This window comes from Kitasatospora sp. NPDC127111, from assembly GCF_042677465.1.
Taxonomy (GTDB): Bacteria; Actinomycetota; Actinomycetes; order Streptomycetales; family Streptomycetaceae; genus Kitasatospora.
The window spans coordinates 1-56,683 of the sequence record NZ_JBHXTG010000043.1; the positions used below are offsets into that span (position 1 = coordinate 1).

A 56,683-nucleotide genomic window follows, 5' to 3' on the forward strand; every position below is an offset into this window, starting at 1 on the left:
AACGATTTGCTGTGGGGGGCTCGTTTTTTTTTAAACCCCCCCCCCCCCCCCCGGCGCCCCCGGGCGGCGGGCCCCCCCCCGCGCGGGAGGGGCCGCCGGGCCCGGGCGGTGGGACCATTCAGGTGATGGCACCGCGAAAGGGGGCAGCAATGTCCGCGATCAAGGAAAGCATCGACGTCGCGCGCCGGCCCGAGGAGGTCTTCTCGTACCTGACCGACGCCTCCCACCTGCCCGAATGGCAGGAGAGCGCGGTCTCCGCCAAGGCACTGGACGACGCGCCGATGCACGTCGGCTCCCGCGTACGGGTGACCCGGAAGGTCCGGGGCCGGGAGATGGCGATGACCTCGGAGGTCACCGAGTTCGACCCGCCCCGCAGCTGGCGACTGCACGGCATCGACGGCCCGGTGCGCGGCGACGTGCGGGGCACCGTCGAACCGCTCGGTGACGGCGAACGGTCGCGCGTCACGCTCTCGCTCGACTTCGAGCCGCACGGGCTCGGCCACGTGCTCGTGCCGCTGGTGGTGAAGCCGATGGCGAAGAAGGAGATGCCGAAGAACGAGCAGACGCTGAAGCGGCTGCTGGAGAGCGGAGCGGCGTAGCGCCCGCACTCCCGAGCGGGGCGGGGCCGCAGCCGCGCGGGCTGCGGCCCCGTCACCCCGGAAGCCCTGACGCCTCAACTTCGGTCGGCGGCGTCCGGGGACGCCGGGCCGAGCGCTGCCATCGGCACTGAAGTACCCGGCCGATGGCGGAGTTGACGAGGAGGGTGCCCGCACAGAGGACCAGGAGGAAGAGCAGGCTGGCGGCACCGGCGTCGTGGCGGCGGAGCGGGTACGCGACGAGGGTGGCGAGGGCCGAGCCGGCCGCCACGGAGGCGGCCGAGGCGGCGACGAGCAGCATGCGGGGCGGGCGGTTCACGACGCTTGCCGGGCAGGGGAGTTCGGGGGCGCGGCGAGGTGCTCGGGGTGCGTCGTCCACTCGACGCCGCCGCCGACCGGGCGGAGGTAGACGTGCCGGCCGATGGTGTCCATGTAGACGCCGGTGCGGCGGGTGCGGCGGTCGTGGAGGAGATCGCCGGGGACGGGCGTGCGGGGCGGATTGTTCATGGCGCGGTCTCTCAGCGGGCGTCGAGGCGGATGGTCACCAACCGGCGGGTGGCGGCCACGACTTGAGCCGGAAGCGGGGCGCCGACGGGCGAGTCGAGGGTGACGGCCTGGCCGACCGAGGGATACCAGGGCTGCACCTGCTCACGACGGGCGCGGACGCCGTCACGGATGACGTCGATGAGCTTGACGACGACGGAGGTCGGTGCGGCGCCGAGGTCGATGAGGACGACCCCCGTGGCGGAGGCGCAGTTCCAGTCGATGCCGATGGAGGGGAGTTCGGTGCCGGCGGCGGCGAGGGCGACCTTGAGGTCGTCCAGGACGGAGGCCGCCTCGCTGCGGTCGTCGGCCGTGATTCTGCGGAGCATGGCGGACATTGCGATTCCTGTCGTGATTGCGGGATTACTCAACCAGGATCGGACGGGATGGCTACGCTGTGAAGTCATTCGGTAGCAGCATGTCGATTGTTCAGGGAAGGTTCTCGATGGCCACTCCCGACCGCCTCCCGTCGGGGAAGTCACCCCGGGTCTACTACGGCTCCGAGCTGCGACGACTGCGCGAGGCGCACGAGCCGAAGATGTCCCAGGAGAAGCTGGGGGCACTGACGTTCGTGTCCGGTACGTACATCGGGCAGCTTGAGAACGCGACCCGCGTGCCACAACTCGACCTCTCTGTCCGGATCGACAAGGCCCTCACAACCGGCGGCGTGTTGGAGCGGATTCACGAGTTGCTGGACTACTCACGGTTCGCCGACTACTTCAAAGAAGCGGCCGAATACGAGAAGCGCGCGATCGCCATCGACGAATATGCGGCACTGGTGGTGCCCGGACTGCTCCAGACTCCGGAATACGCGAGAGCGATCTTCCTGAGCGCTCAGCCGAGGCTCACCGAGGAAGAGCTGACGGAACGCATTGCTGCACGGATGGAACGGACCCGGCTCGTCAGCGATCCCACAGGACCCAAGTTGTGGTACATCCTGGACGAGGCCGTACTCCGCCGGACGACCGGCACCCACAAGATCATGTCATCGCAGCTTCGGCACATTGCGGATTTGATCTCGCGTCGACGCGTAATCGTTCAGGTCGCCACCTTCGACAGGGCACATGCACTTCTCGAAGGCATGTTGTCCCTGATGACCTTCGTCGATGCACCGCCGCTCGCTTATACCGAAGGTCCGCACGCAGGTCAACTCATTGATGATTCTCTGTTGTTGGCCAGATGTCGCGAGTCCTACGATCTGGTGCGGGCCGTCGCGTTGTCGCCGGAGGCGTCCCTGGCCCTGATCCTGTCGGCGGCGGAGGAACACGATCATGCGCAAGACTGACCAGCAGCCCGGCCAGTGGCGGAAGAGCAGCTACAGCGGCGGCAACAACGGCTCCTGCGTCGAGGTGGACGACGCCCGTCCCGGCCGGGTCCGCGACTCCAAGGACCCCCACGGCCCGGCTCTCGCCTTCTCCCCCGACGCCTGGCAGGCGTTCGTCACCGCCGTCCGTGGCGGCGAGTTCGGCGACGTCTGACACAGCAGAAGGGCGGTGCCCCCACGCCGGTGGCACCGCCCTTCCGTTCTGTCAGCTCACCGGGGTCGTGATGGTCGCGGTGTTGTTGTCGGGATCGGGGTCGGGGGTGCTGCCGGCCGCCCTGGCAGTGGTGGTGATGGTGCTGCCACTGCCGGCCACGGCCTTGACGACGATCGTCGTGCTGACGCTCGCACCACTCGCGACGGTGCCGAGTGAGCACTTCACGGTGTCGGTGGACCCGGCCGGCGGGGTGGTGCAGCTACCCGCGCCCGGAGTGGCGCTGACGAAGCGGGCGTTGGCGGGCACGGTGTCCGTCAAGGTGACGTTCTCGGCCGCCGTCGGGCCGCTGTTGCGCACGGTGACCGTATAGGTCAGGTTGGCTCCGTTGGCCACGGGCTCCGGGCTGGCGCTGACCGAGACGGCCAGGTCGGCGAGCGGCTGGGTGATCGCCGTGCTGAAGGTGTTGCCACCGTCGATGGCGGTGACCCCGTCGAGGAGTCGGCTGCAGGGCGCGGTCTGGCCGACGGCGCAGACGCGTACGGGCTTGTTCCGGTTGGTGGTGGTGCCGTCCCCGAGCGCACCGAAGGAGGCGTTCTCTCCCCAGGCGCTGACCCCGCCGTCGGTGCGCAGCGCCAGGCTGTGGAAGTCGCCCGCGGCGACGGCGGAGATGCCGCTCAGGAAGGTGCCGCACGGCGTCGTCACGCCGACGGCGCAGACCCGTACCGGCAACGGGCTGTTCGTATTGGTGCCGTCGCCCAGCTGGCCCTGGGAGTTGAGGCCCCAGGCGCGGACGAACCCGCCGGAGCGCAGGGCCAGGCTGTGGGCATAACCGGCGTCGAGCGCGGTGATGCCGCTCAGCGGCGTGCCGCAGCCTCCCACGTCGCAGACCTGCACGGGGATGTTCCGGTCGGTGGTGGTGCCGTCCCCGAGCTGCCCGTAGCCGTTCGCGCCGAACGACAGGACGGTGCCGTCCTGGTTCAGCACCAGGCTGTGGAAGGAGCCGGCGGCGACGGCGGCGGCGTTCTGGACGTAGTTGTCGCAGAGGACCGGGGTGCAGACGGGTTGCGGAACGGAGGCGTTGTTGTTGCTGCCGGTCCCGAGCTGACCGTTGGAGTTGTAGCCCCAGCTGAGCACGACGCCGCTGGTGGTCACCGCCAGGCTGTGGTAGCCGCCGGCCGCGATGGCGACCGCGGTGCCGAGGTCGGCCTCGACGGGCACGGGGCTGTCCGTCGTGGTGCCGTTGCCGAGCTGGCCGTAGGAGTTGTACCCCCAGGAGAGCACGGTGCCGTCCGCGCGCAGCGCCAGGCTGTGGGCCGCGCCCGCGGAGACCGCGACGACGTCGGTCAGGAAGCTGCTGCAGGGCGCGGTGGCGCCGGGGGCGCAGACGGGTACCGGGGTGGTCCGGGTGGAGGTCGTCCCGTCGCCGAGTTGGCCGACGCCGTTCTCGCCCCAGGCGAGCACGGTCCCGTCGGAGCGCAGTGCCAGCGTGTGGAAGCCGCCGGACGAGATGCTGACGACGTCCTGGAGCGGGCCGGTGCACGGGGCACCACCGCAGACCCGTCCGGGGGTGGTGCTGTGGTCGACGGTGGCGCCGTCGCCGAGCGAAGCACCCCGGTTGTTGCCCCAGGCGAGGGCGGTGCCCGGCACCCCGGGCCGGATGTCCCTGCCCTTTCCGCCGGTGGCCGCGTGGGCGCCGTGCCAGCCGCCGGGGAGCAGCAGGGCGGCCAGCAGCGCGACCACGACGAGCAGGGTGCCGCGCAGGGCCGGGCGGGATCCCAGGGGTCTCAGGCGGTGTTCCGGGCAGGGCATGGGGGTGCTCCTCTCGCTGACGTGGCACCCACACGATGCGGGCGGCATCGGCGCGCACATGCCAGCCACACCGCCGTGTCACCCTGCCGGGCGGCACCGCCCACCCACCCGGCCGGAGGTGACCGCCCGGGGGCCCGTGGCGCTACCGGACGAACGCGCCGATCAGCCGGGCCAGCTCCGCCGGGCGTTCGAGGTGGAGGTCGTGCCCGGTGCCGGGGACGCTGACCGCCACCGTCTCCGCGCCGGCGGCGAGCATCCGGTCGATCTGCTCGGCGCCGATGATGCCGGACTGTCCCAGCACCGCCAGGGTCGGACAGCTGATCCGCGCCCACTCCTCCCACCAGGAGCGGTGGGCGTTCTCGGTCAGGGACTCGACCATCACCCGCTTGTCGAAGCGCGGCCACCAGCCGCCGTCGCGTTCCTCCAGGCCGGCCGCCCAGCCTTCGCCGACCGGGCCGCCGCCCAGGAACTCGACGGCGGCCGCGCGCGTCGGGAACGGCGTCGGCCAGCCGTCGAACCAGCCGGCGATCCCGGCCAGCGTCTCCGGGTCCGAGCCGGCGGGACCGGCCTCGACCAGGACCAGGCGGCTCACCAGCGCGGGGTGCGCGGCGGCGGTCAGCATCGCCGCGTGGCCGCCGTAGGACTGGCCGACCAGGACCGGGCGGTCCAGGCCGAGTTGCTCGATCACGGCGACCACGTCCGCCACGTACGCGGCGCGGGAGACGTCCCGCGGGTGCCGTTCGCTGGCGCCGTGGCCGCGCTGGTCGACGGCGACGACGCGGTGCCGGGCGCTCAGGGCCCCGGCGACGGCGTCCCACTCCCCCGCGTGGCCGGCCAGCCCGTGCAGCAGCACGAGCGGTGTGCCCGGACCTCCCGAGTCGCGGCAGGCGAGCCGCACCCCGTCCCGGACCACGTACCTCATCGCGTGGCCTCCCACCGCCGTGCGCGTTCCGTCAGGTGTCGCCGCTCGGGCGCGCTGGTGGTGCGACGGGCCGCCTCCCGGTAGGCCTCGACCGCACCGGGCCGGTCGCCGAGCAGCTCCAGCAGGTGGGCCCGGGTGGCGAGCAGCCGGTGATTGCGCGCCACGCCCTTGTCGCCGTCCAGCGTGGCCAGCAGCTCCAGGCCGGCGGCCGGGCCGTGCACCTCGGCGACCGCGACCGCGCGGTTCAGGGTCACCACCGGGTTCGGGCCGAACCGCTCCAGCAGCTCGTACAGGGCGAGGATCTGCGGCCAGTCCGTGTCCTCCGTCGACCCGGCCTCGTCGTGCACGGCCGCGATCGCCGCCTGCAACTGGTACGGGCCGACCCGGCCGCGCGGCAGGGTACGGCTGATCAGCTCCACGCCCTCCGCCACCAGCCGGGCGTCCCAGCGCCGCCGGTCCTGGTCGGCGAGCGGCACCAGCTCCCCGCCGGGGCCGGTGCGGGCCGGGCGGCGGGCGTCGGTGAGCAGCATCAGGGCGAGCAGGCCGGCCGTCTCGGCGTCCTCGGGGACCAGCCGGTGCAGCAGCCGGGTGAGCCGGATCGCCTCGGTGGCCAGCTCCGGCGCGGTCAGTCCGTCGCCCCCGCTCGCCGTGTAGCCCTCGTTGAAGACCAGGTAGAGCACCTGGCGGACCTCGGCCAGCCGCTCGGCGCGCTCCGCGCCCTCGGGGGCGGGCCCCAGCCCCAGGCCCTTGACCGTCTGCTTGGCCCGGCTGATCCGCTGGGCCATCGTCGCCTCGGGCACCAGGAACGCGGCGGCGATCTGCGCGGTGCTCAGGCCGCCGACCGCGCGCAGGGTGAGCGCGATCCGGCTGGGCGCGGAGAGCGCGGGGTGGCAGCAGAGGAAGAGCAGGGCCAGCGAGTCGTCCCGGTCGGCGTCCGGCCGGGTGTCGGCGGCGTGGCCGAGCAGCGCGGACTGCGGGGTGGCCAGGGCGAGGGCGTCCTCGCGGCGGCGGCGGGCGGTCTCGCTGCGCACCTGGTCGACCAGGCGGCGGGAGGCGACGGTGAGCAGCCAGCCGCGCGGGTTCTCCGGCACACCGGCGCCGGGCCACTGGAGGGCGGCGGCGAGCAGGGCCTCCTGCACGGCGTCCTCGCAGGCGTCGAAGGCACCGTACCGGCGGACGAGCGCGCCGAGGACCTGCGGCGCCAGCTCGCGCAGCAGGTCCTCGGCGGGGCGGGGGAGGCCGGTCACACGTCCGCCGCGGCTTCGTGCAGGATCGGCCAGAGCTCGACCGGCTCGACGTCCGCGAACGGCATGTCGGCGGCGATCCGCTGGGCGCGCTCCAGGCTCTCGCAGTCCAGCAGGTAGAAGCTGGCGAGGTACTCCTTGGTCTCCAGGTACGGGCCGTCGGTGACCGCCGGGAGGCCGTCCTGCCGACGCACCAGCTGGGCGGCGGCCGCGTCGGCCAGGCCGTAGGCGCCGATCAGCTCGCCGCTCTCGCGGTACTTCCTGTTGAACGCGTCCTGCTTGGCGATCGCCTCGGGCCAGGCCTCGGCCGGGAACGCGTCCCACTTGGCCTGGTTGCCGTAGATCATCGCGACGTACTTCATCCCGGGTGTCCTCCCGTTCTCGCGCGCCCCGTCGGCGCGCTGTCACCCTTCAGTCGGAGCGGCGGCACGGCGCTCTACATCGCCCGACGACTTTTCCCGGATCTTTTTTCGCTCCCCGTTCCGAGCCCCCGTGCCGAGCCTCCGGCCCGAGCACCCGTCCCGAGCACCCGCCCCGCGGCCGGCGGCCGGCCGGGAAAGCCCCTCCCACATGATCAACCTACGGGACCGGCCCGGTCCGCGTCAGCGCCCGGACCAGAGCGCGTGGAGCCGCAGGACGGCCCGCTGCCAGTGCAGGCGCCGCTCGACCTCGTCGGACGGGAGCTCCCGTCCGAGGCGGGCGGCGGCCCGGAGGTGGAACGGGTGCATCGCCCGGTGACGGTCCACCACCAGCGCGGACAGCAGCGGTTCCGCCGCCGGGGTCGTCCGGTCCACCGCGGCCAGCACCGCCGCGCCGTCCAGGCCGTCCGGTGCGGCGGCGAGGCCGGCTGTCCGCTGGACGGCGTCCCAGGTGATGACGGTCCCGGCCCGGGCCGTCCGGATCAGCAGGCCGCGGACCTCCTCGGCGGCCCGGGCGATCCGCGCGGTGGCTTCCTCGAACGGCCAGGACGGTGCCGCCCGCCCGTCGGCGGTCGGCCCCGACGGGGGACCCTCAACGGTCGCCGGACCGCGCCGCCGCTCCTCGACCGCCCTGCGGCAGCCCGCGACCGTCCGCCGGCAGAGGTGGGTGTCCGGATCGTTCGGGCCCATGACGCGCAGGCGCTCCGCCAGCGCCGCCTCGGCCTCCGCGAGCGCGGCTGCCTGGTCGCCGGCCGCCGTGAGCTGGCCGATCACGCGCCGGTGGGCGGTGAGCGTGGCGGGGTGGTCCGGGCCGAGCACCCGCCGGTGATCGGCCAGCACCTCCCGGGCGACGGCCAGCGCGCCGGCCGGGTCGCCGGTGGCCCGCGTCATCACGCCGACCACGCGCAGGCGCGCCTCCAGGGTGGCCTCGTGGTCCGGACCGAGCTCGCGCGCGTGCACCAGGTACAGGTCGTGGAGCAGGGCGAGCGCGCCGGCGTGGTCGCCGACGGCCTGCCGCAGGTGCGCCACCCCCCGGCAGGCCTTCACCGTCCGCGGCGCGACCGGGCCGAAGACCCGCGCGTGATCGGCCGGCAGCGACTCGGCGAGGGCGAGCGCCCCGGCGTGGTCGCCGAGCTGTTCCAGGCACTGGACGACGTGGCGCCGGGACGCGAGGGTGTCCCGGTCCTCCTCCCCGAACAGCCGCCGCCGGGCGGCCAGCAGCAGCCGCGCCTCCGCCAGCGCCCCGACCGGATCGGCCGCACCCGCGCGCCGGTCGGCGACCAGCTGGCGGGAGTAGAAGGTGTCCCGGTCCTCGTCGCCGAGCACCCGCCGCCGGTCCGCCAGCAGCGCCAACGCCTCCGTCAGGGCCTTCTGCCGGGCGCCCGCGTAGGCGCGCCAGCGGATGACCTCGTGACGGGAGGAGAGGGTGTCCCGGTCGTCCTCCCCGAGCACCCGCCGCCGGTCCGTCAACAGCGCCGACGCCTTCGCCAGGGCCGTCGAGCGCCGTCCCGCGGAGGCCCGGGCCCGGAGCAGCCGCATCCGGGCGGCGAAGGTGTCGCGGTGGTCGGGGCCGTGCCGCTCCAGGCAGTCGGCGAGGTCCTTCCGGGCGGCCACGACGGCCGGCGTCTCCCCCGCCGCGTCCCGGCGCCGGCGGACCACCACCGCGCGGGCCTCGTACGTCCCGGGGTGCTCCGGCCCCAGCACCCGCCGGCAGTCGTCGAGCACCTGCTCGGCGGCGGCGAGCGCGCCGAGGCGGTCGCCCGCCTCGGCGCGCCGGAACACCACCTGCTGCCGGGCCGCGATGGTCCGGAGCTCGTCGGGGCCGAGCCGGCTCAGCCAGTGGGCGTGCAGGTCCTCCGCCACCCGCACCGCGCCGGCCAGGTCGCCCGCCTGCGCCCGGCGGTCGACCAGGCCGGCCTGGGCCCGGAGGGTGTCGGGGTGTTCCGGGCCGAGCACCCTCCGGCAGCCGGCGAGGTGCTCCTCGGCCGCGTCGAGCGCGCCCTTCCGGTCGCCGTCGCCCGCCCGCCAGTGCACCACCCGGCCGAGCGTCACCAGCGTCTCGGGATGGTCCGGCCCCAGCACCCGCAGGTGCTCGGCGAGCGCCTCCTCGACGGCGGCCGCCGCTCCGGCCGGGTCGCCCGCCGCGCCCTTCCAGTCGGCCGCCTGGCGGCGGGCCGTGAGGGTGTCCGGGTGATCGGGGCCGAGCCGTCGCAGGCACTCGGCGAGCCGCCGGTCGGCGTCGTCCGCGAGTCCCGGGCCGCCGCCCGCGGCCCGCACGCGGACGGCGAGCTGCTGGAGCGCCGCCCGCGTCCCGGGGTGGTCGGCGCCGTGCACCCGGCTGCGCTCGGCGGCCGCCTGCCGCGCGGCGGCCAGGGCGCCGTCCGGGTCGCCGGTCGCCTGCCGGAGGTGTGCGACCAGGTCGAGGGCGGCCATGGTCTCGGTGTGGTCGGCGCCGCGGACGCGCCGCCGCTCGGCGTGCAGGTACTCGGCGGCCTCCAGCGCGCCGTGCGGGTCGCCGGCCTGTTCCCGGTAGTGCGCCAGCTGGCGCAGCGCGGCCAGCGTGGCCGCGTGGTCCGGCCCGAGGACGTCCCGGCGTTCGCCGTACAGGGCCTCGGCGGCCGACAGCGCACCCGCCCGGTCGCCCCGTGCGATCCGCCGGACGGCCACCAGTTCGAGGGCGCCGATGGTGGCGGGGTGCGCGGGGCCGAGCAGGAGCGTGCGTTCGGCGCGCAGCCGTTCGGCCCTGACCAGCGCGGCGACCGGGTCGCCGGCCCGGGCCCACCACTCGACCAGGCGGTTGCCGAGGTCGACGGACCGCGCGTGGTCCGGTCCGACCACCCGCCGGCAGCGGGCGAGCAGGCGCTCACCGGCGACGAGCGCGTGGTTCCAGTCGCCGGTCTCGCCACGGAGGGTGATGACGGTGGCGGTGGCCAGCAGGGTGTCCTCGTGGTCCGGTCCGAGCCACCGCGCGGCCTGCTCCCGCACGCGCTCCCAGTGGGCCAGCGCCGGTACGAGGAGTTTCGCCCGCTTGAGGCTCTGCCCCGCCCGGAAGACCACCGGGTGGGCGCCGGCGGTCCACAGCCGCGGCCCGGCGTTGTCCGCCAGCGCCCCGGCGTTCGCGCGCAGCCCCTGCTCGTCGGCCTCGGACAGCTTGCGCCGGCCGCCCCACGCCCCGGTCACCGCCGCCGCGAGGGTCCGTACCGCCGCGTCGCGCTCGGGTGCGGTCATCCGTTCCCGGACCGCCCGCTGGATCAGCCCGTGCACCCGGACCCCGTGCCCGGCGGCGCCCCCGGACCGGTCGATCAGGCTGAGCCGGCGCAGACAGGTCAGCGCCTCGCGGGCCGTCTCCGCGGTGACGGGCGGCCGCTCCGGGTGACCGTGGTCCGGGTCGGCCCCGGCCGGCGGGCCGGCCTCCCGGTGCCGGGTCAGGTGGTCCAGCACGGCCTCGCCGGTGAGCACCTCGGCCGGCACGTTGTCGGGGTCGAGCCAGCTGATCAGCTGCAGCATCGGGCGGGCGAGGCCCACCGGGTTGAGCCGGTCGGCCAGGTCGACGGACAGCGACCACGCGGCCGACACCGTCGCCGCCTGCTGGTCCGGCAGCGAGCCCTCCTCGGGCATGACCTCGGCCAGCGTCCGGCGGCGGTCCGCCAGCCGCTCGCGGTAGGCCTCGCAGCCGAGGTCGCGGTCGATCAGGTAGGCCGCCGCCTGGGAGAGCGCCAGTGGCAGCCGGCCCAGGTCCGCGGCGAGCGCGCCGATCGGGCCGGGTTCGTCCCGGCGGCCCGCCGCGGCGAGCACCGCGCTCAGGTAGGCCGTGGCCTCGGACGCGGTGAAGGCGTCGAGCGGGTGCTCGACGAAGGTGCCGGCGTGGCCGCGCAGCGCGTCCTCGTTGCGCCAGGTCGTGATCACCGCCAGGCCCGCCGGGTTCGGCGGCGGCCAGAGCCCGCGCAGGTCCCCCGGGGACTTCAGGTCGTCGAGGACCACCAGCCAGCGCTCGTCGGTGGTCTCCAGCCAGTCCCGGAACTCCTCCGCGGCCGCGCCCGGGTCCCCGGGATCCGCGCCGGCCAACCGTCGTGCGGCGCGGGCGTAGCCGGAGACGACGGCGTCCCGGCTGCCGGCGTTGACCCAGACCACCACGTCCACCTCACGGGCCTCCAGCCGGCGACGGGCGTAGTCGGCGGCGAGGTGCGTCTTGCCGACCCCGGCCGGACCGGTCAGCAGCACGGTGCCGCCGGGAGCGGCGGCACCGGCGAGGTCGAGGGCCGTGCGCGGCTGGAAGTGCCTCAGCCGGTCGGGGATGGGGCCGAGCGGGCGCGAGCGGTCGAGCGGCTCCCCGGCCGCGGGCCGGTGGACCACGGTTTGGTGGAGGACCGTGTCGGCGTGGGCGACCGACACGAAGGGCGCGGCGGCACCCCGGGCTCCCGCCCCGATGCCGGATTCGGTCAGCCCTGGGCCGGACCCGGCTGCCGAGGGGAGGTCAGGTGCACCCCGCCGTTGACGACGCCGACCGCCGTTCCGTGGTCGGCGCGGATGCTCACGTCGCCGGTGACCGCCAGCCCGCCGGTCCCCGCGGAGGGCCCGGCGTGCGGCCGCCGCACCGACTCCGCCGCCCCGCGCAGCTCCCGCATGGCCTTGGGGAGGTCCTCCTCCGGGAGCCCGGCCAGCAGCACCAGGACCCGGTTGTTCCAGTGCGCCCGCTCCGCCTCGCGGACCCGCTCCAGGTCTCCCCCGGGGCCCGAGGCCCGTGCCAGGGCGGCCGCGGTCTCGTCCAGCCGTTCCAGGGCCGCCTGCCCGGCTCCGGCTCCGCGCCGCCCGAACACCGCCCCCATCCGGGTCCTGAACCCGGTCCACAGGTCCGTCCCGGCGGCCTGCACGACCCCGCCCGCGGCCAGGCCGGCCACCGTCGACGCCGCCGCCAACACCTCGTCAATCACCTTGCGACTCCTCTGCGTTGCCACCGCGCGAGCCCGGCGGTCCACACAGTACAGCGCGGCCCGGACGGAGGGGGCGGGATCCGCGAACCCCTCCGTCCGGGCCGGTGGGCCGCTCGCCTCAGCCGTCCAGGAGGGCCGCCAGGTCCAGCCGCGCCAGGCGGTCGGGGTCGGTGAGGAAGTCCATCGCGACGATCCGGCCGCCGTGGACGGTGAACGCCATGAGCGAGAGCGGCTTGCCGTCGGCGAGCGAGAGCACGCCGGGCGCGCCGTTGATCAGCACCGCGCGGCCGTCCTGCGCGAAGCGGGCGAAGGTGATCGCCTGGGAGGCGACGTCGGCCGCGCCGCGGCGGACCAGGCCGGGGCGGAGCGTGCCGCCGTCCGCGCGGGCCACCACGTCCGGGTCGAGGACGGCGAGCAGGGCGTCGAAGTCCCCGGCGCGGGAGGCGGCGAGGAAGGCCTCCACCACCTCGCGGCGCCGCGCCCGGTCGGTGTCGGGGGCCGGGGCGGCGCCCTGGACGCGGCGACGGGCGCGGCTGGCGAGCTGCCGGGTGGAGGCGGAGGTGCGGCCGAGGATCGGCGCGATCTCGTCGAAGGGGACGGAGAACAGGTCGTGCAGCACGAACGCGAGCCGCTCGGGCGGGGCCAGGGTCTCCAGGACGACCATCAGCGCGATGCCGACCGAGTCGGCCATCAGGATCTCGTGCTCCGGGTCGACGGCGCCGGAGGCCGGCCCGACCACCGGATCGGGCAGCCGGACCTGCCCGTCCTCGCCCTGCAGCGGGTCCTCGCGCCGGGCGGTGCGGGAACGCAGCAGGTCCAGGCAGATCCGGCCGACCACCGTGGTCAGCCAGGCGCCGAGGTTCGCCACCGCGGTGGTGTCGGTGCGGCTCAGCCGCAGCCAGGTCTCCTGCACCGCGTCCTCGGCCTCGCTGAGCGAGCCGAGCATCCGGTAGGCCACCGCGCGCAGTTGGGGCCGGTGCTCCTCGAACCGCCGCGCCCGGAATTCGTCCCCGCTCACCCGTCACATCCCCCAGCTCTGGTCCGTCGGTGCTGTGAGGACGATAACCGCCGGGGCGGAGCGGGCACCCGGCGTTCCTCGGCGTGCCCGCTCCCGGTCAGGACGCGGCCGGCCGCCCGCGGGAGAGCGCGATAATCGCGGTACGGACAGCATCGGCGACGGAACGCACGGAACGGGGCCCACCGCCCATGAGCACCCCCAGGCACGCCTCCCGGAGCGCCTCCCGGAACGCCTCCTGGACGACCTTCGGCGGCGACCTGCACCTCGACCTCACCGGCCGCCGCGCCGCCGGGGCCGGGCTGCGGGCGGCCCTGGAGGACGCGCTGCGCGAAGCGGTGCAGGACGGGCGGCTGGCGCCCGGCACCCGGCTGCCGTCCTCCCGGGCGCTCGGCGAGGACCTCGGGATCGCCCGCAACACCGTGGTCGAGGCGTACGGTCAGCTCACCGCCGAGGGCTGGCTCACCTCCCGGCAGGGCTCGGGCACCACGGTGGCCGAGCGGACGACGCCGCGCCCCGGCCGGCGCGCCGCCCACCCGCCGCGCGACCGCCGGCACGGCAGGTACGACCTGATGCCCGGCCGCCCGGACGTCTCGCTGTTCCCGCGCGGCGCCTGGCTGTCCGCCGCCCGGCGCGCGCTCGCCACCGCCCCGCACGAGGCCTTCGACTACAGCAGCCCGCTCGGCCGGATCGAGCTGCGGGAGGCGCTCACCGCCTACCTGGCCCGGGTGCGCGGGGTCCGCACCGACCCCGACCACCTGCTGGTCTGCGCCGGGTTCACCCAGGGCCTCGGCCTGCTGTGCGCCGCCCTGCGCGAGCGGGACGGCCGGGCCCTCGCCGTCGAGGCGTACGGGCTGCCGCCGCAGCGCGACACCGTGCGGGCCACCGGACTGGCCACCCTCCCGCTGCCCGTGGACTGCTCCGGGGCCCGGACCGACCTCCTCGACGCCCGGCCCGGCGCCGTCCTGCTCACCCCCGCCCACCAGTACCCGACCGGCGCCGCGCTGGCCGCCGGACGCCGGGCCGCCGCCGTGAGCTGGGCACGCGCCCACGACGGGTACGTGATCGAGGACGACTACGACGGCGAGTTCCGCTACGACCGGCAGCCGCTCGGCGCGATGCAGGCGCTCGACCCCGAGCGGGTGGTGTACGCGGGCACGGCGGCCAAGAGCCTCGCCCCCGGACTGCGGCTGGGCTGGCTGGCACTGCCGGACGCGCTGGTCGAACCGGTGGCCCGGCTGAAGCGGCTGGCGGACGGCATGGCCCCGGTGCTCGACCAGCTCACCCTCGCCGAACTGATCACCTCCGGCACCTACGACCGGCACGTCCGCCGTTCCCGGCTGCACTACCGGCGCCGGCGCGACCAGCTCGTCGCGGCGCTCGCCGAACGGGCCCCGCACGTCGAGGTGACGGGCATCGCCGCCGGACTGCACGCCGTCCTGCAACTGCCGCCCGGCGCGGTGCCGGAGGCCGAGCTGCTGGCCCGCGCGGAGGCCGCCGGCCTGGTCGTCAGCGGTCTCGGCTGGCACCTCGCCGACCCGGCACTCGCCCCGGACGCCCCGCCCGCCCTGGTGGTCGGCTACGGCACCCCGCCCGACCGCACCTTCCCGGGCGCGCTGGACGCGCTCTGCGAGCTGCTCCGGCGGGCGTGAGGAGCGCGCGGCCGAACCGTCCCGGACCGGCCGGACCGTCCCGACTGCCGGGCGCGGCAGGCTACTTGTTGCGGTTGCCGAGTTCGAAGAGCAGCATGATGAACCCCGCGAAGGCGTGCGTGGCCACCATGTAGATCAGCACCCGGACGCCGACGCGGCGGTTGGCCCACTTGCCGGCGTCGACGGTCTTCGGGGCGGCCACGGGCGTCGCCGCGGCGCCGGGAACGGCGGTGGGGACGGCGGTGGGGACGGCGGTGGTGGTGGGATCAGCCATGGGAGATCTCCTCCGGGAGTTCTGACGACAGGTCAGTGGGGCGCGGCAGGGCCGCCGCCGAGGCAGAGTTCGCCGCCGGGGCTCTGCAGCAGGGTGTGGACGAAGAGCAGCTCGACCCCGTCCGCCGAGTCGGCGGCGATGCAGTGCGGGGTGAGCGAGTCGAAGTGCGCGGAGTCGCCCTCCGCGAGGAGGTGGACGCGGTCGCCGAGGGTCAGCTTCAGCCGGCCCTGGAGGACGTACAGCCACTCCTCGCCGGGGTGGACCCGGACCACGGCGTCCTGCACGCCCGGGGGGACGTGCACGCGCAGCGCCTGCATGGCCCGGCCGGGGGCGCCGGCCCGGCGGTAGCCCCAGCCGCCCGCGCGGCCGGGTTCGATCGCGCCGCCGCGCACCACCGGGTCGGGCTCGACCATGGCCTCGCCGAGGAGGCCGGAGACGGACGTGCCGTAGGCGCGGGCGAGGCCCAGCAGGACCGGCAGCGAGGGCTGTCGGCGGCCGGTCTCCAGCCGGGACAGATAGGCTGGGGAGAGTCCGACCCGGGCGGCGGCCACCTCGAGCGTGAGCCGGCTGCTGAGCCGGTGCTCGCGCAGCCTCGCGGCGAGGCCGGCGACCTCCTGGTCGTCGAACTGGTCGCCGGGGGCGGAGGGGCCGGGTGGGCTGGTGGTCATGTGACCAGTGGACACCTCGCGTGCCGAGCGGGCAAGAAATTTGCCTCAGAGGCAAAAGCCCTTCGACGGCATCCCGATGTGACCGCGTTCCGCCCCCGCCGCCCTACGGCCGGGGGATGTTCCGCAGGTTGCTCCGGGCCAGGTCGATCATGCGCCCGACCCCGCCGGAGAGCACCGTCCGGCCGGCCGCCAGGGCGAAGCCCTTCAACTGGGCGGCGGTGATGTGCGGCGGGATGGAGAGCGCGTTCGGGTCGGTGACCACGTCCACCAGGGCCGGACCCGGCCGCTCCAGGGCCTCCGCCAGCACCTCCCGGACCCGGGCCGGCTCGGTCACCCGCTTGGCCGGGATGCCCATCGCCCGGGCGATCCCGGCGTAGTCGACGTCCCCGTTGTCGATCTCCGACTCCGGGTAGCCGGAGACCAGCATCTCCAGCTTGATCATGCCGAGCGCGCCGTTGTTGAAGACCACCGTCTTCACCGGCAGCCGGTGCTTCGCCACCGTGAGCAGCTCACCGAGCAGCATCGAGAGCCCGCCGTCGCCCGCCATGGCCACCACCTGCCGTCCGGGGCAGGCCAGTTGAGCGCCGATCGCGTGCGGCAGCGCGTTCGCCATCGAGCCGTGCAGGAAGGAGCCGATCACCCGGCGTCGGCCGTTCGGCTGGAGGTAGCGGGCGGCCCAGACGTTGTTCATCCCGGTGTCCACGGTGAACACCGCGTCGTCCGCGGCCACCTCGTCCAGCACCGAGGCCACGTACTCGGGGTGGATCGGCAGGTGCCTCTCGATGTCCCGGGTGTAGGCACCGACCACGTCCTCCAGGGCGCGGCAGTGCTTGCGCAGCATCTCGTCCAGGAAGCCGCGGTCCCGCTTGGGCTCCAACAGCGGCAGGACGGCCCGCAGGGTCGCCGAGACGTCGCCGTGGACGGCGAGTTCCAGGGCCGTGCGGCGGCCGAGCCGGGTCGCGTCGTGGTCCACCTGGACGGTGCGGGCCTGCGGCAGGAAGGAGTCGTACGGGAAGTCGGTGCCGAGCAGCAGCACCAGGTCGGCCGCGTGCAGCGCCTCGTGGCAGGCGCCGTAGCCGAGCAGGCCGCTCATCCCGACGTCGTACGGGCTGTCGAACTGGATCCACTCCTTGCCGCGCAGCGAGTGCCCCACCGGCGCGTTCAGGACCCCCGCGACCTCCATCACCTCGGCGTGCGCCCCGCGCACGCCCGCACCGCAGAACAGGGCCACCCGGCGGGCCTCGTTGAGGGCCCGCGCCAGCGCCTGCACCTGGGACCACGGCGGGGCGGCCACCGCCTGCTCGGTGAGGAAGTGGCTGGTCCCGGTCGGACCGGCGGCGGGCAGGGCGGCGACGTCGCCGGGGAAGGCCAGCACGGAGACGCCGTGGGCGCCCAGCGCGTGCTGGATCGCGATCCGGAGCAGGCGGGGCAGCTGGGCGGGGACGGAGAGCAGCTCGCACCAGCTGCTGCAGTCGGTGAACACCCGCTCGGGGTGGGTCTCCTGGAAGAAGCCGGTGCCGATCTGGGCGGACGGGATGTGCGAGGCGAGCGCGAGGACCGGGAGGCCGCTGCGCTGGGCGTCGTAGAGGCCCTGGACCAGGTGGGTGTTGCCGGGGCCGCAGGAGCCGGCGCAGACCGCGAGGCGGCCGCTGAGCTCGGCCTCGGCGGCCGCGGCGAAGGCACCGGCCTCCTCGTTGCGGACGTGCACCCAGCCGATCCCCTCGGCCCGGCGGATCGCGTCCACCACCGGGTTGAGGCTGTCGCCGACGACGCCGTACACCCGCTCCACGCCGGCCTGCCGGAGGACCTCCACCATCTGCTCGGCCACACTCACCACGGGGGGACTCCTTCGCCGGCCGCCGCTCGCCACAGGACACCTGCACCCTCCGGCGGGAGCGCCGGCGGCGCACCCGGGACGGGGCCGAAGGGGTGAGGGCCCGAGGGGAGCGGGGGCGGGCGCCCGAGGGGTGGTCGGGCCTCCGGGGGAGGGGGCGGGACGGGACGGCCGGCTACTCCGCGGCCAGGTGGTCGGGGCCCGGGCTGAGGGTGCCGGCGGCGACGCCGGCCTGGGGTTGGCGGCGGGACGGTTCGCGGCCGGGTGGCTGGCTGCAGCGCGGCTGGGCCGGCGGGACGGTGGTGGGCACGGTGACCGGGGTGCCGGCCTTCACCTGGACCCCCTCGCCGTCGTGCCGCAGGTGGATCACCTCGCCGCGGCGCAGCGTGTACGTCGTGCCCTCGTGGGTGATCCGGACGCCCAGCAGCTGGCCGCGCACCAGCAGCGAGAAGCTGAGCTTCATCAGCCCGGACGGCAGCCGGGGCCGGAAGTTGAGGATCTCGCCGTGGTCGCGGAGCCCGCCGAAGCCGGCCACCAGGGCGATGCAGGCCCCGGCGAGCGAGGCCATGTGGAGGCCGTCGCGGGTGTTGCCGCCGAGGTCGTGCAGGTCCATCAGGGCCGCTTCGGCGGTGTAGTCGTACGCGAGGTCCAGCTGCCCGACCTCGGCGGCGATGACCGCCTGGGTGCAGGCGGAGAGCGAGGAGTCGCGGACGGTCAGCCGCTCGTAGTAGGCGAAGTTGCGGGCCTTCTGCTCGTCGGTGAAGGCGTCGCCGCGGACCTGCATGGCGAGGACCAGGTCGGCCTGCTTGACCACCTGCTTCCGGTACAGGTCGAAGTACGGGTAGTGGAGCAGCAGCGGGTAGTTCTCCGGCGGAGTGCGCTCGAAGTCCCAGACCTGGTGGTCGGTGAAGCCGTCGGCCTGCGGGTGGACGCCGAGGTTCTCGTCGTACGGGATGAACATCGCGGCGGCGGCGTCCCGCCAGGCGGCGGTCTCCTCGGTGTCGACGCCGAGCGCGGCGGCCTCGCCCGGGTGCCGGGCGGCCGCTTCGGCGGCGGCGCGCAGGTTGGTCTGCGCCATCAGGTTGGTGAAGACGTTGTTGTCGGCGACGGCGCTGTACTCGTCGGGCCCGGTGACGCCCTCGATGCGGAACTTGCCGATGGCGTCGTGGTGGCCGAGCGAGCGCCACATCCGGGCGGTCTCGACGAGCAGTTCCAGCCCGTACTCGCGCTCGAACTCGGCGTCCCCGGTGGCCCGGACGTAGCGGGCGACGGCGGCGGCGATGTCGGCGCCGATGTGGAAGGCCGCGGTGCCGGCCGGCCAGTAGCCGGAGCACTCCTCGCCGCGGATCGTCCGCCACGGGAACACCGCGCCGGCGAGGCCGAGTTGGGCCGCCCGGTCGCGGGCCAGCGGCAGGGTGGTGTAGCGCCAGCGGAGCGCCTGGTTGACGGCGGCCGGCAGGCAGTAGGTGAGCACCGGCAGGACGAAGGTCTCGGTGTCCCAGAAGCTGTGGCCGTCGTAGCCGGGGCCGGTCAGCCCCTTGGCGGGGATGGCCCGTTCCTCGCTCCGGGCGCCGGCCTGGAGGACGTGGAAGACGGCGAACCGGACGGCCTGCTGGAGTTCGACGTCGCCCTCGATCTCGACGTCGCTGGTCTCCCAGAACTCCTTGAGGAACTGGGCCTGTTCGGCCACCAGCCCGTCCCAGCCGGTGTACCGGGCGGCGGTCAGCGCGGCCTCCACCTGGTCCCGGACGGCGGGCTGCGAGCGGGTCGCGGACCAGCCGTAGGCCATGAACTTCACCAGTCGCAGCCGTTCGCCCGGCCGGAGCAGGGTGGTGACGCTGATCCGGCAGTGGTCGGCCTCCGCCTCGGCGACGGTGTCCAGCCCTTCCGGGCCCTCGATGACGTGGTCCATCCCGGCGGCGACCCGGATGCCGCTGTACCGGGTGCGGTGCACCAGGACGGCCTTGCTGCCGCCGGCGTGGTGCACCTCCCCGATCAGCGGGGCCTCCAGCACGGCGGCGGCCCGCGGGTCGCCCTCGGGGCCGCCGGGCAGCTGCTCGTTGGCGACCAGCTCCGACTGCAGGACGATCCGGATCGGCGCGTCCACCGCCTCGACGGTGTACTCGACGGCGGCGACGGCCCGTTGGGTGAGCGAGACCAGCCGGGTCGAGTTCACCCTGATGGTCCGCCCGGCCGGGGAGGTCCACTCGGCCTCGCGCCGCAGCAGCCCGTCCCGGAAGTCCAGCCAGCGGCGGTGGCCGAGCAGTTCGCCGTACCGGAGGTCGAAGGGCTCGTCGTCCACCAGCAGCCGGATGATCTTTCCGTTGGTGATGTTGATGACGCTCTGGCTGGACTCCGGGTAGCCGTAGCCGCCCTCGCCGTACGGCAGCGGGCGGAGTTCGAAGACGCCGTTCAGGTAGGTGCCGGGCAGGCCGTGCGGTTCGCCCTCGTCGAGGTTGGCGCGCAGGCCGATGTGGCCGTTGGAGAGGGCGAAGAGGGACTCGGCGCGGGCCATCGATTCCAGGTCGAGGCCCTGTTCGGCGATCTGCCAGGGGTCGACGCTGAAGTTGTCCAGGCCGGTCATGCCGTGTCTCCTTCGAGCAGCTCGGCGAGGTCGGTGACGACCACGGTGGCGCCGTCGCGGCGCAGTTCGGCGGCCTGGCCGGTGCGGTCCACGCCGACCACCGCCCCGAAGCCGCCGGCCCGGCCGGAGGCGACCCCGGCGAGGGCGTCCTCGAAGACGGCGGCGTGCGCGGGCTCGACGCCCAGGGCGCGGGCGGCGGCCAGGTAGGTGTCGGGCGCGGGCTTGCCCGGCAGATTCTCGCGCTTGGCGACGACGCCGTCCACGATCACGTCGAACAGCTCCTCGATCCCGGCGGCGCGCAGCACGTCCCGGCAGTTGGCGCTGGACGAGACGACCGCGCTGGGCAGCCCGTGGGCGCGCAGCCGCTGCACGTACGCCACCGAGCCCGGGTAGGGCTGGACGCCCTGCTCGCGGATCATCCGCAGCACGGTGTCGTTCTTGGCCAGGCTGATGCCGTGCACGGTGCGGGTGCCGGGCGGGTCGGCGTCGGTGCCCTCGGGCAGGTCGACGCCGCGGCTGTGCAGGAAGGCCCGGGTGCCGTCGAGTCTCGGGCGGCCGTCGACGTGGGTGTCGTAGTCGACGACGGCGTCGAAGGGCACGAACGGCTCGCCGGTGCGGGCCGCCTCGGCGCGCAGGAAGGCGTCGAAGGTGTCCTTCCAGGCCGCGGCGTGCACCTTCGCGGTCTGGGTGAGCACCCCGTCGAGGTCGAAGAGGAAAGCGCGGATGTCGTCCGGAAGCCCCAGCATGGGTGCAGTCTCACCCGCGGACGCGGGGAAGCCGCCGATTCCCGGCGGCGCGTCGCGGGAACGGGCGGCTCGGGCGGTCACCGGGGCCGGAGCGGGCGGGGCGGGGCCCGCCTCAGGGCGTGGGCGGCGCGGCGATCATCGCGAAGACGGCGCCCTGCGGGTCCTGGACGACCGCCATCCGGCCGGACTGCATGTCGAACGGCGGCTGGATCACCGAGCCGCCGGCCTTGACCAGGGCGTCCACGGTGGAGTCGGTGTCGTCCACCGAGAAGTAGGTCATCCAGTGCGCGGGCGTGCCGGGGGCGAGGTAGTCGGGGACCTGCTGCATGCCGCAGACGGTGCGGTCGCCGACGTTGAGCGAGTAGTAGCCCTCCATTCCCTGGACCGTCCCCGGGCGCAGGCCCAGGGCCCGGTGGTAGAAGCGGCCGGCCGCGTCGGTGTCGCCGGTGTTGAGCTCGTTCCAGACCAGCGCGCCGGGTTCGTTGACGATGCCGGCGCCGATGAAGTCCAGCTTCTGCCAGACGCCGAACACCGCGCCGGTCGGGTCGGCGGCGACCAGCATCCGGCCGACCGTGCCGACGTCCATGACCGGGTAGAGGATCGTGCCGCCGTTCCCGGCGACGGCGCTCTGGGTGGCGTCGGCGTCGTCCGAGGCCAGGTAGGTGGTCCAGGCGACCGGCGGGAGGGGCTGGCCCTCGGGGGCCGTCCGGGCCATGATCCCGGCGACCGGCCGGCCGTTCAGTGCGCACACGGCGTAACCGCCGAACTCGGGCGGGCCGATCTCGCCCTGCCAGCCGAACAGGTCGCGGTAGAAGTCGAGCGCGGCCTGCTGGTCGCCGGCCATCAGGTCGACCCAGCAGGGCGTACCGGGCTTGTACGGAGCGGTGACTACGGGCACTGCGGGGCCTCCAGGAGCACGGGTCCTCCGCGGGCGGGCGGCCGGACGGCGGTACACCGCCCACCATCGCCGGGCCGGCAGCGGCGCGCCACCGGACGGCGCCCGGCGGGCGACCCCGGGGAAACCGGCGCGCCGGGGGTCACACGGCGTGCCGGATCATGAGCGCGCCGGGTCACGAGGCGTGCTGGGGCGGCTTCACGAAGTACGGCTGCACCTTGCCGCTCTGGGCGTAGTCCTTGAGCCGGACGATCAGCTCGGCCCAGGTGCCGGCCACCATCGGCACGCCGTCCTCGCTGCCGGGCTGCCACCCGCCGTGGCGGAACAGCAGCCGGGTGCGGTCGGGCGCGTCGGGCTGCTCGGCGAGGTCCCAGCTGATCCAGGTGCCCGCCCAGTGCGGCGGGAAGGTGCCGACGTTCGTCCAGACCACGCGGTCCTGGTCGGCGCGTTCGAGCCGGAGCCGGAACGGCTCGGGGACGTCGGGGAAGTCGAAGAGCAGCACGTCGCCCTCGCGGTCCACCTCGGTGGTCCACCAGCTGGTGAGGCCGTCGTGGGTGTTCAGCGCGGCGAGGACGACGGCGCGGGGTGCCGCGATGTCGAACTGCAGGGCGATCTCGGCCATGAGGTCCGCCTTTCGGGCCTGCGCCCCCCTGCTCGGTCCCCCTCCGGCCACCATGGCACAGGGCCCGGGGTCGGCACACCCCGGGCCCGGTGCGGCCCCGCCGCCGCCACCGCGCGTCAGCCGTAGGAGACGTTGGAGCAGATGTCGTCGTCCGCCGAGCGGGCGTCGCCGGTGACGCTGGTGGGCAGCGGGGACGGCGCGGCGGGCGTGGTCGGGCCGCCGCCGGCGGTGCCCGGGGCAACCGCGCCGCCGGCGTTGGCCGCCGCGAAGTCCTTGCCGACGATCAGCGTGACGCCCGGCGAGGAGCCGGCCTCGACGGTCGCCCCGGGGAACAGCGCGGCGACCTTCTCGGCGTTCGCCTTCTGCCCGGAGCCGTACTCGATCATCGTGGTCGCGTACTTCAGGCTGGCCGCGTTGCCCGCCTTGGTGGCGGTGAACTTCGCCGCCTTGAGCACCTCGCTCGCCCTGTCCCCCGCCCCCTTGGTGGTGGTCCCGTTGTAGACGGTCACCTTGATCGAGGCGTTGCCGGCGTCGGCCGCCGGGGAGGGCCCGGACCCGGTCGCGGTCGGCGCGGCGGGCGTGGTCGCGGCGGCGGTGCCGGTGGCGGGCGCGTCGGGCTGCTGGCCGGTGGCGTTCTGGCCGTCGATGGTCCGGTCGGCCTTGAGGGTGTCCCAGAGCTTGTTGGCGTCCGGCTGGACGATGTCGATGTTCTTGTCCTGGGTGCGGTAGCGCCAGGGCAGCGTGACGAACTTGAGGTCGTGCATGTCGATGTTCTTCAGCGACAGGCCGAAGGACATCAGCTTGTCCACCGAGTCGAGGCCGGGGTCGACGGTCATCGACTTGGTGGCGGCGTCGGCGAGCGGCAGCAGGGTGGTGGGGTTGAGCCCCTGCTTCTTGATCTTCGAGGCGAGCGAGCCGAGGAAGGCCTGCTGACGCTTCATCCGGCCGACGTCGGAGCCGTCGCCGATGCCGTGCCGCAGGCGGACGTAGTCGAGCGCCTGCTGCCCCTCGACCTTCTGCTGGCCCGCCTTGAGGACCTCGTTGCCCTTCTTCGGGAGGTTGGGGTTGATGTCCCCCTCGTAGATCGCCTTCGGCAGGCAGACGTCCACGCCGTCCACGGCCTTGGTCATCGCGGAGAAGCCCTGGAAGTCGACCACGATGGTGTGGTCGACGCGGATGCCGGTGAGCTTCTCGACGGTGTTCTGGGTGCAGGCCGGGTTGCCGTCGTCGCTGCCGCCGGTCGAGAACGCGGCGTTGAAGAGGTCGCTGCCGGTCCCCTTGGTCCACTTGCCGTTCGGCAGCTTGCAGGAGGGGATCGCCACCATGGCGTTGCGCGGGATGGAGATGCCGACGGCGTGCTTGTGGTCGGCGTAGACGTGCAGCAGGATCGTGGTGTCCGAGCGGGCGCCGCCGTCCTCGCCGCCGCCGAGGTCGGCGTTGTTCTTGCCGCGGCTGTCCGAACCGATCAGCAGGACGTTCACCGGCTTGTTGCCGTCCGCGTCGGCCTGCGCCTCCGGCGGCCGGTCGGTGGCGATGGCGTCGCCGTCGAAGGCCTTGATGTTGCCGTTGAGCTTGAAGTAGATCGCGCCGCCCGCGCCGGCTATCAGCACCAGCACGCCGGCCGCCGACCAGGCGACGATCTTCTTCACGTTCTTCTTGGGCTTGCGGCTGTTCCGGGCCGCCGCCCGGCCGCCGGCCGCCGGTGCCTCGGGCGCCGGCTGGCCGCCCTTGCCCTGGGCCGCGCGCCGCGCCTCGGCCCGCCCCCCGGTCCGCGGCTGCGGCACCCCGGCGTCGCCACCGTCGGTCGTGAGCGCACCGGGCGCGTCGTCACCACGAGCCGGACCCTCGCCCCACTGACCTGACATCCGTGTACCTTTCACCGGTGGACGCGGCACCCGTACGTCCGGGCGCACTGCACACAGAGAGACGGCCGGAACCGGCGTCGGGTTGCACATACGAAGGTCGTAATGACCGATGAACGCCCCCCGGGACCTGCCCCCGCATCCCCTCCGGAGCCCCCGCAGTCACAAGGGGCCCTCTCGGAGCATACAAGCCAGTCATATTTGTCCTACCGTCGTCAGGAACCGCTGGGCCACGGCCCGGTGGCCCCTCCGGGGACCGGCGGTGACGACCCCCGGAAAGCCCGTTTCCGCAGCTACCTGCCACCCCCCTCGGTCGGCACGCGAGACGTCCCGTAGATTGCAGAGGACCGTGCCAGGCCGTGCTCGGTTCGGAAACGGGGGGATGACCATGGCCGTGTTGACGAGGACCGCCCACGACCGGGGCTCGCTCGCCGGGATGGCGGAGTGCGATCCGGAGCTGGAGGCCCGGCTGCGCCGGGGCCTGGAGGCGACCGAGGACCAGCTGCGCGCCTGCGTGGCCGAGGCCCGGCACCCGGCCGTGGCCGCGCTGGCCGGCCAGGTGGTCACCGGCGGCGGCAAGCGGCTGCGCCCCCTGATGGTGCTGCTCGGCGCCGAGTTCGGGGACCACGCCCGGCCCGGGGTGACCGACGCCGCGATGCTGGTCGAGCTCGTCCACGCCGCGTCGCTCTGCCACGACGACGTGATGGACCAGGCCGGCACCCGCCGCGGCGCCCCCAGCGTCAACGCCGTGCACGGGAACCGGACCGCCGTCCTCACCGGCAACTGGCTGCTCGCCAAGGGCGGCGCCATCGCGGCCGGGCTGGAGCGGCAGGGCCTGCTGCTGCACACCCGGGTCACCGAGCGGCTGGTCGCGGGTCAGGTGCGGGAGCTCACCGGGCCCGCCGCCGGTTCCTCCCCCGCGGACGCGCTGGCGCACTACTTCGCCGTCATCTCCGGCAAGTCGGCCTCGCTGATCTCCGTCTCGCTGCGGCTCGGCGCCGTCCAGGCCGCCGCCCCCGACGTGCTCGTCCGGGCGCTCGGCGAGTACGGCGAGCACCTCGGCCTCGCCTTCCAGATCTCCGACGACCTGCTCGACATCACCTCGGACTCCTCGGTGTCCGGCAAGGAGCAGGGCAAGGACCTCGCGGCCGGGGTGTCGAGCCTCCCGGTCCTGCTCGCGCTGGCCGACGAGCGGCCGAAGGCCCGCAAGCTGCGCGAGCTGCTGACCTCCGGCCGCCCCACCACCGCCCGGCAGCACCGGCGGCTGCTGGCCCAGCTGCGGGCGTCGGACGCGATGGCCGAAGCCCGGGCGATGATGCACGACCAGCTCGGGCTGGCCCGGGCCGCGCTCGCCGACGTGCCGGACGGGCCGGCGCGGGACGTGCTCGACTCGATCTGCGACTTCGTGGCGCGCCGGGACCGCTGAGGCGGCGGTCCCGGCGCGGCCGGTCAGCTCTCGATGACGCGGCGGAACAGGACCGTGTCGAAGACGTCCTCCATCCGGACCGCCGCGCCGTCCCGCAGGGTCCAGGAGTGGATGAAGGGGAGCGTCTCGGTCGTCCCGCGCACCGAGGTGACCTGCCGGACGCCGAAGACCACCACCCGGTCGCCGGCGGCCACGAACTCCTGGGGTTCGAGCCGCATCCCGCCGACCACCGCGGGCACCCTGGAGAGGAAGTCGAGCACCCCGGCGTGGCCGTGCTTGGTGCCGCCGAGGCCGTAGTCGGCCATGCCGTCCGGGTGCACCCACTCGACCTGCGGGTCGAGGGTCCCCAGCAGGGCCGCCACGTCGCGGTCGTGGAAGGCCCGGTAGGCGCGCTCGATCACGGCCCGGTTCCGGGCGTCGGCGCCGCTCGGTGCGGCGGGCGTGCGGTCGCTGATGTCCGTCATGACGCCCCTCATCCCTTCGCCGCGACGAGCCGGCCGGCGCCGACGTGCCGCGGGTGCATCGCCCGCAGGGTCCGCTCGATGCCGTCCCGCCAGTCGACGGTGCACGGGCCGGTCAGCCGGCGCCGCAGCGTCGGGTCGAACCGGTAGGTCTCCCGGGTGACCTCGCTCGGGACGAGATCGGCGGTGACCCCGGTCAGCTCCTCCAGGTGGCGGATGCAGTCGGTGATCCCGACCGGCTGGTCGCCGCCCCAGTTGACCACCGTGGCCGGCACCGAGGCGGCCCGCCAGAGCGGCGGCACCTGCGCCACCAGGTCGTCGGTGTGCAGCGGGGAGCACCAGTTCTGGCCCTCCAGCGGCACCGCGATCGGCTGCCCGGCCAGCATCGCCTTGAAGTAGAGCATCGGCACGCCGCCGTAACTGCCCGGTCCGTAGGCGATGTTGAGCCGCGCGATGGTGGTGGGCAGGCCGAGCACCCGGGCGAAGGCGCGCACCGCGCCCTCGGTGGCGAGCTTGCCCATCGGGTAGGCGGGCAGCCAGTCGGCGGAGCCGTCCACCGGGTCGTCCTCGGTGTAGGCGTGGTCCAGGGTCTGCCGCTTGTAGAGGGCGCCGGTGGAGACGTAGAGGAACGCCTCGGCGGTGCGGCAGTGCGTCATCAGCCGGCCGGTGGCCACCGCGTTGATCTCGGCCGTGGCGTTGAAGTCGCCGTCCTCGCCGCGGTGCACGGCGGAGTGCAGCACGTGGGTGAAGTCCTCCGGCAGCCCGGCGAGCGCCAGGTCCGAGCCGTCCGCCATGTCCCACCGCCGGGTGGTGACGCCCCGGGCGGCCAGCTCCCGTTCGACGCCCGGTGCCCCGAACCGGCCGATGCACCAGACCTCGTTCCGCTCGGCCAGTGCCTCCGCGACCGGCCGGGCGACCTGCCCGGTGCCGCCGGTGATCAGGATCTTCCCGCCCCGCATGAAATCGTCCCCCGTCGTCATCGGTTCCCTCACACTCCCCGCCGCACCGCGAGGGCGTCGGCCCCGGCGAGTGCGCGGTCCAGCTCCCGCCGCAGGACCGCCTGGAAGGCGGCCACGTGGCGCGGTCCCATCAGGGTGTAGTGCTCGCCCGGCACCTCCAGGTACCGGTTCTCCTCCCGGCTGTGCTCGTCCCAGCGGCGCAGCTCGTTGTTCAGCCAGTCCTCGCGGGTGCCGCGCAGCGGGATCGCGTGGAAGACCGTCATCGAGCGCACGGTGCCGCTCGGCGCGTACGTCCGGCCGAGGCCGGTCAGGGTGTCGGCGATCTCCGCCCAGGTGGCGAACCGGGCGGCGTCCAGGTCGAGTTCGGCGACGCGCCGCGGCGGCGCCAGCCCGATGATCCGGGCCGCCTGCTCCTCCCGGGGCAGGTGCCGGACGGCGTCCGGGAGTTCGCGGGCCTGCCGCTTGTCGATCAGCTCCAGGAACAGCGCGAGGTGCGCGGCGGTCTCCGGGAAGTCCAGCTCGTCCATCCGGTACTTGATGTGCGGCGGCAGGTTGAAGCTGCCGACGAAGTCGACCCGCTCGCCCCGCGACTCCAGCACCTTGGCGATCTCGAACGCGACCGCGGCGCCGTAGGAGTAGCCGGCCACCGCGTACGGGCCCCGCGGCTGCGTGGCGCGGATGGCGTCCACGTAGCTGTCGACCATCTCCTCGAAGGAGACGAAGGGCTTCTCGCCGTCGTTGAAGCCGCGGGCCCGCAGGGCGTAGAAGGGGCGGTCGCCGACGAAGTACTTGGCGAGGTTGACGAAGACGAGCACCTCGCCGACGCCCGGGTGGACGCAGAACAGCGGGGTCTTGCCGCCCCCGGTCTGCATCGGCACCAGCGGGTCGTACGGGCGCGGGCCGGGGCCGGCCGGTTCGATGAGCCGGGCGGCGAGCGCGCGGATCGTCGGCGCGGTCAGCACGGTGATCACCTCCAGGCCGGTGACGCCCAGCCGTTCGGCCACCTTGGCGCGCAGCCGCAGGATGTCCAACGAGGTGCCGCCCAGGTCGAAGAAGCCGGCGGTGGCGCTGATCTCCGCCGGGTCGCAGTCGAACAGCTCGCCGTAGATCTCGGCGAGGGTCCGCTCGACCTCGCCCTCGGGCGGGGTGTGGCCGCCGAGCATGCGCAGCGTCAGTTCGGCCGTTCCGCGCTGCTGCCGTTCGTAGTCGCCGGCCTCCAGGCGCCGGCGCATCAGCGCGCGCTGGATCTTGCCGAGGCTGGTCTTGGGGAAGGCCTCGGCGGGCAGCGGCAGGACGAGGGCGGGCCGGAAGCCCCAGTGCGTCACGACGGTGGCGCGGATCGCGTTGAGCACCCGGTACAGGCCGGCGTCGTCCCCGTCCGGCAGCTCGGGGTGGAAGGCGATCACCAGCTGCTCGGTGTCGCTGCCGGCCGGCCGGGTGGGGAACGCGGCCACGTAGGAGCGGGCGACGCCGTCGAGCGGTTCGAGGGCGGCCTCGATGTCGTGGCTGAAGTGGTTGACGCCGTTGACGATGACGCTGTCCTTGCTGCGTCCGACCAGGGTCAGCCGCCCGTCGTCGAGCCGGCCGAGGTCGCCGCTGCGGAACCAGCCGTCGGCGGAGAAGGCGTCCGCGGTGGCCCGCGGGTCTCGGTAGTAGCCGCGGGTGATCATCGGGCCGGAGAACTGGACCTCGCCGGTCGCGCCCTCGGGCAGCGGCCGGTCGTGCCCGTCGGCGATCCGGATGCCCAGGCCGGCCACCGGGGTGCCGAGGTTGGCGAACTCGGCGCCGCGGTCGGTGTCCGGGAAGCCGCGGCGGGAGTAGACGCTGCCGGCGCAGGTCTCGGTCATCCCGAAGGCGGGCCAGAGCGTGTCGCGGGCCAGGCCGTACGGCGCGAGGAGCTCCAGAAACGTTTCTCCGGTGCCGACCACGACGGCCTCGCCGCCGCTGATGATCTGCCGCACCCGGCCGAGATCGAGCCGCTCGCCGGAGTCCGCCAGCCGGCCGGCGGCCGCGTTGACCAGCCCGAGCAGGAAGTTGGGCGCGAAGGTCATGGTGACGCCGTGCCGGGAGAGCAGCCGCGGGAACTCCAGCGGGTCGCCGAGCACCACGGCGGGGGCCACGTGCACCTGGCGGCTGCCGGTGGACAGCGGCAGCAGGTGGCACTCCAGCAGGGCCGCGACGTGGTCGAAGGAGACCCAGTTCAGCGTGACGTCCCCGGCGCCGAGCCGGTGGTGGCCGTTCTTCGCGGCCATCGAGGCGAGCAGGTTGGCGTGACTGAGCATCACCGCCTTGGAGTTGCTCGTCGAACCGGAGGTCAGCATCAGGACGGCGGTGTCCTCCGGCGCCGCGTGGTGCAGCTCCGCCGCGGGCTCGCCGTCCAGCTCCTCCAGGACCGCCACCGGGCGGTCGTCGCCCGCCGGGAGGGCGGCCGCGAGGGCCGCGGCGGTGATCGTCAGCGGGCCGTCCAGCAGGCTTGCGACGTGGTCGAGTTGGGCCGCCCAGCGCTCCGGGTCGGCGGCGGCCGGGGCGGCCAGCGGGCAGGGGACGAAGCCGCCGAGCACGGCGCCCCAGAAGGCCGGCAGGAAGTCCTGGGAGCGGTCCAGGATCAGCACCACCCGGTCGCCGGGGCGCAGCCCCTTCGCGCGCAGGCCGGTCAGGATCCGGCGGGCGGCGAGGAGGAGTTCGGGGTGGCTCTGCTCGACCAGGCCGGCGCCGGCGGCGCCCAGAGCATGGCCGAGGCCGGTGGTGGGATGGTGCCGGGCGGCGGCGAGCAACAGGTCGGTGAGGTTTCTGGGGGGATTCACGGCCGTCTGTCTCCTGGTCTCAAGGCAGCGCGCCGGGGAAGGGACACGCCGAACAGGGCGAGGGACGGGACTCCTCCGGGAGTCCGCGAGCGTGACGTGTCAGGGCCGTTCAGCGCCGGGGTGCCGACGGCGGCACCGCCCGCCACCGCGCCGTCGCGCCGGTGATGGGTGAACTCGGTTGGTGGTGAAGCTGGTTGGTCCCCGTGTGGCTTGTGGTCACAGGCCTTACCGTAAAGTCGAAGTCCGCCCGTCCCACGAGGCCGGTTCGTGGTTGGCCGGAAGGGGACAAGGTCGCAACGGGCTGTGAGGGCGGCGACACCACTCGTGATAAAACCGGAATCGGTGGTTTTCCATTTCGGGGGGTGGATGCAGCTTGGTGTCAGGCCGGCCGGAGATCCACCGCTTTGGTGGCATGAATATCGGCACTTGGTATAGGGGCGACCTGCGGCGCTGTCCGACATCGCCGGCCGAGCCCGCTCCCGAACCCGCTCTCCACTGCCCTGACCAGGCCATTTTTACAATGGTTGACGGACTTCGAACAAGAGAACTACTGTCGGGCAAAGGTGATCTGATCGGGCGTCACCTTCTTTCGTTCTGGATTGAACAGTTGAAGAAAGAATCTGCTGATAAAGAAGATCACCACGGTGAGGGGGACATCGTGACCAGCGCCTCGGCGGGTTCGCCGAACGGGCGGCCGAACGAGCGGCCGAACGGGCGGCCCGAAACGGGCGACGCCACGCCCGCGGAACACGCCGCACACGTCGAGAAGACGCTGCTCCAGGCCCGGGCCCTGATCGAGTCCACCGTCTCCCTCTACCGACGCCGCCCCGACCCGGGCACCACCGCCCCGCACAGCGACGTCGCCGTGCTCGGCGAGGCCGTGGAGCAGTTGGTCTTCCGCGCCCGGCACTCCGTCTGCGTCGCCCTCCCCGATGCCGACGTCTTCGCCCTGATCGCCCGCAAGGCCCTGGCCGAGCTGGCCCCCGGCCCGGTCGTCCGGCTGCTGTGCGCGCCCCAGGTCGCCGACGCGGAGCTCGGCGCGCTCGCCCGGTCGCCCGGCGCCCGGTTCGAGATCCGGGTCTCCGAGGCCGAGTTGCGCGACATCGTCATCGCCGACGGCACCACCGCGCTGGTCCGGGCCGGCGCCGGCAGCGCCAAGGGACAGGCCACCCTCGTGAACGACCGGGCCGCGGTCCGGGCCCTGGAACTGCTCTTCGCCGGCGCCTGGTCCGGCGGTCGCAAGCTCGACGACCACCTGGCGCTCAGCCCCAGGCTGCTCGGCGACCTCACCCGCCGCATCCTGGAACGCCTGCGGAACGGCTACACCGACGACGCCGCCGCGCGCGACCTCAACATGTCCCTGCGCACCTACCGGCGGCACGTCGCCGAGATCATGCGCGAACTCAACGCCAGCTCCCGCTTCCAGGCCGGGGTGCGGGCGGTCGAACTGGGGCTGCTCCTCGAGTAGCCGGCCCGGAGGATCAGGTCGGGCCGCCGCACCGGGGTGCGGCGGCACAACGCGTGCACCCCACGACGAAGGAGGAGCTCCATGCGGCCCGGCGACGGCTGACGACGACGCGCACAGGTGTGCCCGCCCTCGCGGGTGTCCCCCGGGCCGGAGGCCGGGGCGTGACGCCCCGCCCGGCCGGCACCGCCCCTCTCCACCACGGGGGGACACCGTGACCCGCCCCCTGCGGCCGGCCACGGGGCAGCGAGAACACCAACGGGGGACGGTGAGCAGGACGTGTCCATCAAGGCCGAGGACGAGCTGGAACGGGCTCTCCTCGAAGTACGGGCGCTGATCGAGTCCACGGTGGCCATCCACCGGGACCGCAGCATCCGCGCGCAACAGATCTCCACGGTGGACGGCGGCTACCGCCCCGTGCTCCGTACCGCCGCGGCCCTGATCCGCGGCGCGGTCCGCACCATCGACATCGTGCACGCCCGGATGCCCGGCACCGAGGAACAGCCCGACCGCGGCGAGCAGGCCGAGCGCAAGCTGATCTACGCGGCCGCCGAGACCTCCACGGTCCGGCTGCTGACCAGCCCGCACCTGGTCGACGAGGACTTCGTCCGGGAACAGCTCGCCCTGGAACGGCCGGTGGCGATCCGGATCGCCCGGGTGCCACCGCTGCAGGCCCTCCTGGTCGACGGCACCACCGCCCTGGTGGTGGCCGAGGCGGCGACCGGGGTGCGGGCCTCGGTGATCCAGAAACCGGAGGTGCTGCACACCCTCGGCACGCTGTTCGAGAGCGTGTGGCGCAACGCCGTACCGGCCGGCGAGCGGATCGTCTTCGGCGACCGCGACCGGGCGGCGCTCGCCCAGCAGATCCTCGGCGCGCTGCGGGCCGGCGTCACCGACGAGGTGGCCGCCCGCGAGCTGACCGTCTCGGTGCGCACCTACCGCCGGCACGTCGCCGAGATCATGGCCCTGCTCGGCGCCCAGTCCCGCTTCCAGGCGGGCGTGCGCGCCGCCGAACTCGGCCTGCTGCGCCCGGTGCGGCCGGCTCCGCCGGGGGGCGAAGGAGTGCCGCCGAAGTAGCCGGCCGGCCCGTCCGGTCCCCCCGGATGGCAGCTTCCTGAAACGTCCGTTGCCGCCCGGGCGACGCCCGCAGTTGTATGGGCCGCGGAAAGGGAATCCGGCTCGGACGGGACGCCGGAAATCCCTTCCCGGCGTCCCGCGACTTCCCCCGAGTCGCCGGCCGCCGGCGCGGGGGTCCACCGCTCCGGAAAACCTCCGGCGGCGGATCCCCGCTCCCCCGGTGAATACGGCGCGGAAGGCGGGTCCATGGATCGGAAACCGATTGGCCTGGTGTTCCCCGGACAGGGGACCCAGAAGGCGAAAATGGGCGAGCCGTGGCGGGAAACCCCGTCCTGGGAACTCGTCGGGGAAATCTCCGAGGTCACCGGGGAGGACCTCCGCGAACTGCTCCTGGACACCCCGGACGAGCACCTGCGGCGCACCGACCTGGCCCAGCTGGCCGTCTTCACGGTCGCCGTGGTCGCGTACGCGGAGGCGGTCCGCCGCGACGCGCTCGGCGGACCGGTGGCCGCCGTGGCCGGCCACAGCCTCGGCGAGTACGCCGCGCTGACCGCCGCCGGCGCGCTCACCCTGCCCGCCGCGGCCGCCCTGGTCGCGGAACGCGGCCGGGCCATGCGGGCGGCCGCCGAGCAGCACCCGGGCACCATGGGCGTCCTGGTCGCGGCCCCGCTGGAAGAGGTCGCGGAGCTCGTCGAGCGGGTCCGCGCGGACGGCGCCGAGCTGTGGGTCGCCAACGTCAACGCGCCCGGCCAGACGGTGGTCTCCGGCTCCGCCGGGGGCGTCGACCGGATCGAGGCCGAGGCGCCCTCGATCGGCGCCAAGCTGATCCGCCTCCAGGTCGGCGGGGCCTTCCACAGCCCGTACATGGCCCCGGCCGCGGAACGGCTGCGGATCGCGCTGAAGAACACCGCGTTCGCCCCCGTCCACCTGCCGGTCGTCGCCAACGCCGACGCCGAGGTGTACCGCGGCGACTGCGACTGGCCCGCGCTGGCCACCCGTCAGCTCACCTCGCCGGTGCTCTGGGAGCCGGCCGTGCGCACCCTGACCGGGCCGCTCGGCTGCCACCGGCTGGTCGAGGTCGGCCCCGGGAAGACCCTGGCGGGACTGGTCCGCCGGATCACCCCGGACACCGAGGTGGTGTCCCTGAACAGCCCGGCGGCGCTGGGCTGACCGGCGCCCGCGACCACCACGCCGACAAGGAGAACCACCCCATGGCGCTTGGCACCGAGAGCATCTGGCTGCGCCGGTACCCCACCGTCACGACCCCCCGGCTGCGCCTGCTCTGCCTGCCGCACGCCGGCGGCGCGGCCGGCTTCTTCCACAGCTGGGGGCACGCCTTCGGCGACGACGTCGAAGTGCTCGCGGTGCGCTACCCCGGCCGCCAGGAACGGATCGCGGAGGACCCGTGGACCGCCCTGGAGGACCTCGCCGACGCGATCGCCGACGAACTGCCCCCGTACCTGGACACCCCGCTGGCGGTCTTCGGCCACAGCATGGGCGCCACCCTCGGCTACGAGGTCACGCTGCGGCTGGCCCAGCGGTACCACGCCGCGCCCTCGCTGCTGATGGTCTCCTGCCGCAAGGCCCCGCACCTGCTCACCCCGCGCACCGCGGCCTTCGGCACCGACGAGGAACTGCTCGCCGAGGTGCACAAGCTGGGCGGCACCGACTCCGCGCTGCTGGCCGACGCGGACCTGCGCGACCTGGTGCTGCCCGCCCTCCGGGCCGACTTCCGGGCCGTCGCCCGCTACACCGCGCGCCCCGGGGTCCCGCTGCCCTGCCCCGTCGTCGGCTACGTCGGCGACCGCGACCCGGACGTCGGCCCCGACGAGGTGGCCGGCTGGGCCCGGACCGCCCCGCTCGGCTTCGAGCTCAAGGTGCTGCCGGGCGGCCACTTCTACCTGGTCGACCAGCGCGACGCGCTGATCGCCGACATCCGCGCCCGGCTGGCCCGATAGCCGCCGGCCGGCCGGACCCGAATTCCCCGGCGGCGGTGGCAGGTTGTTGCAGCCGTCGTTGTGAGAAAAGAACACCGCGCGCAGACTTTCGGTGCGCGTCACCCCGCCGCACATTCCGCGGCGATCCCGCCGGACAATCCCGCGGGGACGATCCTGAAAAGGGGAGAAAACCATGACCACCGCCACCCGCGACGAGCGCCTCGAAACCATCAAGGAAATCGTCTGCGACATTCTCGAGATCGAGGAGGACGAGGTGACCGAGACCAGCCTCTTCAAGGAGGACCACGACGCCGACTCGCTCCGCGCGATCGAGATCCTGGCCGCGCTGGAGAAGGCCTTCGGCGTCGTCATCAACCAGAGCGAGCTGCCCCGCATGGTCAACCTCAAGGGCGTCTACGAGGTCGTGGCGGAGCCGGCCGGCTGGTAGGCCGGACGACGCTGCGACGGATGGGGAGGTTGCCATGACGGCGGCAGAGAGCAGCACCGGCCGCACCCGGCCGGGGCGGCACCGGGTGGTTCTCACCGGGCTCGGGGTGGTGTCCAGCATCGGACTCGGCGTTCAGGAGTTCCTCCGGGGGCTCCGCGAAGGCCGCAGCGGTGCCCGGCCCATCTCGGTGTTCGACACCGAGGGCTTCGCCCACGCGAACGGATGCGAGATCACGGGCTTCGACCCGAGGGACTGGATCAGCACGCTGGACGTCGAACAGCTCGGCCGGGCCGCGCAGTTCTCGACCGCGGCGGCCCGGATGGCCCTGGAGGACTCGGGTCTCGATCTGACGCGGCTGCGCGGCCGGCGCGGGCTGATCTCCATCGGCACCACCGACGGCGAGAGCTACGACCTCGACCAGCTGGTCGAACGCGAACTCGCCGAGGGAACCGGCACGTTCGACCCGACGGCCGCCCGGCGGGTGCCGGCCGGACGGCTGTCGGTCGCCATCGCCCAGGAACTGGGCCTGACCGACGTGGAGGCGCTGACCATCCCGACCGCCTGCTCGGCCGGCAACTACGCCATCGGCTACGGCTTCGACGCCGTCAGCTCCGGTGAGGCCGAGTTCGCCTTCTGCGGCGGCGCGGACGCGATGTGCCGCAAGACCTTCACCGGCTTCTACCGGCTGGGCACCATCGCCCCGGACCGCTGCCAGCCCTTCGACGTCGACCGCAAGGGCATCCTCACCGGTGAGGGCGCGGGCGTGCTCGTCCTGGAGCGGCTGGACTCCGCGCTGGAGCGCGGCGCCACCATCTACGCCGAGGTGCTCGGCTACGGGCTCAACTGCGACGCCCACCACCAGGTGGCGCCCGACCGGGACAGCGTCGCCGAACTGATGCGGCTGGCCCTGGACAACGCCGGCGTCAAGCCGCAGGAGGTGGACCTCATCTCCGCGCACGGCACCGGCACCAAGGCCAACGACATCACCGAGGCGGGCGCCATCCGCCAGGTCTTCGGCGACACCCCGCCGCGCACCGTCTCGATGAAGTCGATGCTCGGCCACAGCATGGGCGCCGCCAGCGCGCTCGGCGCGATCGGCTGCGCCCTGGCCATCCGGAACCGCTTCATCCCGCCCACCATCAACCATGTCACCACCGACCCCGAGTGCGACGTCGACTGCGTGCCCAACCAGGCCGTCGAGGCCGACCTGCGGATCGTCCAGAACAACGGTCTCGCCTTCGGGGGCAACAACGCCGCGGTCCTGCTCGGCCGGTACGACGCAATCAAGGAGGCGTCATGACGATCCGCCCGATCATCGGGATGGGTGCCGTCGCCGCCACCGGCTCCGGGGTCGGTGAGCTCTTCGAGAACCTGTGCGCGGGCGTCAGCGGCCGCGCCGAGCTGCGCGGCTTCGACCGCACCCGGTTCCGGGCGCAGTACGCGTACGAGGTCGACGACCGCCCGGCGCCCGGCCAGGACGTGGCCGGGCGGGCCGGCCGGCTGCTGCACGAGGCGATCGCCCAGGCGGCCGCCGACGCCGGACTGGGCGAGGACCTCTCCGGCATCCCGATCCTGGTCGGCACCGGCCTGCGCGAACTGCGCTCGCTGGAGCTGTGGTGGCGCGACGGCTCGCCGTTCGCCGACTCCGGGCTGCACTTCGGCACCGGCCTCAGGGAACGGTTCAACGCCGACGTCACGCACACCTTCTCCAACGCCTGCTCGGCCTCGCTCTACGCGCTCGCACTCGCCGGCGACCTGCTCGACCAGGAGGGCGAGGACGCCCCGGACACCGTCATCGTGGCCGGCGTCGACGTCCTCACCGAGTCGATGTACGGGCTGCTGGAGCGCGTCCACCCGACGCCCCCCGACCGGGTCCGGCCGTTCGACCGCAACCGCACCGGCGTGCTGATGGGCGACGGCGCCGCCGCGATCGTGCTGCGCCGCGACGAGGAGGGCGCCCCCCGGGTGCACGGCCGGCTGCGCGGAGTCGCCGTCAACTGCGACGCGTACCACGTGACCGCGCCCTCCCCGGAGGGCATCGCCGAGGCCATGCGCGCCGCCCACAGCCTGGCCGGGGTCAAGCCCGCCGACGTGGACCTGGTGATGCTGCACGGCACCGGCACCCTCCTCAACGACGAGGCGGAGGCCGCCGCGCTCGCCGCCGTCCTCGGGGACGACGCCTCGACGCCGCTGATGACCGCGGTGAAGTCGATGACCGGGCACACCTCCGGCGCGTCCGGCCTGCTCAACCTGATCATCGGCGTGCGGGCGCTCAACGAGGGGCGGGTACCGCCGACCGTGGGCCTGGACGAGCCGGTCGAGGAGGCCGCGCCGTTCCGCTTCGTCACCGGACGGGCGGCCACCGAGCCATCGCTGCGGGTGGCGCAGCTCAACGCCTTCGGATTCGGCGGGATCAACGCCGTCGCCATTGTGGAGGGTTCCTGATGAGGACTGAAACCACCACCGTGGTGGTCACCGGCGCCGCCGTGCTGCTGCCCGGCACCGACACGGTCCGGGCCCTGGCCGAGGGCCCCGCCCCCGGCGGCGCCCCCGTCGACCCGGCCGCCCACGTCGGCCGGAAGGGCCTGCGCTACAAGGACCGGGCCACCCAGCTCGGCTACGCGCTGACCGCCGCCGCGCTGCGCGACGCCGGGCTGCTCGGCGCCGACGAGAAGGAGGGCATCACCGTGCCCGCCACCAGCGTCGGCGTGGTCGCCAGCTCCAACTTCGGCAACCTCGACACCGTGGCCCGGGCGCTGGACACCCTGCGCGAGGAGACCGTCACGGCCACCTCGCCGATGGACCTGCCGAACGCCTCCAGCAACGTCATCGCCTCCTCGGCGGCGATCCGCTACGGGCTGCGCGGCCCCAACCTGATGGTCTGCAACGGCGAGACCTCCGGTCTGGACGCCGTCCACTGGGCGGCCACCCTGATCACCGCCGGCCGGGCCGAGCGCGTCCTCGTCCTCGGCGTCGAGCCGGACAACGAGGTGGTGCGCAGGCTGCTCGGCGGCGAGCGCGCGGTGGACGGCGGGGCGGCCCTGGTGGTGGAGTCCCGGGCGGCCGCCGCCGCCCGCTCCGCGACCGTCCGGGCCGTGCTCGGCGGGTACCGCCGCGGCGCCGGCGAGATCGCCGCGCGCGGCCGCCGCTGGGAGCTGCCGGCCCACCTCGGCCGGGCGTCCGGGACGGCCGGGCTGCTGCAGGTCGCCGCCGCCGTCGGCTTCTTCGACGCCGGCGAGCCGGGCCCGGTCCAGGCCGTCACCGGCAGCGCGGACGGCGACGCCCGCGCCGACCTGCTCCTGCTCGCCCCCGAAGCCGCGTGAACGGCGCGGCGGACCCCGCGGCCGCCGGCCCGGACCGGCGTCCGGTCTCGGTCGAGCAGCGCACCGGGGGCCGCGGACCGCGCGTCCTGCTGCTGCACGGCCTGGCCGCCAACGACACCGTCTGGGACCTCGCCCTCCCCGAACTGCCCGCGGACCACCAGCTGTGGACCGCCCGGCTCCCCTGGCGCACCGAGACCATCGCCGACTGGCACGGCGGGCACGAGGAGCCCGACCTGCGCGCCCTGCTCGCCGAGGCGCTGCGGGCGGTGCCCGGCGGCGCCGAGGTGGTGGTCGCCCACTCGATGGCGGCCAACGTCCTGCTCGACCTGCTCGACCGGGAGCTCAGGGCGGGCGTCGACGCGCCGCGCCGGTACGGCATCCGGGCGCTGGTGCTGGTCTCCCCGTTCTACCGGTCCCGGGCCGACCAGTTCGACTGGGACACGATCAGCTACTACCTGAACGACTTCCACCTGATCATGGAGGAGGGGATCAGGGCGCACTCCGGCGGCCGGCTCGCGGCCGACCTCCGCCGGGCCATGGGCGAGCGGGTCCGCGACCGGGTCGGGCCGTACGGCTGGTTCCGGTTCTTCGACCTGTACCTGCGCACGCCCGCCCTGGCGACCGACCGGCTCACCCTGCCCACCCTCGTCCTGGCCGGCGAGACCGACTTCGCCGCCCGCCCGGAGGAGGGCGTGGCCCTGGCCGCCGCCCTGCCCGACGCGCGGTGCCTGGTCCTGCCCGGCAGCGGGCACTTCCCGATGCTCGACACGGCGGAGCGGTTCGCCGCCGCGGTCGCCGACTTCGTCCACACCACCCCCGGCCCGTCCCCCCAGCGCGGACGGGCCCTCCCCGAAGCCATGGAGCTCCAGCGATGACCCTCGTCACGGACACCGCCGTCAAGGCGCTGCTGACCACGACCACCACCACCCAGGTCCGCCCCCGCTACGAGGGCTCCAACATCTGCACCTGGATCGGGTTCAAGCACGTCAACTACCTCGTCGAGGAGGCCGTGCTGGACCACTTCCGGCAGAGCGCCCTGCCGGCCCGCGCGCTCTACGAGGAGCACGGCCTCGGCCTCGACCTCGTCTCCATCGACACCCGCATCCTGCACGCCTTCCACATGGACGACCTCGCCACCGCCGAGGTCGCGCCGTGGACCAAGGACGAGGACGGGACGATCGGCTTCAAGGTCACCGTCCGGATCGAGCGGGGCGGCGAGATCCTCAAGGCCGTCACCTCCAAGGTCCGGGTCTCGCTCCGGATCGACACCTACCTGGAGGCGGCCGGCGCCGTACCGGAGCAGCTCGCCCGCTTCGCCGTCGCCGGGCTCGGCGACGACCTGGAGCGCGAGCCGGCCACCGCCGCGCCCGCCGAGGAGGAGATCCTCGCCGCGCTGACCGCCGGGCGGAACGCGTACGCCTGGAAGTGGAACATCCCGTACCCGTACTGCCACTTCACCGAGCGCATCCAGATGTCCGGCTACCTGCGGCTGATGGAGGAGGGCAAGGACCGCTTCGTCGCGGACCGCGGCATCTCCATCAAGACCCTGCTCGACGACCGGAAGTGGATCCCGGTCGTGCCGCGGTCCGACATCCGCGTCCTCGACGAGGCGCTGATGGAGGAGGACCTCTACACGGTCTACACCGTCGAGGAGGTCTTCAAGGACTTCACCTACACCTCGCGGATGGACTTCTACGTGCTGCGCGAGGGCAAGCTGGTCAAGACCGCCACCGGCCGCATCGTGCACGGCTACGCGGTGATCGAGAACCGTCGCGACTGGAGCCTGGTCAGCTTCGACCAGCACGTCCTCGACGCGATCAACGGAGTCCGGGCGGCGTGAACGAGAGCAGTGAGCTCACGCTCGTGAGCGAGGCCTGGGAGGGCGCCTCGCCGCGCCTGCTGCTCATCGAGAGCCAGGGCCGCGTCACGACGGACGCCGGCTTCCGGCGCGACGCGGTCACCCAGGTGCTCACCGGACAGTCCGCGCTCCTCTTCCTGGTCCAGGACGGGGTGGTGCTCGCCGTCCCGGGCAGCGACAGCGACCTGGACCGGTTCCAGGAGCAGGGCGGGGTCCTCGCCGCGGACAGCTTCTCGCTCGCCCAGCACGGCCTCGACACGGCCGCCCTGCGACCCGAGCTCCGGGTCGTCGGGATGGACGTGGTGGCGGGCTGGATCCTCGATCCGGCCGTGCGGGTGGTGTGGCACTGAAGTGGCCAGGCAGATTCCGCACACGGACGTGCTCGTCACCCTGATGGGCGCCCCCCACGCATCGGACCAGGTCACCACCGCCCTGCGGCTGACCCAGGCGCTCCTGGAGCGCGGCGCCACCGTACAGGTGTGGACCTGCGGCTACGCGACGCTGATCACCCAGCGCCCGCTCGGCGCGGACAAGCCCCGCAACCTCGCCGACTGGAACCGGGACTACCCCTCGCTGGTCACCCTCGCCGAGGAGCTGCTCACCGCCTACCCCGACCGGCTGTACTGGTACGGCTGCCGGTTCTGCAGCGACGACCGCGGCGCGGTGGACCACCTCCCGCAGGTGGTGCTCCGCCCGCCCGCCGGGTACGCCGCCAACGTCGCGGCCGCCGACAAGACCCTGCTGCTGGGGGTGATCTGATGGACGGCCGGGTGCTGGCCATCGTGGAGCGCGGCTACCGCGGCGCGCTCGACAAGCAGTTCTTCGACGAGCTGTACCTCGCCACCGAGCTGCACCGCCAGCTCGGCGGGCTCGACGTCCTGCTGCGCGGCTCGGCCGTCAGCTACGCCCTGGACGCCGGCCCGGTGCCGTCGCTGCGGATCGGCAACCGCACGGTGGACACCCTCACCGACCCCCGCCAGGGGTTGCGCACGCTGCTCGGCGCGGGCGTGCGCGTCCTGGTCGAGGAGCCCGACCTCGCGGCGCTGGGCTCGCCGCGGCCGGTGATCGAGGGCGTCGAACTCGCCCCGCCGGGCGCGACCGCCGCCCGCTGGAGCACCTACCGAATGGTCGTCTTCCTCTGAACCACCGCTGCCCACACGGAACTTCGCAGCACACCCCAGAACCGCCAACCCCGAACCGGAAGGACATGGTGACGGTCATGACCACCCTCACCCCGGGCGCCGGACGCCCGGTGATCACCGCCTGGTCGGCCGTGTCGCCGTACGGCATCGGCCGGGCAGCCTTCACCGAGGGCCTGCGCGAGCGCCGCGGCACCGTCACCGCACTGGGCCCCGAGCACGGCACCACCCCCGACGGGACCGGCCACGTCGTCCCCGGCTTCTCGATCCGGGAGGTGCTCGGCAAGAAGGGCACCCGCTCGATGGACCGGGTCACCGGGCTCGCCGTCACCGCCGTCGGCTCGCTGCTGGACGACGGGCCGCGCAACCGCGCCGTCGGCACCGGCGAGGGCGCCGCGTTCGCGCTCGGCACCACCACCGGCAGCGCCCAGTCGATGATGGACTTCACCCGCGACTCGCTCACCGGCGAGCAGCCCTTCTTCGTCGACCCGGCGCGCTTCCCCAACACGGTGATGAACTGCGCCGCCGGCCAGAGCGCCATCTGGTACCAGCTCAAGGGCCCCAACGCCACCATCGCGGGCGGCCGCACGGCCGGCCTGCACGCGCTCAACTACTCGCGCCGGCTGCTCGGCTCCGGGCGCGCCCGGACCGTCCTGTGCGGCGCCGCCGAGGAGTTCAGCCCGGCCCGCGCCTGGCTGGAGCACCACAGCGGCGAGCCCGGCGGCGACGGCGCACCCGCGCTCGGTGAGGGCTGCGCCATGCTGCTGGTCGAGCCGCACACCCCGGAGGACCCGGAGCAGCCGGTGCTGGCCGAACTCCTCGCCGTGGAACTGCGGGTCGTCCTGGACGGCGGCACCGGCCCGGCGCTCGCCGCCGCGCTGCGCGCCGCGCTGGACCGGGCCGGCGTCGAACCCGGGCAGGTGGCCGCCGTCGCCCGCTCCGGGGCGCCCGGCCGCGAGGGCCTGGCCGAGACCGAGGCCGTCCGGGAGGTGCTCGGGGCGGCGGAGTACGCCGACCTGACGCTGACCGGGCTGATCGGCGACACCGGGGCGGCCGCGGCCGCGTTCCAGGCCACCGCCCTGCTGTCGTACGCCGCGGACCGGCCCGCCGAGACGGCCGGCCGGATCGGCGTGATCACCTCCGTGGACCGCACCGGCACCGTCGGCTGCGCCCTGCTCGGCCTGCGCTGAGCTCCACCGAACCCCACCGAAAGGCGGAACACCCGTGCTGGACAAGGAAGAACTGCGCGCCCTGGTGGCGCAGGTGCTGGACGTCGACACCGCCGAGGTCACCGACCACGCGCGCTTCGTCGACGACCTTGAGGTCGACTCGCTGATGGCGCTGGAGGTCGTGGTCGTGCTGGAGAAGAAGTACGGCGTCAAGCTGCCGGAGTCGGACCTCAAGCAGATCACCACCCTGCGGAACGCCTACGACGTCCTGCTCGACCGGCTCGCCGCGGCGAAGGCGGCCTGATGCCCGCCGCCGGTCCACTGCGCGGCGCGGTCGAGGTGCTGCCCGCGGAGGACGAGCTGCGCACCGCGGCCCGCTTCCGCGTGGCCGGGACCGAGACCGTGCTGCCCGGCCACTACCCGGGCTTCCCGATCTTCCCGGGCGTCTGCCTGGTCGAGTGCACCCACCGGGGCGCCCTGGCCACCCTGCCGGCCGAGGCCGCGGGCGGCGAGCTGGCCGCGGTGGAGTCCACCCGGTTCACCGGGCCGGTCTTCCCCGGCGACCGGGTGGAGATCGCCATGGAGTGGAAGCGGACCCCGGCCGGCGCCTGGCAGTGCCGGGCCAGGCTGAGCACCGAGCGCGGCCCGGCCGCGAGCGTCCGGCTCCGCTACGGCCGGCCGGCCCCGGCCCCGGCTCCGGAACCGGAGGTGGCGGCGTGATCGGCCAGCGGGAGATCCGGGCCCGGCTGCCGCACCGCTTCCCGATGCTGCTGGTGGACCGCGTCGTGCACCTCGTCCCCGGCGAGCGGCTGACCGCGCTCAAGGCGGTCACCTGCAACGAGCCGTGGTACGAGGAGCTCGGCCCGGACACCCCGGACGAGGGCTTCGGCTACCCGCGCTCGCTGCTGGTGGAGTCCTGGTGCCAGTCGGCCGGCGTCCTGGCCACCTGGGACGACCCCAACCCGGACGTGCTGACCGGCCGGGTGATGCTGTTCGGCGGCATGACCGGCGTCGAGTTCCACCGCCCGGTGCTGCCCGGCGAGGTGCTGGAGCACCTGGTCCGGCTGGACCGCAAGGTCGACGACACCCTGCTGTTCGAGGGCGAGACCCGGTCGGCCGGCGAGACCGTGATGACCGTCGGCCGGATCGTCATGGCCTTCCGCCCGGCCGGGGCGCTGCGCCCGGCCACCGTCTGAGGAGAGATCACATGGGGGACACCACCCACCGGGTGGCGCTGGTCACCGGCGGCTCGCGCGGCATCGGCCGGGCCACCGTCCGGGCGCTCGCCCGCGACGGCTTCGACGTCGCGTTCTGCTACCGCTCGGACGACGAGGCGGCCCGCACCCTGGAGAAGACCGGCGAGGAGCACGGCGTGCGCGTCGTCGGCAGCCGGGTCGACGTCGCCGACGGCGCCGCGGTCCGGGCCTGGATCGAGGCCACCGAGGAGCTGCTCGGCCCGGTCGACGCGGCCGTGACCGCGGCCGGGATCACCCGCGACAACCCGCTCGTCCTGATGGAGGACGAGCAGTGGCGCCAGGTCATCGACACCAACCTGGACGGCGTCTACCACGTCTGCCGCGCGGTGGTGTTCGGCATGATGAAGCGCCGCGGCGGCGCCGTCGTCAACATCTCCTCGGTCGCCGGGGTCTACGGCCACGGCACGCAGACCAACTACTCGGCCTCCAAGGCCGGGATCATCGGCTTCACCCGGGCCCTGGCCAAGGAGACCGGCCGGGCCGGCATCCGGGTGAACGCCGTCGCCCCGGGGTTCATCGAGACGGACATGGTCGCCGCGATGAACGACAAGGCCCGCAAGGAGGCGCTCTCCTCGATCCCGCTGCGCCGGATGGGCACCGCGGAGGAGGTCGCCGACCTGGTCGCCTACCTGGTCTCGGACCGGGCCGCGTACATCACCGGCGCGGTGCTCCAGATCGACGGCGGCATCACCATCTAGGACCTGTCCGCCGGACAGGCCCCGGGACGGGTCCGGCCGACACCTCTTCGGAACGTCCGGGCCCTTCGAACCACGCCAAGAAACGGAGGCGGCGATGGCACGACGCGGACCGCGCTGGTACTTCTCCTTCCGGAGCCCCTACTCGTGGATGGCCTACCGGGACCTGGTGGACCACCACCCGGACGTGGCCGAGCGGATCGACTGGCTGCCGTTCTGGGAGCCGGACGCACCGGCCCTGGACGAGCTGGAGCGCAGCAACATCACGCTGCCGTACGTCCCGATGTCCAAGGAGAAGCACCTCTACATCCTCCAGGACGTCCGGCGCCTGACCCGGGCCCGGAACCTGGAGATGGTGTGGCCGGTGGACCCGGCACCCCGCTGGGAGGTCTCCCACCTGGCCTACCTGGCCGCCCAACGCCTCGGCGCCGGACGGGAGTTCATCGCCGAGACCTACCGCGCCCGGTGGGAGCGCGGCGAGGACATCTCGTCCCCCGACACCATGCGCAAGATCGGCGAGACGATCGGGCTGGACCCGGAGCAACTGGCCGGCGCGCACGAGGACGCCGGGATCCGCGAGCTGGGCATGTCGGCGCTCAACTCGCTCCACCGCGACGGGGTGTTCGGCGTCCCGTTCTTCATCTGCGGCTTCGACAAGTACTGGGGCGTCGACCGGCTGCCGGACTTCATCGAGCGCCTGAACTCGGCCGGCCCGTCCGGCTCAGCCGGCTCTCCCAGGCCGTCCGGCTCAGCCGGCCCGTCCGGCTCGACCGGCCCGTCCAACTCGACCGGCCCGTCCGACCCGTCCACGTAGCCCCCGAACCATCCGCCCACACCCCTTTCACCGCCAAGGAGACCCGCCGTGGCCAGCAACCCGTTCGAGAACGACGACGCCCGCTACCTGGTCCTCGTCAACGAGGAGAACCAGCACTCGCTCTGGCCCGCCTTCGCCGAGATCCCGGCCGGCTGGACCACCGCGTTCGGCGAGGACGGCCGTCAGGCGTGCCTCGACTACATCAACGAGAACTGGACCGACATGCGGCCGAAGTCCCTGGCGGACGCCATGGACACGGTCGCCTGACCCCCTCACCGGGCAGGCGGGCAGCGGGCGTTGGCAGCAATCTGCAACGCCCGTTGCCCGTGCTCGGGCGCCGATGACAGCGTGGAGACCACGCAGCTTCCCAGAAAGCGATGCCGCTGATGACCCACTCCCTGGTGTGCCTTCCGTTCGCGGGGGGCGGCGCCGGTTTCTACCGGGCCTGGAAGAACCTCCCCGCACCCGCACCGCGCATAGTCCCGCTCCAACTGCCCGGCCGGGAGGAGCTGTTCCTCGACGAGCCGTTCACCGACGCCGCCACCGCGGCCGTCGCGCTCGCGCCGAAGGTCGCCGAGCTGGCCGGGGACGGCCCGGTCGCGCTGTTCGGGCACAGCCTGGGCGCCGTCCTGGCCTTCGAGCTCGCCCGGGTGCTGGAGCGGCAGCCGGAGACCGCGCTCGCCCACCTGTTCGTCAGCGGCTCGCCCGGCCCGTGGACCGGCCGCAGCAGCCGGGCCACCGGCCTGGACGATGACGCCTTCCTCGCCCGGGTCCAGGAGTTCGCCGGCTACGAGCACGACGCGCTGGCCGACCCGGACATGCGCGAGCTGCTGCTGCCGATCCTGCGGGCGGACGTGGAGATGCACGAGAACTACCGGCCCGGCTCCGACGAGCCGCTGCACACCCCGGTCACCTCGCTGCGCGCCACCGGGGACACCCTGGTGACCCGCGCCGAGGCCGAGGAGTGGCGCAAGGCCACCACCGCCGCGTTCCGGCTGGTGGAGCCGGCCGGCGGACACATGTACCTGGCCGACTCGCCGCTGCCGGTGGTCGAGGCCGTCACCGCCGCGCTGGCCGCCCCCGCGGGCCGGGCGTCGTGAGCGGCGCCACCGCGGGCGGCCGGCTCGCGGGCAGGACCGCCGTGGTCACCGGTGCGGCCCGCGGCCTCGGCCGCTCCTGCGCCGTCCGGTTCGCCGCCGAAGGGGCCGACCTGGTGCTGGTCGACGTGGCCGGCGATCTCGACGGCGTGCCGTACCCGCTGGGTTCGCGCGGCCAGCTGGACCACACCGCCGGGCTCTGCCGGGCGCACGGGGTCGCGGTGCACACCGTGGCCGCCGACGTCCGCGACCCGGCGGCCGTGGCGGAGGTCGCCGACCAGGCGCTGGAACGTTTCGGCACCGTGGACGTCCTGCTCAACAACGCCGGCATCGCCGCGCCCTCCGGCAAGGCCGTCCACGAGATCGCCGAGGACGAGTGGGAGCTGATGGTCGGCATCGACCTCACCGGCGCCTGGCGGATGACGAAGGCGGTCGTCCCCGCCATGGTGGAGCAGCGCTCCGGCAGCGTCATCAACGTCGCCTCCACCGCCGGCCTGGTCGGCTACCGGCACTTCGCCGGCTACGTCGCCGCCAAGCACGGCCTGATCGGCCTGACCAAGGCCGCCGCCCTCGACTACGCGCCGTTCCGGGTCCGGGTCAACGCCCTCTGCCCCGGCTCGGTCCGCGACGACCCGCTGCACGAGGGCCGGATGCTCGCCGAGATCGCCCGCTCGCTCGACGTCGCCGTCGACGAGCACGAGGAGATCTTCGTCCAGTCCCAGCCGATGAACGCCCTCATCGAGCCGCAGGACATCGCCGGCGCCGCGCTCTGGCTCGCCGGCGACGACTCCCGCCAGGTCACCGGGACCACCCTCACCGTCGACGGCGGCTTCAGCGCCCGCTGACCCGCCCCTCGCTCTCACGTACGTCAGGAGTCCGACCATGTCGAGAAGTCAGGCCGCGTCATGCCACAGCCTGGTGGTCCGGATGCCGGGCCCTGTCGATGCCGAGGAGCTGCGGCAGCGGCTGCGCACCGCCGCCGGGGTCCGCGCGGACCTCGCCGGCCTGCGGCTGTGGGAGGAACGCCTCCCGCTGCCGGCCGGCCACCCGCGGGCCGCCGCCCGGGCCCGCCGGGAGGCCGCCCGCCCGCTGCGCGCCGCCGGCCTGCCGCTGCGCGCGCTGCTGCTGCACTACGCCGACGGTGACGCCGACCTCGTGCTGGTCGCCCGGCACGAACTCGCCCTGGACGGCGACCCCCTGGGCATTCGCCCGGCCGCGCCGGAGCCGCCCGCCGGGCCCCGCCCCGTCCTGGAGTGGGGCCTCGGCGACCCCGCCGACGCCGGGCGCACCGCCGAGCTCCCGGTACCGCTGCCGCCCGGCCTGCCCGGCGACCCCGCGCTGCTCACCGGTGCCGCCGCCCTGGTGCTGGCCCGGTACGGCGCCGGCGCGCCGGTGGACGAGGAACAGGCCGCGGCCACCTACCTGGCCGGCCGGCCCGCGCACCCGGGCGGCCTGCTGGACCTGGGCGGGATCGGCGTGCTGGTCGAGGACGCCCGGCCGGGCCAGTGGCGGCTGCCCCGGCTGGCCCCCGCCCTGCCCGGCGTGCTGCACTTCACCCGGCAGCCCGACGGCACCGCCACCGGCCTGCTCCGGTACCACCCCGCCGAGCTGGCGCCGGTCATCGCCGAGCGGTTCGCGGCCCATGTCGCCCACGTCGCCGCCCAGGTGGCCGCCGACCCGGCGCTGCCGCTGGACCGGGTCGAGCTGCTCACGCCCGCCGAGACCGCGCAGTTGCTCGCCCTCGGCGTCACCCCGCCGGCCGGCGACGCCGGACGAGCCGCCCGGACGATCGACGGGCTGTTCGCCGAGGTCGCCCGCGCCCGGCCGGAGGCGGTCGCGCTGACCGCCGGCGACACCAGCCTGAGCTACGCCGCGCTGGACGCCCTGGCCGAGCGGACCGCCGCTGGGCTGCGCGCCCTCGGGGTGGCCCCCGGCGCGATGGTCGGGGTCGCGCTGGAACGCGACGCGGACCTGGTGATCAGCCTGCTCGGCGTGCTCAAGGCCGGCTGCGCGTACGTGCCCATGGACCTGCGCTACCCGGAGGACCGGCTGCGCTACACCGTCGGGAACGCGGGCGCCGCCGTGGTCATCGGCACCGGCGCGGGCCTCCCGGCGGATCTCGACGGCGTCCGGGTGGTCACCCCGGCCGAGCTGCGCGCCCTGGCCGACGGGGCCCCGGCGGCCGGGGTTCGCACCGAGGACGGCTCGGCACCGGCCTACGTCATCTACACCTCCGGCTCCACCGGCCGGCCCAAGGGCGTGGTCGTCCCGCACCGCAACGTCGCCGCACTGATCGAGGCGACCCGCGAGGACTTCCGGCTCGGCACCGAGGACGTGTGGACGCTGTTCCACTCCAGCGCCTTCGACTTCTCGGTCTGGGAGATCTGGGGCTGCCTGCTCACCGGGGGCCGGCTGGTCGTGGTCGACTACTGGACCACCCGCGACCCGGAGCTGTTCCACGGCCTGCTGGTGCGCGAGGGCGTGACCGTCCTCAACCAGACGCCGTCCGCGTTCGCCCAGCTGGTGGAGACCGACCGGCGGGCTCCCGCCGACGCGCTGGCCGTCCGGCTGGTGGTCTTCGGCGGCGAGCCGCTCGACGTCCGGATGCTCGCCCCCTGGTTCGCCCGGCACTCGCACACCGCCTGCCGGCTGGTGAACATGTTCGGCATCACCGAGACCACGGTGCACGTCACCGCCCACACCGTCACCCCCGCCGACGTCCTGGCCGGCGGCCGCGAGGTCGGCCCGGCGCTGCCCGGCTGGAGCCTGTCGGTGCGCGACCCGCGCGGACGGCTGCTGCCGGCCGGCGCGGCGGGCGAGATCTTCGTGGGCGGGGCCGGCGTGGCCGACCGCTACCTCGGCCAGCCCGAGCTGACCGCCCAGCGGTTCGTCACCGACCCCTACGGCGGCGGCCGGGTCTACCGCAGCGGTGACCGCGGGCGGCTGCGCCCGGACGGCTCCCTGGACCACCTCGGCCGGCTCGACAGCCAGGTCAAGGTCCGCGGGCACCGGATCGAGCTGGACGAGATCCGCAACGTGCTGCTCTCCCACCCGGACGTGGCGGGCGCGGCCACCGTGCTGAACCACGACACCCCGGGCGACGCCGCCACCGCGCGGATCGACGCCTACGTCACGCTGCGCGGCGCGGCCGGCCCGGCCGACGTGCTGGCGCACGCCCGCGGGGTGCTGCCCGCGTACATGGTGCCGGCCTCGGTCACCGCGGTCGCGGCGATCCCGCTGACCATCAACGGTAAGGTGGACACCGCCGCACTGCCGGCCCCGGGCGCCGGAGCGCCGGCCGCGGGCGGAACGGTGAACGGAACGGCGGCCGGAGCGGTGAACGGCACCGCGACGGACGGCACCCCGGCGGACGGCACCGCGACGGACGGTACGCCGGCGGGTGGTGCCCCGGCCGGCCCGGGCGATCCGCTGGCCGACCGGATCCTCAAACTGTGGAGCCACGCGCTGAACGCCGAGGTGACCCCGCAGGACAATTTCTTCGAACTCGGCGGCAATTCGCTGCTGGTCATCCGGGTGCTGCGGGAAATGCGCGAGCAGGGGCTGCCGAAGGTCACCACCCAGGACTTCTACCGGAACTCCTCGGCGGGCCGGTTCATCGAACTCGTCCGGGGCACCCGGAGCTGAATTACAGGCCGCCCGAAGGTCCTGTTCAGGACGGAATGTCGACCCGGCGCTTGAGTGCCGCCAGCAGGGCGATGCGGATCATTCCACTGGGAATGCGAATGGCCGCCCAGTAACGCCCGAAGCTGCGCCGGGTCGGCTCGTCCGTGGCCAGGATCCTGGTCTCCGTCGACAGGATTCCACCGGCGCACCGCAGGGTGAAGACGACCTTGGTGCAGCCGGGCTCGGCGTAGGCGCCGAACACCTCCGCCATCGGCCGGTCCGGACGTACCGGGCCGGCCGGTGAGCCGATCCCGCCGTACACCAACTCCCCTTCGGACAGCTCCAGTACGGTGTCCCCGCCCATGGCGAAGTCGTCCAGCACCCGGCCGTCGGGGCGCAGCCTGTTCTTGGTGAACGCGAGCAGCGCGCGGGCCACCGGGGCCTCCCGCCAGGTCAGCTCGCGGGCCGCCCCGAGCACCTCCCCGGGAGCCGCCGACACCTTCACCCAATGGTGTTCCCGGAAATGCCATTCCGGCATGTAACGGTCGATCAGCAGGCCTGTCGGCGGCTCCGCCTTCGGGTTCTCGTCCATGCCGCGACGCTAGCACGCGGCAGTTCCACCACCAAGGTGTGGCAGCTTTCTGCAAGCGGCGTTGTCCGCTCTTCCGGCCCGCTGTTAGACATGGGCTCTGGTCCGTTGTTCCTTGTCGTTTCCTGTCGATGCATTGAGGGTGAGTGGCCGTGTCCGACCGCCAGGGAGTACTGCTGCCGCTGACCGCCGCCCAGTCGGGTGTCTGGTACGCGCAGCAGTTGAATCCGCAGAACACGATCTTCAACACCGGTGAATTCCTGGAAATCGGCGGACCGGTGGACGCGGAGCTGTTCGAGGCCGCCCTGCGCCGGGTGGTCGCCGAGGCCGAGACGCTGCGGCTGCGGTTCACCGAGACCGAGAGCGGCCCCGCCGCCCGGATCGTGCCGGCCGCCGAGCTCGACTGGTCGCTGCACGTCGTCGACGTCACCGGCACCCCCGACCCGTGGGCGGCCGCCCGCGCCTGGATGGCCGAGGACTTCGCCCGGCCGCTGGACACCGAGCACGACCAGCTCTTCCTCTTCGCCCTCTTCAAGGTGGCCGAGGACCGCCACCTGTGGCTGCACCGCTACCACCACCTGCTGGTCGACGGCTTCACGGTGAACCTGGTCGCCCGGCGCACCGCCGCCGTGTACTCCGCGCTGGCGGCCGGCGAGCCGGTCCCGGACTCCCCCTTCGCCCCGCTCGGCCGGCTGCTGGCCGAGAAGGCGGACTACCGCGACTCCGAGCGCTTCGCCGCGGACCGCGCCTACTGGACCGAGCGGCTGCGGGGCTGCCCCGAGCCGGTCAGCCTCTCCGGCGAACAGCCGCGCCTCGCCCGCGAGCTGGCCCGCCGCACCGCCCACCTCGCGACCGCCGAGACGGACCGGCTGCGCGCCCTGGCGAGCGAGGCCGGCGTCACCTGGCCGCCCGCGCTGATCGCCGCCGTCGCCCTCTGGCTCGGCCGGCTCACCGGCGCCCCCGAGGTCGTCCTCGGCCTGCCCGTCTCCACCCGGCTCGGCAAGAACGCCCGCAGCGTCCCCGGCATGGTCTCCAACGTGCTGCCGCTGCGCATCGCCGTCGAGCCCGGCGACACCGTCGAGGAGCTGCTGGCCCGGGTGTCCGCCGAGATGCGCGCCGCGATGAAGCACCAGCGGTACCAGTTCGAGGACCTTCGGCACGACCTGGGCATGCTCGCCGACGACCGCCGCCTGGTCGGGCCGCACGTCAACATCATGATGTTCGACTACGACCTGCGGTTCGGCGGGCACTCCGCGCGCCCCCACAACCTCTCCATCGGTCCCGCCGACGACATCTCCTTCATCGTCTACGACCGCGGCACGGGCGCCGGCCTGCAGATCGACTTCGACGCCAACCCCGACCTGTACGGCGGCGAGGAGCTGGGCGCCTACCAGCGGACCTTCCTCTCCTTCCTGCACCGCCTGGGCCGCGCCGCGCTCACCGACCGGGTCGACTCGGTCGAGCTGGACACCACCGACCTGCCGCGGCGCGTCCGGGCCGCCGCCGGGCCGGCCGCCGGGGCCGCGGCCACCGAGACCGCCACCACGCCCGCCGCCGACGCCGCTCCGGCGAGCGCCGCCGCCCGGGCCCCGCGCTCGGCCGCCGAGGAGAGCCTCTGCCGGCTGTTCACCGAGGTGCTGGACGAGCAGGTCGGCTCGATCGACGACAACTTCTTCCTGCTCGGCGGCAGTTCGCTCCAGGTCACCCGGCTGGTCGGCCGGATCCGCAAGGAGCTCGGGGCCGAGCTCACGCTGCGCACCGTCTTCGAGAACGCCACCGTCGCCACCCTCGCCGAGGCCCTCGGCCTGAGCGACGGCGCCGCCACCACCCCGGCCCCGGCCGCCCGGCCGGCCCTCACCGCCCGCCCCCGGCCCGCGCGGCTGCCGCTGTCCGCCGCCCAGAACCGGCTCTGGTTCCTCAACCAGATGGAGAACGGCAGCGGCAGGGCCGCCTACAACGACGGCCTCACCGTCGACCTCACCGGCCGCCCGGACACCGCCGCCCTGCGCGCCGCCCTCGCCGACGTCGCCGCCCGGCACGAGAGCCTGCGCACCGTCTTCCCGGAGCTGGACGGCGCCCCGTACCAGCACGTCCTCGACCCGGCCGGGGCCCGCCCCGAGCTGCTGGTCACCGAGGTCGCCGACGAGGCCTCCCTGGACGGGCTGCTGGCGCGGGCCGCCTCCCGCGGCTTCGACCTCGCCACCGAGATCCCGGTCCGCGCCCACCTGTTCACGCTCGCCCCCGAGCGGCACGTGCTGCTGCTGGTCGTCCACCACATCGCCGGCGACGGCTGGTCGGTGGCCCCGTTCACCCGCGACCTCAGCCTCGCCTACGCCGCCCGGCTGCGCGGCGAGGCGCCGAACTTCGCGCCGCTGCCCGTCCAGTACGCCGACTACACCCTGTGGCAGCACGACCTGCTCGGCGACGAACGCGACCCGGAGAGCCTGCTCGCCCGGCAGATCGCGCACTGGCGGCAGGCGCTGGCCGAGCTGCCCGAGGAGCTCGCGCTGCCCGCCGACCGCCCGCGCCCCGCGGTCGCCGGTCACCGCGGCGGCCGGGTCGGCTTCGAGCTCACCGCCGGGACCCACCGGCGGCTGCTGGCACTCGCCCAGGAGTCCGGCGCCAGCGTCTTCATGGTCGCGCAGGCCGCGCTCGCCGCCCTGCTGCACCGGCTCGGCGCCGGTGAGGACATCCCCGTCGGCACCGTGATCGCCGGCCGCACCGACGAGGCGCTGAACGACCTGGTCGGGTTCTTCGTCAACACCCTGGTGCTGCGCACCGACGTCTCCGGTGACCCGACCTTCCGCGAACTGGTCGACCGGATCCGCGAGTTCGACCTCACCGCGTACGGCCACCAGGACGTGCCGTTCGAGCGTCTGGTGGAGGTCCTGAACCCGGTCCGCTCGCTGGCCCGCCACCCGCTCGCCCAGATCACCCTGGCCCTGGAGGACAACGCGGCGCCACTGCTGGAGCTGCCCGGCCTCGACGTGGCGATCCGCCACCTGGAGACGGACACCGCCAAGTTCGACCTGTCACTGCGGCTCGGGGAGCGCTTCGACGCCGAGGGCCGCCCGGCCGGCCTGGCCGCGAGCATCGAGTTCGCCCGCGACCTCTTCGACGAGTCCACCGTCCGCGTCCTCGGCGAGCGCTTCCGGCGCCTGGTCGAGGCCGTCACCGCCGACCCCGGCCTCCGGATCGGCTCGGTCGAACTGCTCGACGGGACCGAGCGCACCCGGATCCTCGACGACTGGAACGACACCGCGCTCGCCGTCCCGGCCGCCACCACGCCCGCGCTGTTCGCCGCCCAGGCCGCCCGCACCCCGGACGCCCCCGCCCTGGTCCACGAGTCCACCGTGCTCGACTACCGCACGCTGGCCGAGCGGGCCGGCCGGCTCGCCGCGCTGCTCGCCGCGCACGGCGCCGGCCGCGGCCGGACCGTCGCGGTCGCCCTCGGCCGCGGCGTGGACACCGTGGTCAGCCTGCTCGCCGCCATGAAGGCCGGCGCCGCCTACCTGCCGGTCGACCCGGCCTACCCGGCCGAGCGGATCGCGTACATCCTGGACGACGCCCGCCCCTGCCTGGTCGTCACCACCACCGCGCTCCAGGACGCCCTGCCCGCCGACGGCACCCCCCGGCTGCTGCTGGACACCGTCGAGCCGCCGGCCGAGCCGCTCGCCGACGTGCCGCTCACCCTCCAGGACCCGGCGTACGTCATCTACACCTCCGGCTCCACCGGCCGCCCCAAGGGCGTCGTGGTCGGCCACACCGGCGTCGCCAGCATGGCCGCCGCCCACCGGCTCCGGTTCGGCGGCGGGGCCGGCCACCGGGTGCTGCAGTTCTCCTCGCCCAGCTTCGACGCCTCGATGTGGGAGATCCTCACCACCCTGGTCAACGGCTCGACCCTGGTCCTCGCGCCCGTCGAGCGGCTGGCCGCGGGCGAACCGCTCGCGGCCCTGCTGGCCGAGCAGCGGGTCACCCACGCCACCCTGCCGCCGGTCGTCCTCGCGGCGATGGGCGGGGCGGAGCTGCCCGCCGGCCTGACCCTGGTCACCGCGGGCGAGGCCTGCTCGGCCGAGCTGGTGGCCCGCTGGGCCGACGGCCGCCGCATGGTCAACGCGTACGGGCCGACCGAGTCCACCGTCTGCGCCACCATGTCCGGCCCGCTCACCCCCGGCACCGGCGCCCCCACCATCGGCCGGCCGATCACCAACACCCGGATCCACGTCCTGGACGGGCGGCTGCGCCCCGTCCCGCCCGGTGTGCCCGGCGAGCTCTACCTCACCGGCGCCGGCCTGGCCCAGGGCTACCTCGGCCGCCCCGGCCTGACCGCCGAACGCTTCACCGCCAACCCGTACGGCCCGGCCGGGTCGCGGATGTACCGCACCGGCGACCTGGTCCGCTGGACCGCCGACGGCGAGCTCGACTACCTCGGCCGGATCGACGACCAGGTCAAGATCCGCGGCTTCCGGATCGAACTCGGCGAGGTCGAGGCCGCACTGACCTGCCACCCCGCGGTCGCCCAGGCCGCCGTGCTGGTCCGCGAGGACCGGCCCGGGGACAAGCGGCTGGTCGGCTACGTCGTCCCGGCGCCCGGTGCGAACGCCGACCCGGCCGGACTGCGCGCCCACGTCGGCGCCGCCCTGCCCGACTACATGGTCCCCGCCGCCGTCCTGGTCCTCGACGCGCTGCCGATCACCGCCAACGGCAAGCTCGACAAGCGCGCCCTGCCCGCCCCCGACTTCACGGGCGCGGCGGGCACCGGGCGGGCGCCGCGCACCCCGCAGGAGCTGCTGCTGGCCGGCCTGTTCGCGGAGGTCCTCGACGTCGACGCGGTCTCCGCCGACGACAGCTTCTTCGACCTCGGCGGCCACTCGCTGCTCGCCACCCGCCTGGTCAGCCGGATCCGCACCGAGGCCGGCGCCGAACTGACCGTCCGCGCCCTCTTCGAGGCGCCCACCGTCGCCGCGCTCGCCGGCGTCCTGGCCGGCGCCGCCGGGGCGACCCGCGCCGCCCTGCGGCCCCAGGTCCGACCAGCCCGGATTCCGCTCTCCCACGCGCAGCGCCGGCTCTGGTTCCTCGGCCACTTCGACGGCCCCGGCGGCACCTACAACCTCGGCCTCTCGCTGCGGCTGCGCGGCCGCGTCGACCACACCGCACTGACCGCCGCCCTCGGTGACGTCACCGCCCGGCACGAGGCCCTGCGCACGCTCTTCCCGGACACCGACGGCCACCCGGAGCAGCTGGTCCTGGCTCCGGCCGACCCGGCCGCCCGGCCGCGGCTGCACCGCGCCGACGGCACCGCCGCGACCCTGGACGCGGCCCTCGCCGGAGCAGCGGCGACCGGCTTCGACCTCGCGACCGAACTCCCGCTCCGCGCCCACCTGTTCGACCTGGGCGAGGACGAGTCCGTGCTGCTGGTGGTCGTGCACCACATCGCGGCGGACGGCTGGTCGATGGCCCCGCTCGCCCGCGACCTGTCCACCGCCTACGCGGCCCGACTCGACGGCCACGCACCGGAGTTCACCCCGCTGCCGGTCCAGTACGCCGACTACACGCTCTGGCAGGCCGAGGTGCTCGGCGCGGAGGACGACCCGGCGGGCGAGCTCAACCGCCAGGTCGAGTACTGGCGCACGGCCCTGGCCGGCCTCCCGGAGGAGCTGGCCCTGCCGACCGACCGGCCCCGCCCGGCCCGGATGAGCTACCGCGGCGACACCGTCCCGTTCACCGTCCCCGCCGAGCTGCGCGCCCGCCTCGACGAACTGGCCCGCACCAGCGGCACCAGCCTGTTCATGGTCGTCCAGGCCGCGCTGGCCACCCTGTTGCACCGCCTCGGCGGCGGCACGGACATCCCGCTGGGCTCGCCGATCGCCGGCCGCACGGACGAGTCGCTGGACGAGCTGGTCGGCTTCTTCATCAACACGCTCGTGCTGCGCACCGACCTGTCCGGCGACCCCGGCTTCCGCGAACTGCTGGGCCGGGTCCGGGAGACCGACCTCGCCGCGTACGCCCACCAGGACGTGCCGTTCGAGCGCCTGGTGGAGGCGCTGAACCCGGAGCGGTCGATGGCCCGGCACCCGCTGTTCCAGGTGTCCTTCCAGCTCCAGAACATCCCCTCCGACCAGCTGGTGCTGCCCGGGGTCGAGGTGAGCCTCCAGCCGGTCCGCCTGGACACGGCGAAGTTCGACCTCTCGTTCACCCTGGCGGAGTCGGCGGACGGGCTGGCGGGCAGCGTCGAGTACGCCGTCGACCTGTTCGACCGCAGCACCGCCGAGGCACTCGGCGCACGTCTGATCGCCGTCCTGGAGGCCGTCGCGGCCGATCCGGACGTCCGGGTCGGGAGCATCGACGTCCTCACGGCCGACGAGCGGGCGCTACTCGGCGAGTGGTCGGGCAGCCGGCGCGAGCTGGCCCCGGTCACCTTCCACGGCCTCTTCGAAGCCGCCGCCGA

General features: G+C 74.4%; 51 protein-coding genes (1 of these 51 cut by a window edge). 29 read left to right on the plus strand and 22 right to left on the minus strand.

All coding sequences use genetic code 11. The features are described from left to right. The first annotated feature begins 149 nt into the window (after window positions 1-149). Window positions 150-599, plus strand: coding sequence for an SRPBCC family protein (locus ACFVHB_RS24235; protein WP_380325973.1), 450 nt, complete (start codon window positions 150-152; stop codon window positions 597-599). Window positions 600-651: 52 nt separating this feature from the next. Here the strand turns inward: ACFVHB_RS24235 and ACFVHB_RS24240 are convergent, their stop codons facing one another. Genes ACFVHB_RS24240 through ACFVHB_RS24250 form a run of 3 tightly spaced genes read right to left on the minus strand, consistent with a single transcriptional unit; the run spans window position 652 to window position 1,468 of the window. Then, window positions 652-915, minus strand: coding sequence for a hypothetical protein (locus tag ACFVHB_RS24240; RefSeq protein ID WP_380325976.1), 264 nt, complete (start codon window positions 913-915; stop codon window positions 652-654). Further along, window positions 912-1,103 (minus strand): hypothetical protein, encoded by a 192-nt coding sequence (locus ACFVHB_RS24245; protein WP_380325979.1) that lies wholly within the window; start codon window positions 1,101-1,103, stop codon window positions 912-914. The genes ACFVHB_RS24240 and ACFVHB_RS24245 overlap by 4 nt, the downstream gene beginning before the upstream one ends. A gap of 11 nt (window positions 1,104-1,114) precedes the next feature. Further along, entirely contained in the window at window positions 1,115-1,468 is a 354-nt protein-coding gene (locus tag ACFVHB_RS24250; protein ID WP_380325982.1) for a hypothetical protein, read from the minus strand. Window positions 1,469-1,584: 116 nt separating this feature from the next. Here ACFVHB_RS24250 and ACFVHB_RS24255 point away from each other — a divergent pair, with 116 nt between their 5' ends. After that, window positions 1,585-2,424 (plus strand): helix-turn-helix domain-containing protein, encoded by an 840-nt coding sequence (locus ACFVHB_RS24255; protein ID WP_380325985.1) that lies wholly within the window; start codon window positions 1,585-1,587, stop codon window positions 2,422-2,424. Beyond that, window positions 2,411-2,617, plus strand: coding sequence for a DUF397 domain-containing protein (locus ACFVHB_RS24260; RefSeq protein ID WP_380325988.1), 207 nt, complete (start codon window positions 2,411-2,413; stop codon window positions 2,615-2,617). The genes ACFVHB_RS24255 and ACFVHB_RS24260 overlap by 14 nt, the downstream gene beginning before the upstream one ends. A gap of 51 nt (window positions 2,618-2,668) precedes the next feature. On the opposite strand, the gene ACFVHB_RS24265 is transcribed toward ACFVHB_RS24260, so the two are convergent. The 7 genes from ACFVHB_RS24265 to ACFVHB_RS24295 all read right to left on the minus strand — a co-directional run bounded on the left by ACFVHB_RS24265 (window position 2,669) and on the right by ACFVHB_RS24295 (window position 12,960). After that, window positions 2,669-4,426, minus strand: coding sequence for a hypothetical protein (locus ACFVHB_RS24265; RefSeq protein WP_380325991.1), 1,758 nt, complete (start codon window positions 4,424-4,426; stop codon window positions 2,669-2,671). 142 nt (window positions 4,427-4,568) lie between these two features. Continuing rightward, a complete protein-coding gene (locus tag ACFVHB_RS24270; RefSeq protein ID WP_380325994.1) occupies window positions 4,569-5,348 on the minus strand; it encodes an alpha/beta fold hydrolase in 780 nt (259 codons plus the stop codon). After that, window positions 5,345-6,595 (minus strand): RNA polymerase sigma factor, encoded by a 1,251-nt coding sequence (locus ACFVHB_RS24275; RefSeq protein ID WP_380325997.1) that lies wholly within the window; start codon window positions 6,593-6,595, stop codon window positions 5,345-5,347. The genes ACFVHB_RS24270 and ACFVHB_RS24275 overlap by 4 nt, the downstream gene beginning before the upstream one ends. Next, entirely contained in the window at window positions 6,592-6,954 is a 363-nt protein-coding gene (locus tag ACFVHB_RS24280) for a YciI family protein (RefSeq protein ID WP_380326000.1), read from the minus strand. Before ACFVHB_RS24280 ends, ACFVHB_RS24275 begins: the two co-directional genes overlap by 4 nt. Window positions 6,955-7,194: 240 nt before the next feature. Further along, complete coding sequence (locus ACFVHB_RS24285) at window positions 7,195-11,403, minus strand: tetratricopeptide repeat protein (RefSeq protein WP_380326003.1); 4,209 nt, start codon at window positions 11,401-11,403, stop codon at window positions 7,195-7,197. Between the two features lie 47 nt (window positions 11,404-11,450). Further along, the gene (locus ACFVHB_RS24290; protein ID WP_380326006.1) at window positions 11,451-11,942 is read right to left on the minus strand and encodes a hypothetical protein; all 492 of its coding nucleotides are present in this window, start codon (window positions 11,940-11,942) and stop codon (window positions 11,451-11,453) included. Between the two features lie 118 nt (window positions 11,943-12,060). Further along, entirely contained in the window at window positions 12,061-12,960 is a 900-nt protein-coding gene (locus ACFVHB_RS24295) for a sigma-70 family RNA polymerase sigma factor (protein ID WP_380326009.1), read from the minus strand. A 188-nt stretch (window positions 12,961-13,148) separates the two neighbouring features. On the opposite strand from ACFVHB_RS24295, the gene ACFVHB_RS24300 reads away from it, so the two are divergent. Further along, window positions 13,149-14,609 carry a PLP-dependent aminotransferase family protein gene (locus tag ACFVHB_RS24300; protein WP_380326012.1) on the plus strand — a complete coding sequence of 487 codons (1,461 nt, stop codon included), beginning with the start codon at window positions 13,149-13,151 and terminating at the stop codon, window positions 14,607-14,609. A 61-nt stretch (window positions 14,610-14,670) separates the two neighbouring features. Here ACFVHB_RS24300 and ACFVHB_RS24305 read toward each other — a convergent pair whose 3' ends face one another. The 8 genes from ACFVHB_RS24305 to ACFVHB_RS24340 form a co-directional block, all read right to left on the minus strand. Further along, on the minus strand, window positions 14,671-14,883 hold the full coding sequence (locus tag ACFVHB_RS24305) for a DUF6126 family protein (RefSeq protein WP_380326015.1): 213 nt from the start codon (window positions 14,881-14,883) through the stop codon (window positions 14,671-14,673). 32 nt (window positions 14,884-14,915) lie between these two features. After that, the gene (locus ACFVHB_RS24310; protein ID WP_380326018.1) at window positions 14,916-15,551 is read right to left on the minus strand and encodes a helix-turn-helix domain-containing protein; all 636 of its coding nucleotides are present in this window, start codon (window positions 15,549-15,551) and stop codon (window positions 14,916-14,918) included. A gap of 103 nt (window positions 15,552-15,654) precedes the next feature. Continuing rightward, window positions 15,655-17,367 (minus strand): pyruvate dehydrogenase, encoded by a 1,713-nt coding sequence (locus tag ACFVHB_RS24315; protein WP_380326117.1) that lies wholly within the window; start codon window positions 17,365-17,367, stop codon window positions 15,655-15,657. Between the two features lie 193 nt (window positions 17,368-17,560). Beyond that, entirely contained in the window at window positions 17,561-19,969 is a 2,409-nt protein-coding gene (locus ACFVHB_RS24320) for a glycoside hydrolase family 65 protein (protein ID WP_380326021.1), read from the minus strand. Beyond that, window positions 19,966-20,715 carry an HAD family hydrolase gene (locus ACFVHB_RS24325; RefSeq protein ID WP_380326024.1) on the minus strand — a complete coding sequence of 250 codons (750 nt, stop codon included), beginning with the start codon at window positions 20,713-20,715 and terminating at the stop codon, window positions 19,966-19,968. Before ACFVHB_RS24325 ends, ACFVHB_RS24320 begins: the two co-directional genes overlap by 4 nt. A 112-nt stretch (window positions 20,716-20,827) precedes the next feature. Beyond that, window positions 20,828-21,613, minus strand: coding sequence for a VOC family protein (locus ACFVHB_RS24330; protein ID WP_380326027.1), 786 nt, complete (start codon window positions 21,611-21,613; stop codon window positions 20,828-20,830). Between the two features lie 172 nt (window positions 21,614-21,785). Continuing rightward, on the minus strand, window positions 21,786-22,232 hold the full coding sequence (locus ACFVHB_RS24335) for an SRPBCC domain-containing protein (RefSeq protein WP_380326030.1): 447 nt from the start codon (window positions 22,230-22,232) through the stop codon (window positions 21,786-21,788). A 116-nt stretch (window positions 22,233-22,348) separates the two neighbouring features. Next, window positions 22,349-24,097 (minus strand): LCP family protein, encoded by a 1,749-nt coding sequence (locus tag ACFVHB_RS24340; protein WP_380326032.1) that lies wholly within the window; start codon window positions 24,095-24,097, stop codon window positions 22,349-22,351. 385 nt (window positions 24,098-24,482) lie between these two features. Here ACFVHB_RS24340 and ACFVHB_RS24345 point away from each other — a divergent pair, with 385 nt between their 5' ends. Further along, window positions 24,483-25,520 carry a polyprenyl synthetase family protein gene (locus tag ACFVHB_RS24345; protein ID WP_380326035.1) on the plus strand — a complete coding sequence of 346 codons (1,038 nt, stop codon included), beginning with the start codon at window positions 24,483-24,485 and terminating at the stop codon, window positions 25,518-25,520. A gap of 23 nt (window positions 25,521-25,543) precedes the next feature. On the opposite strand, the gene ACFVHB_RS24350 is transcribed toward ACFVHB_RS24345, so the two are convergent. From ACFVHB_RS24350 to ACFVHB_RS24360, 3 genes are read right to left on the minus strand one after another with little or no spacing between them, the layout of a single operon-like run. Continuing rightward, window positions 25,544-25,984 carry a nuclear transport factor 2 family protein gene (locus tag ACFVHB_RS24350; RefSeq protein WP_380326037.1) on the minus strand — a complete coding sequence of 147 codons (441 nt, stop codon included), beginning with the start codon at window positions 25,982-25,984 and terminating at the stop codon, window positions 25,544-25,546. An 8-nt stretch (window positions 25,985-25,992) separates the two neighbouring features. Beyond that, complete coding sequence (locus tag ACFVHB_RS24355; protein ID WP_380326120.1) at window positions 25,993-26,940, minus strand: NAD-dependent epimerase/dehydratase family protein; 948 nt, start codon at window positions 26,938-26,940, stop codon at window positions 25,993-25,995. A 29-nt stretch (window positions 26,941-26,969) separates the two neighbouring features. Next, window positions 26,970-29,744, minus strand: coding sequence for an AMP-binding protein (locus ACFVHB_RS24360; protein ID WP_380326039.1), 2,775 nt, complete (start codon window positions 29,742-29,744; stop codon window positions 26,970-26,972). A 658-nt stretch (window positions 29,745-30,402) separates the two neighbouring features. Here ACFVHB_RS24360 and ACFVHB_RS24365 point away from each other — a divergent pair. The 23 genes from ACFVHB_RS24365 to ACFVHB_RS24475 all read left to right on the plus strand — a co-directional run bounded on the left by ACFVHB_RS24365 (window position 30,403) and on the right by ACFVHB_RS24475 (window position 49,667). Further along, window positions 30,403-31,212, plus strand: coding sequence for a DNA-binding response regulator (locus ACFVHB_RS24365; protein WP_380326042.1), 810 nt, complete (start codon window positions 30,403-30,405; stop codon window positions 31,210-31,212). Window positions 31,213-31,488: 276 nt separating this feature from the next. Beyond that, window positions 31,489-32,286, plus strand: a complete 798-nt coding sequence (locus ACFVHB_RS24370; protein WP_380326045.1) for a LuxR family transcriptional regulator — start codon at window positions 31,489-31,491, stop codon at window positions 32,284-32,286. A 246-nt stretch (window positions 32,287-32,532) separates the two neighbouring features. Then, window positions 32,533-33,456 (plus strand): ACP S-malonyltransferase, encoded by a 924-nt coding sequence (locus tag ACFVHB_RS24375; protein WP_380326048.1) that lies wholly within the window; start codon window positions 32,533-32,535, stop codon window positions 33,454-33,456. A 41-nt stretch (window positions 33,457-33,497) separates the two neighbouring features. Beyond that, window positions 33,498-34,244, plus strand: coding sequence for a thioesterase II family protein (locus ACFVHB_RS24380; RefSeq protein ID WP_380326051.1), 747 nt, complete (start codon window positions 33,498-33,500; stop codon window positions 34,242-34,244). Between the two features lie 172 nt (window positions 34,245-34,416). Continuing rightward, complete coding sequence (locus ACFVHB_RS24385) at window positions 34,417-34,671, plus strand: acyl carrier protein (RefSeq protein ID WP_380326054.1); 255 nt, start codon at window positions 34,417-34,419, stop codon at window positions 34,669-34,671. 34 nt (window positions 34,672-34,705) lie between these two features. After that, window positions 34,706-35,971, plus strand: coding sequence for a beta-ketoacyl-[acyl-carrier-protein] synthase family protein (locus ACFVHB_RS24390; RefSeq protein WP_380326057.1), 1,266 nt, complete (start codon window positions 34,706-34,708; stop codon window positions 35,969-35,971). After that, window positions 35,968-37,116, plus strand: coding sequence for a beta-ketoacyl-[acyl-carrier-protein] synthase family protein (locus ACFVHB_RS24395; RefSeq protein ID WP_380326060.1), 1,149 nt, complete (start codon window positions 35,968-35,970; stop codon window positions 37,114-37,116). The genes ACFVHB_RS24390 and ACFVHB_RS24395 overlap by 4 nt, the downstream gene beginning before the upstream one ends. Then, complete coding sequence (locus ACFVHB_RS24400; RefSeq protein ID WP_380326063.1) at window positions 37,116-37,994, plus strand: beta-ketoacyl synthase N-terminal-like domain-containing protein; 879 nt, start codon at window positions 37,116-37,118, stop codon at window positions 37,992-37,994. Before ACFVHB_RS24395 ends, ACFVHB_RS24400 begins: the two co-directional genes overlap by 1 nt. Then, window positions 37,991-38,869 (plus strand): alpha/beta fold hydrolase, encoded by an 879-nt coding sequence (locus ACFVHB_RS24405; RefSeq protein WP_380326066.1) that lies wholly within the window; start codon window positions 37,991-37,993, stop codon window positions 38,867-38,869. Before ACFVHB_RS24400 ends, ACFVHB_RS24405 begins: the two co-directional genes overlap by 4 nt. Beyond that, window positions 38,866-39,834 (plus strand): thioesterase family protein, encoded by a 969-nt coding sequence (locus tag ACFVHB_RS24410; protein WP_380326069.1) that lies wholly within the window; start codon window positions 38,866-38,868, stop codon window positions 39,832-39,834. The genes ACFVHB_RS24405 and ACFVHB_RS24410 overlap by 4 nt, the downstream gene beginning before the upstream one ends. Then, window positions 39,831-40,202, plus strand: coding sequence for a hypothetical protein (locus ACFVHB_RS24415; RefSeq protein WP_380326072.1), 372 nt, complete (start codon window positions 39,831-39,833; stop codon window positions 40,200-40,202). Before ACFVHB_RS24410 ends, ACFVHB_RS24415 begins: the two co-directional genes overlap by 4 nt. A gap of 1 nt (window position 40,203) precedes the next feature. Then, window positions 40,204-40,611: a hypothetical protein gene (locus ACFVHB_RS24420; protein WP_380326075.1), complete on the plus strand. Its 408-nt coding sequence runs from the start codon at window positions 40,204-40,206 to the stop codon at window positions 40,609-40,611. Next, on the plus strand, window positions 40,611-40,994 hold the full coding sequence (locus tag ACFVHB_RS24425; RefSeq protein ID WP_380326078.1) for a hypothetical protein: 384 nt from the start codon (window positions 40,611-40,613) through the stop codon (window positions 40,992-40,994). The genes ACFVHB_RS24420 and ACFVHB_RS24425 overlap by 1 nt, the downstream gene beginning before the upstream one ends. Before the next feature lie 77 nt (window positions 40,995-41,071). After that, entirely contained in the window at window positions 41,072-42,181 is a 1,110-nt protein-coding gene (locus ACFVHB_RS24430) for a beta-ketoacyl synthase N-terminal-like domain-containing protein (protein ID WP_380326081.1), read from the plus strand. 34 nt (window positions 42,182-42,215) lie between these two features. Next, on the plus strand, window positions 42,216-42,464 hold the full coding sequence (locus ACFVHB_RS24435; RefSeq protein WP_380326084.1) for an acyl carrier protein: 249 nt from the start codon (window positions 42,216-42,218) through the stop codon (window positions 42,462-42,464). Then, window positions 42,464-42,880 carry a 3-hydroxyacyl-ACP dehydratase FabZ family protein gene (locus ACFVHB_RS24440; protein WP_380326087.1) on the plus strand — a complete coding sequence of 139 codons (417 nt, stop codon included), beginning with the start codon at window positions 42,464-42,466 and terminating at the stop codon, window positions 42,878-42,880. Before ACFVHB_RS24435 ends, ACFVHB_RS24440 begins: the two co-directional genes overlap by 1 nt. Continuing rightward, the gene (locus ACFVHB_RS24445; RefSeq protein ID WP_380326090.1) at window positions 42,877-43,356 is read left to right on the plus strand and encodes a 3-hydroxyacyl-ACP dehydratase FabZ family protein; all 480 of its coding nucleotides are present in this window, start codon (window positions 42,877-42,879) and stop codon (window positions 43,354-43,356) included. Before ACFVHB_RS24440 ends, ACFVHB_RS24445 begins: the two co-directional genes overlap by 4 nt. A gap of 11 nt (window positions 43,357-43,367) precedes the next feature. After that, a complete protein-coding gene (gene fabG / locus ACFVHB_RS24450; protein ID WP_380326093.1) occupies window positions 43,368-44,114 on the plus strand; it encodes a 3-oxoacyl-[acyl-carrier-protein] reductase in 747 nt (248 codons plus the stop codon). Between the two features lie 94 nt (window positions 44,115-44,208). After that, window positions 44,209-44,925 (plus strand): 2-hydroxychromene-2-carboxylate isomerase, encoded by a 717-nt coding sequence (locus ACFVHB_RS24455; protein ID WP_380326096.1) that lies wholly within the window; start codon window positions 44,209-44,211, stop codon window positions 44,923-44,925. A gap of 48 nt (window positions 44,926-44,973) precedes the next feature. After that, the gene (locus tag ACFVHB_RS24460) at window positions 44,974-45,192 is read left to right on the plus strand and encodes an MbtH family protein (protein WP_380326099.1); all 219 of its coding nucleotides are present in this window, start codon (window positions 44,974-44,976) and stop codon (window positions 45,190-45,192) included. A 110-nt stretch (window positions 45,193-45,302) separates the two neighbouring features. After that, window positions 45,303-46,025, plus strand: a complete 723-nt coding sequence (locus ACFVHB_RS24465) for a thioesterase II family protein (protein ID WP_380326102.1) — start codon at window positions 45,303-45,305, stop codon at window positions 46,023-46,025. Further along, window positions 46,022-46,867, plus strand: a complete 846-nt coding sequence (locus ACFVHB_RS24470; protein ID WP_380326105.1) for an SDR family oxidoreductase — start codon at window positions 46,022-46,024, stop codon at window positions 46,865-46,867. Before ACFVHB_RS24465 ends, ACFVHB_RS24470 begins: the two co-directional genes overlap by 4 nt. A 37-nt stretch (window positions 46,868-46,904) precedes the next feature. Beyond that, the gene (locus tag ACFVHB_RS24475) at window positions 46,905-49,667 is read left to right on the plus strand and encodes an amino acid adenylation domain-containing protein (RefSeq protein ID WP_380326108.1); all 2,763 of its coding nucleotides are present in this window, start codon (window positions 46,905-46,907) and stop codon (window positions 49,665-49,667) included. 25 nt (window positions 49,668-49,692) lie between these two features. Here the strand turns inward: ACFVHB_RS24475 and ACFVHB_RS24480 are convergent, their stop codons facing one another. Beyond that, on the minus strand, window positions 49,693-50,238 hold the full coding sequence (locus ACFVHB_RS24480) for a hypothetical protein (RefSeq protein ID WP_380326111.1): 546 nt from the start codon (window positions 50,236-50,238) through the stop codon (window positions 49,693-49,695). A gap of 149 nt (window positions 50,239-50,387) precedes the next feature. On the opposite strand from ACFVHB_RS24480, the gene ACFVHB_RS24485 reads away from it, so the two are divergent. Further along, window positions 50,388-56,683: part of a non-ribosomal peptide synthase/polyketide synthase coding region (locus ACFVHB_RS24485; protein ID WP_380326114.1), annotated on the plus strand (this coding region is incomplete at its 3' end). Its footprint extends 16,000 nt past the window's final position; the window shows 6,296 of its 22,296 annotated nt.

Excerpts from the sequence above, each read along its gene's own strand:
- ACFVHB_RS24335 (WP_380326030.1), bottom strand. The coding sequence starts at position 22,232 with ATGGCCGAGATCGCCCTGCAGTTCGACATCGCGGCACCCCGCGCCGTC.
- ACFVHB_RS24325 (WP_380326024.1), bottom strand. The coding sequence starts at position 20,715 with ATGCTGGGGCTTCCGGACGACATCCGCGCTTTCCTCTTCGACCTCGAC.
- ACFVHB_RS24320 (WP_380326021.1), bottom strand. The coding sequence starts at position 19,969 with ATGACCGGCCTGGACAACTTCAGCGTCGACCCCTGGCAGATCGCCGAA.
- ACFVHB_RS24265 (WP_380325991.1), bottom strand. The coding sequence starts at position 4,426 with ATGCCCTGCCCGGAACACCGCCTGAGACCCCTGGGATCCCGCCCGGCC.
- ACFVHB_RS24350 (WP_380326037.1), bottom strand. The coding sequence starts at position 25,984 with ATGACGGACATCAGCGACCGCACGCCCGCCGCACCGAGCGGCGCCGAC.
- ACFVHB_RS24260 (WP_380325988.1), top strand. The coding sequence starts at position 2,411 with ATGCGCAAGACTGACCAGCAGCCCGGCCAGTGGCGGAAGAGCAGCTAC.
- ACFVHB_RS24475 (WP_380326108.1), top strand. The coding sequence starts at position 46,905 with ATGTCGAGAAGTCAGGCCGCGTCATGCCACAGCCTGGTGGTCCGGATG.
- ACFVHB_RS24315 (WP_380326117.1), bottom strand. The coding sequence starts at position 17,367 with ATGGTGGAGGTCCTCCGGCAGGCCGGCGTGGAGCGGGTGTACGGCGTC.
- ACFVHB_RS24235 (WP_380325973.1), top strand. The coding sequence starts at position 150 with ATGTCCGCGATCAAGGAAAGCATCGACGTCGCGCGCCGGCCCGAGGAG.
- ACFVHB_RS24375 (WP_380326048.1), top strand. The coding sequence starts at position 32,533 with ATGGATCGGAAACCGATTGGCCTGGTGTTCCCCGGACAGGGGACCCAG.
- ACFVHB_RS24355 (WP_380326120.1), bottom strand. The coding sequence starts at position 26,940 with ATGCGGGGCGGGAAGATCCTGATCACCGGCGGCACCGGGCAGGTCGCC.
- ACFVHB_RS24410 (WP_380326069.1), top strand. The coding sequence starts at position 38,866 with ATGACCCTCGTCACGGACACCGCCGTCAAGGCGCTGCTGACCACGACC.
- ACFVHB_RS24300 (WP_380326012.1), top strand. The coding sequence starts at position 13,149 with ATGAGCACCCCCAGGCACGCCTCCCGGAGCGCCTCCCGGAACGCCTCC.
- ACFVHB_RS24345 (WP_380326035.1), top strand. The coding sequence starts at position 24,483 with ATGGCCGTGTTGACGAGGACCGCCCACGACCGGGGCTCGCTCGCCGGG.
- ACFVHB_RS24385 (WP_380326054.1), top strand. The coding sequence starts at position 34,417 with ATGACCACCGCCACCCGCGACGAGCGCCTCGAAACCATCAAGGAAATC.
- ACFVHB_RS24280 (WP_380326000.1), bottom strand. The coding sequence starts at position 6,954 with ATGAAGTACGTCGCGATGATCTACGGCAACCAGGCCAAGTGGGACGCG.
- ACFVHB_RS24400 (WP_380326063.1), top strand. The coding sequence starts at position 37,116 with ATGAGGACTGAAACCACCACCGTGGTGGTCACCGGCGCCGCCGTGCTG.
- ACFVHB_RS24245 (WP_380325979.1), bottom strand. The coding sequence starts at position 1,103 with ATGAACAATCCGCCCCGCACGCCCGTCCCCGGCGATCTCCTCCACGAC.
- ACFVHB_RS24270 (WP_380325994.1), bottom strand. The coding sequence starts at position 5,348 with ATGAGGTACGTGGTCCGGGACGGGGTGCGGCTCGCCTGCCGCGACTCG.
- ACFVHB_RS24380 (WP_380326051.1), top strand. The coding sequence starts at position 33,498 with ATGGCGCTTGGCACCGAGAGCATCTGGCTGCGCCGGTACCCCACCGTC.
- ACFVHB_RS24430 (WP_380326081.1), top strand. The coding sequence starts at position 41,072 with ATGACCACCCTCACCCCGGGCGCCGGACGCCCGGTGATCACCGCCTGG.
- ACFVHB_RS24395 (WP_380326060.1), top strand. The coding sequence starts at position 35,968 with ATGACGATCCGCCCGATCATCGGGATGGGTGCCGTCGCCGCCACCGGC.
- ACFVHB_RS24305 (WP_380326015.1), bottom strand. The coding sequence starts at position 14,883 with ATGGCTGATCCCACCACCACCGCCGTCCCCACCGCCGTCCCCACCGCC.
- ACFVHB_RS24480 (WP_380326111.1), bottom strand. The coding sequence starts at position 50,238 with ATGGACGAGAACCCGAAGGCGGAGCCGCCGACAGGCCTGCTGATCGAC.
- ACFVHB_RS24250 (WP_380325982.1), bottom strand. The coding sequence starts at position 1,468 with ATGCTCCGCAGAATCACGGCCGACGACCGCAGCGAGGCGGCCTCCGTC.
- ACFVHB_RS24440 (WP_380326087.1), top strand. The coding sequence starts at position 42,464 with ATGCCCGCCGCCGGTCCACTGCGCGGCGCGGTCGAGGTGCTGCCCGCG.
- ACFVHB_RS24310 (WP_380326018.1), bottom strand. The coding sequence starts at position 15,551 with ATGACCACCAGCCCACCCGGCCCCTCCGCCCCCGGCGACCAGTTCGAC.
- ACFVHB_RS24255 (WP_380325985.1), top strand. The coding sequence starts at position 1,585 with ATGGCCACTCCCGACCGCCTCCCGTCGGGGAAGTCACCCCGGGTCTAC.
- fabG (WP_380326093.1), top strand. The coding sequence starts at position 43,368 with ATGGGGGACACCACCCACCGGGTGGCGCTGGTCACCGGCGGCTCGCGC.
- ACFVHB_RS24465 (WP_380326102.1), top strand. The coding sequence starts at position 45,303 with ATGCCGCTGATGACCCACTCCCTGGTGTGCCTTCCGTTCGCGGGGGGC.
- ACFVHB_RS24390 (WP_380326057.1), top strand. The coding sequence starts at position 34,706 with ATGACGGCGGCAGAGAGCAGCACCGGCCGCACCCGGCCGGGGCGGCAC.
- ACFVHB_RS24340 (WP_380326032.1), bottom strand. The coding sequence starts at position 24,097 with ATGTCAGGTCAGTGGGGCGAGGGTCCGGCTCGTGGTGACGACGCGCCC.
- ACFVHB_RS24455 (WP_380326096.1), top strand. The coding sequence starts at position 44,209 with ATGGCACGACGCGGACCGCGCTGGTACTTCTCCTTCCGGAGCCCCTAC.
- ACFVHB_RS24425 (WP_380326078.1), top strand. The coding sequence starts at position 40,611 with ATGGACGGCCGGGTGCTGGCCATCGTGGAGCGCGGCTACCGCGGCGCG.